Origin of the sequence: Luteimonas salinilitoris, assembly GCF_041300785.1 — a bacterium.
Lineage (GTDB): Bacteria > Pseudomonadota > Gammaproteobacteria > Xanthomonadales > Xanthomonadaceae > Luteimonas > Luteimonas salinilitoris.
Map to the genome: position 1 here is coordinate 1 of NZ_JBFWIB010000005.1, position 57,671 is coordinate 57,671.

The 57,671-nt window shown below is 67.6% G+C and carries 43 protein-coding genes, 1 tRNA gene, 5 pseudogenes and 1 riboswitch (1 of these 50 running past the window's edge); of the genes and pseudogenes, 26 read left to right on the forward strand and 23 right to left on the reverse strand.

The window, feature by feature from the left end:
• Nucleotides 1–199 precede the first annotated feature (199 nt).
• From aroQ to accC, 4 genes and pseudogenes are all read left to right on the forward strand, one after another.
• Nucleotides 200–640 carry a type II 3-dehydroquinate dehydratase gene (gene aroQ / locus AB5T46_RS09810; RefSeq protein WP_370563962.1) on the forward strand — a complete coding sequence of 147 codons (441 nt, stop codon included), beginning with the start codon at nt 200–202 and terminating at the stop codon, nt 638–640.
• A 58-nt stretch (nt 641–698) separates the two neighbouring features.
• The gene (gene accB / locus AB5T46_RS09815; RefSeq protein WP_370563963.1) at nt 699–1,187 is read left to right on the forward strand and encodes an acetyl-CoA carboxylase biotin carboxyl carrier protein; all 489 of its coding nucleotides are present in this window, start codon (nt 699–701) and stop codon (nt 1,185–1,187) included.
• 17 nt (nt 1,188–1,204) lie between these two features.
• Nucleotides 1,205–1,375, forward strand: a pseudogene (locus AB5T46_RS09820) (four helix bundle protein); the annotation flags it as partial.
• Between the two features lie 106 nt (nt 1,376–1,481).
• Nucleotides 1,482–2,849: an acetyl-CoA carboxylase biotin carboxylase subunit gene (accC, locus tag AB5T46_RS09825; RefSeq protein ID WP_370563740.1), complete on the forward strand. Its 1,368-nt coding sequence runs from the start codon at nt 1,482–1,484 to the stop codon at nt 2,847–2,849.
• A 102-nt stretch (nt 2,850–2,951) separates the two neighbouring features.
• On the opposite strand, the gene AB5T46_RS09830 is transcribed toward accC, so the two are convergent.
• A complete protein-coding gene (locus tag AB5T46_RS09830; protein ID WP_370563741.1) occupies nt 2,952–3,629 on the reverse strand; it encodes an ArsR/SmtB family transcription factor in 678 nt (225 codons plus the stop codon).
• A gap of 91 nt (nt 3,630–3,720) precedes the next feature.
• On the opposite strand from AB5T46_RS09830, the gene AB5T46_RS09835 reads away from it, so the two are divergent.
• Both AB5T46_RS09835 and AB5T46_RS09840 read left to right on the forward strand, forming a co-directional pair.
• The gene (locus tag AB5T46_RS09835; RefSeq protein WP_370563742.1) at nt 3,721–4,725 is read left to right on the forward strand and encodes an alpha/beta hydrolase; all 1,005 of its coding nucleotides are present in this window, start codon (nt 3,721–3,723) and stop codon (nt 4,723–4,725) included.
• Nucleotides 4,722–4,937: pseudogene (locus tag AB5T46_RS09840) on the forward strand (antibiotic biosynthesis monooxygenase family protein); the annotation flags it as partial. The gene AB5T46_RS09835 and the pseudogene AB5T46_RS09840, both read left to right, overlap by 4 nt.
• 269 nt (nt 4,938–5,206) lie before the next feature.
• On the opposite strand, the pseudogene AB5T46_RS09845 reads toward AB5T46_RS09840, so the two are convergent.
• Both AB5T46_RS09845 and AB5T46_RS09850 read right to left on the reverse strand, forming a co-directional pair.
• Nucleotides 5,207–5,548: pseudogene (locus AB5T46_RS09845) on the reverse strand (hypothetical protein); the annotation flags it as partial.
• Entirely contained in the window at nt 5,545–6,510 is a 966-nt protein-coding gene (locus AB5T46_RS09850; RefSeq protein ID WP_370563964.1) for a hypothetical protein, read from the reverse strand. The pseudogene AB5T46_RS09845 and the gene AB5T46_RS09850, both read right to left, overlap by 4 nt.
• 323 nt (nt 6,511–6,833) lie before the next feature.
• Here AB5T46_RS09850 and prmA point away from each other — a divergent pair, with 323 nt between their 5' ends.
• The 6 genes from prmA (at nt 6,834) to purD (ending at nt 13,525) form a co-directional block, all read left to right on the forward strand.
• A complete protein-coding gene (prmA, locus tag AB5T46_RS09855) occupies nt 6,834–7,757 on the forward strand; it encodes a 50S ribosomal protein L11 methyltransferase (RefSeq protein ID WP_370563743.1) in 924 nt (307 codons plus the stop codon).
• Between the two features lie 353 nt (nt 7,758–8,110).
• A complete protein-coding gene (locus AB5T46_RS09860; protein WP_370563744.1) occupies nt 8,111–8,980 on the forward strand; it encodes a DUF3426 domain-containing protein in 870 nt (289 codons plus the stop codon).
• 148 nt (nt 8,981–9,128) lie between these two features.
• The gene (gene fis / locus AB5T46_RS09865) at nt 9,129–9,398 is read left to right on the forward strand and encodes a DNA-binding transcriptional regulator Fis (RefSeq protein ID WP_370563745.1); all 270 of its coding nucleotides are present in this window, start codon (nt 9,129–9,131) and stop codon (nt 9,396–9,398) included.
• Between the two features lie 139 nt (nt 9,399–9,537).
• Entirely contained in the window at nt 9,538–11,124 is a 1,587-nt protein-coding gene (gene purH / locus AB5T46_RS09870) for a bifunctional phosphoribosylaminoimidazolecarboxamide formyltransferase/IMP cyclohydrolase (RefSeq protein ID WP_370563746.1), read from the forward strand.
• Between the two features lie 2 nt (nt 11,125–11,126).
• Nucleotides 11,127–12,233, forward strand: a complete 1,107-nt coding sequence (locus tag AB5T46_RS09875) for a calcium/sodium antiporter (protein WP_370563747.1) — start codon at nt 11,127–11,129, stop codon at nt 12,231–12,233.
• A complete protein-coding gene (gene purD, locus AB5T46_RS09880) occupies nt 12,230–13,525 on the forward strand; it encodes a phosphoribosylamine--glycine ligase (protein WP_370563748.1) in 1,296 nt (431 codons plus the stop codon). Before AB5T46_RS09875 ends, purD begins: the two co-directional genes overlap by 4 nt.
• Nucleotides 13,526–13,575: 50 nt before the next feature.
• On the opposite strand, the gene AB5T46_RS09885 is transcribed toward purD, so the two are convergent.
• Entirely contained in the window at nt 13,576–13,857 is a 282-nt protein-coding gene (locus AB5T46_RS09885) for a hypothetical protein (protein WP_370563749.1), read from the reverse strand.
• 164 nt (nt 13,858–14,021) lie between these two features.
• A complete protein-coding gene (locus AB5T46_RS09890; protein WP_370563751.1) occupies nt 14,022–15,710 on the reverse strand; it encodes a glycoside hydrolase family 43 protein in 1,689 nt (562 codons plus the stop codon).
• 329 nt (nt 15,711–16,039) lie between these two features.
• Here AB5T46_RS09890 and AB5T46_RS09895 point away from each other — a divergent pair, with 329 nt between their 5' ends.
• Nucleotides 16,040–17,962, forward strand: a complete 1,923-nt coding sequence (locus AB5T46_RS09895; protein ID WP_370563965.1) for an MFS transporter — start codon at nt 16,040–16,042, stop codon at nt 17,960–17,962.
• 230 nt (nt 17,963–18,192) lie between these two features.
• Here AB5T46_RS09895 and AB5T46_RS09900 read toward each other — a convergent pair whose 3' ends face one another.
• The 4 genes from AB5T46_RS09900 to AB5T46_RS09915 form a co-directional block, all read right to left on the reverse strand.
• On the reverse strand, nt 18,193–19,095 hold the full coding sequence (locus tag AB5T46_RS09900) for a regulatory signaling modulator protein AmpE (protein WP_370563752.1): 903 nt from the start codon (nt 19,093–19,095) through the stop codon (nt 18,193–18,195).
• Between the two features lie 121 nt (nt 19,096–19,216).
• A complete protein-coding gene (gene nudC / locus AB5T46_RS09905; RefSeq protein ID WP_370563753.1) occupies nt 19,217–20,101 on the reverse strand; it encodes an NAD(+) diphosphatase in 885 nt (294 codons plus the stop codon).
• Between the two features lie 76 nt (nt 20,102–20,177).
• Nucleotides 20,178–20,549 carry an iron-sulfur cluster insertion protein ErpA gene (gene erpA, locus AB5T46_RS09910; RefSeq protein ID WP_370563755.1) on the reverse strand — a complete coding sequence of 124 codons (372 nt, stop codon included), beginning with the start codon at nt 20,547–20,549 and terminating at the stop codon, nt 20,178–20,180.
• 31 nt (nt 20,550–20,580) lie between these two features.
• The gene (locus AB5T46_RS09915; protein ID WP_370563756.1) at nt 20,581–21,342 is read right to left on the reverse strand and encodes a DUF6776 family protein; all 762 of its coding nucleotides are present in this window, start codon (nt 21,340–21,342) and stop codon (nt 20,581–20,583) included.
• A gap of 168 nt (nt 21,343–21,510) precedes the next feature.
• On the opposite strand from AB5T46_RS09915, the gene AB5T46_RS09920 reads away from it, so the two are divergent.
• From AB5T46_RS09920 to AB5T46_RS20485, 4 genes and pseudogenes are all read left to right on the forward strand, one after another.
• Nucleotides 21,511–22,092, forward strand: a complete 582-nt coding sequence (locus AB5T46_RS09920) for a DUF4126 domain-containing protein (RefSeq protein WP_370563757.1) — start codon at nt 21,511–21,513, stop codon at nt 22,090–22,092.
• Between the two features lie 230 nt (nt 22,093–22,322).
• Entirely contained in the window at nt 22,323–24,203 is a 1,881-nt protein-coding gene (locus tag AB5T46_RS09925; RefSeq protein ID WP_370563758.1) for an EAL domain-containing protein, read from the forward strand.
• Between the two features lie 84 nt (nt 24,204–24,287).
• Nucleotides 24,288–26,138, forward strand: a pseudogene (locus AB5T46_RS20480) (ATP-binding protein); the annotation flags it as partial.
• Between the two features lie 807 nt (nt 26,139–26,945).
• Nucleotides 26,946–27,215: pseudogene (locus AB5T46_RS20485) on the forward strand (Hpt domain-containing protein); the annotation flags it as partial.
• Nucleotides 27,216–27,507: 292 nt separating this feature from the next.
• Here AB5T46_RS20485 and bfr read toward each other — a convergent pair.
• From bfr to AB5T46_RS09945, 3 genes are all read right to left on the reverse strand, one after another.
• Nucleotides 27,508–27,978 (reverse strand): bacterioferritin, encoded by a 471-nt coding sequence (gene bfr / locus AB5T46_RS09935; protein WP_370563760.1) that lies wholly within the window; start codon nt 27,976–27,978, stop codon nt 27,508–27,510.
• A gap of 96 nt (nt 27,979–28,074) precedes the next feature.
• Nucleotides 28,075–28,302, reverse strand: a complete 228-nt coding sequence (locus AB5T46_RS09940; protein ID WP_370563761.1) for a (2Fe-2S)-binding protein — start codon at nt 28,300–28,302, stop codon at nt 28,075–28,077.
• 93 nt (nt 28,303–28,395) lie between these two features.
• Nucleotides 28,396–28,995: an RNA pyrophosphohydrolase gene (locus AB5T46_RS09945; protein ID WP_370563762.1), complete on the reverse strand. Its 600-nt coding sequence runs from the start codon at nt 28,993–28,995 to the stop codon at nt 28,396–28,398.
• Between the two features lie 138 nt (nt 28,996–29,133).
• On the opposite strand from AB5T46_RS09945, the gene AB5T46_RS09950 reads away from it, so the two are divergent.
• From AB5T46_RS09950 to AB5T46_RS09960, 3 genes are all read left to right on the forward strand, one after another.
• Nucleotides 29,134–29,210: transfer RNA gene (locus tag AB5T46_RS09950), tRNA-Met, on the forward strand.
• Between the two features lie 127 nt (nt 29,211–29,337).
• Nucleotides 29,338–29,691, forward strand: coding sequence for a 6-carboxytetrahydropterin synthase QueD (gene queD / locus AB5T46_RS09955; RefSeq protein WP_370563763.1), 354 nt, complete (start codon nt 29,338–29,340; stop codon nt 29,689–29,691).
• Nucleotides 29,692–30,086: 395 nt separating this feature from the next.
• Nucleotides 30,087–30,479, forward strand: coding sequence for a phasin family protein (locus AB5T46_RS09960; protein WP_370563764.1), 393 nt, complete (start codon nt 30,087–30,089; stop codon nt 30,477–30,479).
• A 153-nt stretch (nt 30,480–30,632) separates the two neighbouring features.
• Here AB5T46_RS09960 and AB5T46_RS09965 read toward each other — a convergent pair whose 3' ends face one another.
• Entirely contained in the window at nt 30,633–33,836 is a 3,204-nt protein-coding gene (locus AB5T46_RS09965) for a multidrug efflux RND transporter permease subunit (protein WP_370563765.1), read from the reverse strand.
• A 6-nt stretch (nt 33,837–33,842) separates the two neighbouring features.
• Nucleotides 33,843–35,081, reverse strand: coding sequence for an efflux RND transporter periplasmic adaptor subunit (locus AB5T46_RS09970; RefSeq protein WP_370563766.1), 1,239 nt, complete (start codon nt 35,079–35,081; stop codon nt 33,843–33,845).
• Nucleotides 35,082–35,479: 398 nt separating this feature from the next.
• Here AB5T46_RS09970 and AB5T46_RS09975 point away from each other — a divergent pair, with 398 nt between their 5' ends.
• The gene (locus AB5T46_RS09975; RefSeq protein WP_370563767.1) at nt 35,480–36,667 is read left to right on the forward strand and encodes an efflux RND transporter periplasmic adaptor subunit; all 1,188 of its coding nucleotides are present in this window, start codon (nt 35,480–35,482) and stop codon (nt 36,665–36,667) included.
• 86 nt (nt 36,668–36,753) lie between these two features.
• Complete coding sequence (locus tag AB5T46_RS09980; RefSeq protein ID WP_370563768.1) at nt 36,754–39,930, forward strand: efflux RND transporter permease subunit; 3,177 nt, start codon at nt 36,754–36,756, stop codon at nt 39,928–39,930.
• 122 nt (nt 39,931–40,052) lie between these two features.
• Here the strand turns inward: AB5T46_RS09980 and bioD are convergent, their stop codons facing one another.
• Nucleotides 40,053–40,730, reverse strand: a complete 678-nt coding sequence (gene bioD, locus AB5T46_RS09985) for a dethiobiotin synthase (protein ID WP_370563769.1) — start codon at nt 40,728–40,730, stop codon at nt 40,053–40,055.
• Between the two features lie 230 nt (nt 40,731–40,960).
• On the opposite strand from bioD, the gene AB5T46_RS09990 reads away from it, so the two are divergent.
• The 3 genes from AB5T46_RS09990 to btuB all read left to right on the forward strand — a co-directional run bounded on the left by AB5T46_RS09990 (nt 40,961) and on the right by btuB (nt 44,384).
• Nucleotides 40,961–41,443 carry a GAF domain-containing protein gene (locus tag AB5T46_RS09990; RefSeq protein ID WP_370563771.1) on the forward strand — a complete coding sequence of 161 codons (483 nt, stop codon included), beginning with the start codon at nt 40,961–40,963 and terminating at the stop codon, nt 41,441–41,443.
• Nucleotides 41,440–41,802, forward strand: a complete 363-nt coding sequence (locus AB5T46_RS09995; protein ID WP_370563772.1) for a TfoX/Sxy family protein — start codon at nt 41,440–41,442, stop codon at nt 41,800–41,802. The genes AB5T46_RS09990 and AB5T46_RS09995 overlap by 4 nt, the downstream gene beginning before the upstream one ends.
• Before the next feature lie 328 nt (nt 41,803–42,130).
• Nucleotides 42,131–42,377, forward strand: a riboswitch (cobalamin riboswitch).
• Nucleotides 42,378–42,536: 159 nt separating this feature from the next.
• The gene (gene btuB / locus AB5T46_RS10000; protein WP_370563773.1) at nt 42,537–44,384 is read left to right on the forward strand and encodes a TonB-dependent vitamin B12 receptor; all 1,848 of its coding nucleotides are present in this window, start codon (nt 42,537–42,539) and stop codon (nt 44,382–44,384) included.
• Here the strand turns inward: btuB and AB5T46_RS10005 are convergent.
• From AB5T46_RS10005 to dinB, 3 genes are all read right to left on the reverse strand, one after another.
• The gene (locus tag AB5T46_RS10005) at nt 44,366–45,643 is read right to left on the reverse strand and encodes a sensor histidine kinase (RefSeq protein ID WP_370563774.1); all 1,278 of its coding nucleotides are present in this window, start codon (nt 45,641–45,643) and stop codon (nt 44,366–44,368) included. The two genes, btuB and AB5T46_RS10005, sit on opposite strands and share 19 nt — an antisense overlap.
• Complete coding sequence (locus AB5T46_RS10010) at nt 45,636–46,334, reverse strand: response regulator transcription factor (protein WP_370563775.1); 699 nt, start codon at nt 46,332–46,334, stop codon at nt 45,636–45,638. Before AB5T46_RS10010 ends, AB5T46_RS10005 begins: the two co-directional genes overlap by 8 nt.
• Before the next feature lie 191 nt (nt 46,335–46,525).
• Entirely contained in the window at nt 46,526–47,614 is a 1,089-nt protein-coding gene (gene dinB / locus AB5T46_RS10015) for a DNA polymerase IV (protein WP_370563776.1), read from the reverse strand.
• 327 nt (nt 47,615–47,941) lie between these two features.
• On the opposite strand from dinB, the gene AB5T46_RS10020 reads away from it, so the two are divergent.
• Nucleotides 47,942–48,142: a hypothetical protein gene (locus AB5T46_RS10020; protein WP_370563777.1), complete on the forward strand. Its 201-nt coding sequence runs from the start codon at nt 47,942–47,944 to the stop codon at nt 48,140–48,142.
• Nucleotides 48,143–48,360: 218 nt separating this feature from the next.
• Here the strand turns inward: AB5T46_RS10020 and AB5T46_RS10025 are convergent, their stop codons facing one another.
• From AB5T46_RS10025 to AB5T46_RS10045, 5 genes are all read right to left on the reverse strand, one after another.
• Nucleotides 48,361–55,875, reverse strand: coding sequence for a beta strand repeat-containing protein (locus AB5T46_RS10025; RefSeq protein WP_370563779.1), 7,515 nt, complete (start codon nt 55,873–55,875; stop codon nt 48,361–48,363).
• Between the two features lie 2 nt (nt 55,876–55,877).
• Nucleotides 55,878–56,333: a hypothetical protein gene (locus AB5T46_RS10030; RefSeq protein ID WP_370563780.1), complete on the reverse strand. Its 456-nt coding sequence runs from the start codon at nt 56,331–56,333 to the stop codon at nt 55,878–55,880.
• 46 nt (nt 56,334–56,379) lie between these two features.
• Nucleotides 56,380–56,796, reverse strand: coding sequence for a hypothetical protein (locus tag AB5T46_RS10035; protein WP_370563782.1), 417 nt, complete (start codon nt 56,794–56,796; stop codon nt 56,380–56,382).
• A 152-nt stretch (nt 56,797–56,948) separates the two neighbouring features.
• Nucleotides 56,949–57,425 carry a hypothetical protein gene (locus AB5T46_RS10040; protein WP_370563783.1) on the reverse strand — a complete coding sequence of 159 codons (477 nt, stop codon included), beginning with the start codon at nt 57,423–57,425 and terminating at the stop codon, nt 56,949–56,951.
• 38 nt (nt 57,426–57,463) lie between these two features.
• On the reverse strand, nt 57,464–57,671 hold the 3' portion of the coding sequence (locus tag AB5T46_RS10045; protein WP_370563784.1) for an HlyD family type I secretion periplasmic adaptor subunit. Its footprint extends 1,214 nt past the window's final position; only the last 208 of its 1,422 coding nucleotides appear in the window; its start codon lies off the right edge, out of view; the stop codon is at nt 57,464–57,466.

The following is a 57,671-nucleotide window of genomic DNA, read 5'->3' on the forward strand; positions in this document are numbered from 1 at the left end:
GGCTCGAGGTGCGGGCTATTCACTGACACCGCCCGTGGCGACGGGGCTGGCTTCGTCGTAGCGGAGAAGACCGCCTGGCGCGACCCGCCGCAATTAGAGTGGAAACTCAAACAAACGCTTAAATTCGGCGAAGATCGGCGAACTGGACAGTATCGGCGGCTTGCCCCAGACTGCGCGCCTGTTTCCGGCCCCGGTCCCGATGGCGAAACTGCTGCTCCTGCACGGCCCCAACCTCAACCTGCTCGGCACGCGCGAGCCGGAGGTCTACGGCCGCACCACGCTCGCCGCGATCGACGCCGACCTGGCGCAACGCGCCGAGGCCGCCGGCCATGCGCTCGAGAGCCTGCAGTCCAACGCCGAACATGTGCTGGTCGAGCGGGTGCAGGCGGCGCGCGAGGACGGCACCGCCTTCCTGCTGATCAACCCGGCCGCGTTCACCCATACCTCGGTGGCCCTGCGCGACGCGCTCGCCGCGGTGGCGATCCCGTTCATCGAGGTGCACCTGTCCAATCCGCACGCGCGCGAACCGTTCCGCCACAGCAGCTACTTCAGCGACCTGGCCGTCGGCGTGATCTGCGGCTTCGGCGCCGACGGCTACCGCTACGCCCTGGAGGCGGCGCTCGCCCGCCTGCCCCGCTGAACCCACGAATCCCATGTCCCCGCCCGGCGGCGAACGCCGGGACACCACAGAGGCCACCATGGACCTGCGAAAAATCAAGAAGCTGATCGACCTGCTCGAGGAATCCAACCTCTCCGAGATCGAGATCAAGGAAGGCGAGGAATCGGTGCGCCTGTCGCGGCTGCAGACCGGTCCCGCGTACGCACCGCCGGCGGCGCCGATGCCGGTGTCGCGCGGCGCCGAGCCGACGATGCCGATGCAGTCGCCGGTCGACGCCGCCACCGGCGGCCGCGACGCCGCCGCACCGGACGCGGGCGGCGCGGCGCTGCCGGAAGGGCACACGGTCAAGTCGCCGATGGTCGGCACCTACTACGCCTCGCCGGCGCCGGACAAGCCGGCGTTCGTCAGCGTCGGCCAGGCCGTCAAGGCCGGCGAGACGCTGGGCATCATCGAGGCGATGAAGATGTTCAACCCGATCGAGGCCGACATCGAAGGCACCGTGCTCGCGATCCTGTGCGAGAACGGCCAGCCGGTGGAATTCGATCAGCCGCTGTTCGTGATCGGCTGACGAGCCGGGAATCGGGAATGGAGAATCGGGAATCGTCAAAGCGGCCACATGAGCGGCTGGACGTCTGGCGAGACGCCATGGATCTCGTCGAGACGGTTTATCGGTTCTCGTCAGCCTTTCCCGACACCGAGCGCTATGCGCTGACCGGCCAGCTCCGACGCGCGGCGGCGAGCGTGCCCTCCAACATCTTCGCCCGACTCACTGCACTCATGAACGTACTCGCCAAGCCAGGAGCGCCGGCGCAACCCGGCTCTTGCGATTCCCCATTCCCGATTCCCGATTCCCGGCCCTCCCATGCTCGATAAAGTCGTCATCGCCAACCGCGGTGAAATCGCGCTGCGCATCCTGCGCGCGTGCCATGCGCTCGGCATCCGCACGGTCGCGGTGCATTCCACCGTCGATCGCAACCTCAAGCACGTGGCCATGGCCGACGAGTCGGTCTGCATCGGCCCGGCGCCGTCGGCGCGCAGCTACCTGGACATGCCGGCGATCATCGCCGCAGCCGAGGTGACCGACGCGCAGGCGATCCACCCCGGCTACGGCTTCCTCAGCGAGAACGCCGACTTCGCCGAGCGCGTGGAGCAGTCCGGCTTCGTCTTCATCGGCCCCAGGGCCGAGACCATCCGCCTGATGGGCGACAAGGTCGAGGCGATCCGGGCGATGAAGGAGGCCGGCGTGCCCTGCGTGCCGGGCAGCGGCGGGCCGCTCGGCGACGAGGCCGAGGCCAACATCGCCATCGCCCGCGAGATCGGCTATCCGGTGATCGTCAAGGCGGCCGGCGGCGGCGGCGGACGCGGCATGCGCGTGGTGCACACCGAGGCGGCGCTGTCCGCCGCGGTCTCCACCACCAAGCAGGAAGCCAAGGCCGCGTTCGGCAACGACATGGTCTACATGGAGAAGTTCCTCGAGAACCCGCGCCACATCGAGATCCAGGTGCTGGCCGACGGCCAGGGCAATGCCATCCACCTGGGCGAGCGCGACTGCTCGATGCAGCGCCGCCACCAGAAGGTGGTCGAGGAAGCGCCGGCGCCCGGCATCAGCGAGGCCGAGCGCGCACAGATCGGCAAGGTCTGCGTCGAGGCCTGCCTGCGCATCGGCTATCGCGGCGCCGGCACGTTCGAGTTCCTGTACGAGGACGGCCGCTTCTACTTCATCGAGATGAACACCCGCATCCAGGTCGAGCACCCGGTCACCGAACTGGTCACCGGCATCGACCTGGTGCGCGAACAACTGCTGATCGCCGCCGGCCATCCGCTGTCGTTCCGGCAGGACGACGTGGTGCTGCGCGGGCATGCGATCGAGTGCCGGGTCAACGCCGAGGACCCGGAAACCTTCATGCCCTCGCCCGGGCTGATCCAGCATTTCCACGCGCCGGGCGGTCCCGGCGTGCGCGTCGACTCGCACATCTACGAAGGCTACCGGGTGCCGCCCGACTACGACTCGATGATCGGCAAGCTGATCGTGCACGGCGCCGACCGCGAGCAGGCGATCGCGCGCATGCGCGTGGCGTTGAACGAGATGGTGATCGACGGCATCCGGACCAACATCCCGCTGCAGCAGCGGATCATGCGCGACATCGGGTTCCAGACCGGCGGCCAGAACATCCACTACCTGGAGAAGCGGCTGGCCGAGCGCCGCGACAAGTCGCTGTCGATCGGCTGAGGCCGGCGCCGAAGGCCAGCGAGCGCAGGCAGCGATTGCCCATTCGCGTTGCCGGGTCGAGCCGCAGGATGCCCGGGCCCGGACTGACCGCACTACGTCGACTCAGCGTTTCGCGCCCCACCGGCGCAGGCCGCGCTCGCCCTCGTCGCTGACCAGCAGTGCGCGCGAGTCGCGGCGGCGTCGAACCCAGCCGCGCGCGAACAGGGCGTCGAGCACACCGGCGCCGAGCTGGCCGCCGATGTGCGGCCGGCGTTCGCTCCAGTCCAGGCAGGAGCGGACGCCGGGACGGCGTCGCGCTGCGTCCGGTGGCTCGATGTCCAGTGCTTCCAGGCCACGCGTACCCGCGGCCGTGAGCCGCCATCCGCCATCGCCGTGGCCGATCCAGCCATTCGCGATCCAGCCGTCGGCCAGGCGCACCGCGAGTTCGCCGGCCAGGTGGTCGTAGCAGGTGCGCGCGTGGCGCAGGGCGAGGTCGCGCGGTCCGGGCACCGGCGCCTGCGGCGCTGTCGCCGATACCGACATCAGCGCCTCGAGCACGTGCGAGACATCGGCGGATGCAAGCCGGTGGTAGCGGTGCCGGCCCTGCTTCTCGATCGCCAGCAAGCCCGCGTCGACCAGCTTGCCCAGGTGCGCGCTCGCGGTCTGCGGGGTGACGCCGCCGGCCTGCGCCAGCTCGCCGGCGGTGCGGCTGCGGCCGTCCATCAGCGCCGCCAGCATCAGCGCGCGGGCGGGATCGCCGATCAGCGCCGCGACCCTGGCAAGCGAGGGACCTGCATCCATGTTTCGATCATGGACGAAACATCCACGACGGCGCAAGCGCAGCATGGGCCTCCCCTTCCCCGGACGGACCGCGATGGACAGGCGCACCCTGATGAAGCTCTCCGCTCTCGGCCTGGCAAGCCAGGTCTTGCCGGCAGCGTCGGCGTCGCAGCAACGGCGTGCCGCGGCGACGCAGCGACGGTTGCCATGGAGCCACGACGGCGAAACGCTGCAGCTGGCGATCACCCGCCAGCCGGCGCGCGGCCCGGCGGTGCTGTGGGTGCATGGCGCCACGTTCCCGTCGGCGCTGTCGGCGGGATGGCGCATGGACGGCGTGTCGTGGCTGGACCAGCTGCAGGCCACCGGCCTGGATGCCTGGGCCTTCGACTTCGCCGGCTACGGCGGCTCGGACCGGCCGGCGGTGTTCGGGCGCGAAGCCGGCAGCGCGCCGCCCTACGGGCAATGCCAGGCCGCGGCCAGCCAGATCGCCGCGGTACTGCAGGCGATCCGCCACGAACGGCCGACGGCGCCGATCCACGTCGTCGCGCATTCCTGGGGCACATTGCCGGCGCGGCAACTGGCGATCGACCGCCCCGAGCTGGTCGCGCGGCTGGTGCTGTTCGGACCGGTGACCATGCGCAATGGCGAACCCGATCCGGCCGCCACGCCGGCGCCCGCCTGGACCCTGATGACCGCGGCGCAGCAACGTCCGCGCCAGCGCAGCGGAATGCCCGGACATCTGCCGACGCCGGTCGGCGACGAGGAACTGGAGCGCTGGTGCACCGCCTATCTCGACAGCGACCCGACCTCGCACCGGCGCACGCCGCGCTCGGCGAAGATTCCCGGCGGCCCCGGTGCCGACATCGGCCGCCTGTGGGCCGGCGAGACGCTGGTCGACGATGGCCGCGTCCGTCAGCCGACCCTGATCGTGCGCGGCGAGTGGGATCACGTCACCACCGACGCCGACGCCGCAAGCCTGTTCGCCGCGCTCACCCACGCCGCCGACAAGCGCGACGTCAAGATCGCCGGCGGCAACCACTGGCTGCACCTGCAACCGCAGCGGCGGGCGCTGTGGGCGGAAACCCTGTCGTTCCTGCGCGAGGCCGCAGCGTCGTGATCGTCGTCATCTTCGAAGTCGAACCCTATCCGACCGGCCGCGACGAATACTTCTCCATCGCCGCCGCGCTCACCGCGGACCTGCAACAGGTCGACGGCTTCATCTCGATCGAGCGCTACCAGAGCGTCTCCGATCCCGGCCGCCTGCTGTCGCTGTCGCTGTGGCGCGACGAAGCGGCGATCGCCACCTGGCGCCGGCACCCGCCGCACGTGGCAGCGCAGCAGCGCGGCAGCAGCGAACTGTTCCGGCGCTGGCGCATCCGCGTCGCCGCGGTGTTGCGCGAACGCGAGCACGATGCGGTCCCGGCGTGCGCGTCGACCCGCACATCCACGAAGGCTACCGGGCACCGTCCGACTACGACTCGATGATCGGCAAGCCGATCCGGTCAGCGGAACTCGAGCGCGCCGCCCGGCTCGTCGAGCGGATCCACCGGCAGGATCTGCAGCTCCGAAGACGGCGACGCCAGTTCCGGCGCGATGCTCTGCGTGCCCGGAATCGGCTGCACGCCGACGCCGGAGGACTGGCTGACCACGGTCACGTACTCGCTGGATCCGTCGGGCCAGACCACCTTGAAGGTGCTGCCCGGCGGCAGCGACGAAAACGGCGCCCCGCTCTGCGCCCGGTAGACCGCGGCGATCTGCGACGCCCCGCTCATCCTGACCTCGGCCGGCGCATCCACCGTGGTCACGGCGACCTGCGACAGTTCCCGGTAATTGTCGTTGAGTGCATCGATCATGACCCCGGCCGCGGTGACCGAATAGGCGACGAACAACAGCACCCAGCAATAGAACTTGACCTTGTGCACGAAGCGTTTGTTTTTCATTTCGGTACTCCCTCGCTCCTCAGCAGCGAGTCAATCATGTCATCGACGACATCCGCCCCCTGTCGCGGAATCGCAGCGTCGTAAACGAACGTCTGGAAATCCTGTTCCTCGTCCTGCGAGCAGATGCCGCCGTTGGCGCAATAGTTCGTCATCAGCGGGCCCTCCGCACTGCAGTCCTGTCCCAACTCGCATCCCGCCAGTTGCCATGCCAGTTCGGCGAGCTGGCTGCCGGCCACCTGGCCGGAATGGGCGTCGTCGCCGGCAGCCATCACCCCCATCGCTGGCGCCAGCGCGGTAAAGGCCTCCGGATCGGCCGAGCGCTGCACGCGGTCGGCCAGGTCGCGGCGATAGGTCTCGCTGTCGTCGAGCGGCTCGCCCATCGCCAGCAGCGCGGCCTCGGCCGCCAGGCTGCCGGCCTCCGCGGCCTGCGTGCGCCGGAGCAGGATCGTCCGGTAGCCCAGGCCGTCCTCGGGGGCGAACCGCGTGCAGCGACGGCTCACGCGCTCGCGCGCTGCCACCATGGCCGCGGACGCGCGCAGCTTCATTTCGCCGAACAGGCGGGTATCGCCGGCGTAGGCGGCGGGGTCGCCGGCATACGGCGCGCAGTACTCGTAGACGCGGCTGACCAGCCAGATCGCATCGGCCTCGCCGGCACGCGCGGCCGGGATCAACGATTGCAGGTAGACGTAGAGGTCGGGGGCGCGCTCGAATTCCCGGCGCAGGTGGCGACGCCGGTCGGTCACGCCCGGCGATGCATCGGTATCGCCTTCGCCGGTCACCGGCGCGTGCGCGGCGATCGCCGGCGCGCCGGTGGCGGGCGCGTCCCCGAGGTCGACGGCATCGATCGGCGCCGCCGCCGGCACCGGCCCGGCGCGCTCCGCGGCGCGCTGATACAGCGCGGCGCCGACGAGCAGCGCCAGCACGGCAGCAACCACCAGCGGCTTGTTCCAGGACATGGGCATATCCATTCGCGGCAACCGGCACGACCGCATCCGGACTGCCGTCGTCAGCATGCCGGGCATCTGCGGAAGACCTCGCTGCACCTCACCGGATCCGTCTCCTGCGGTGGACCGACGCACCAGACGACCGGCACGGAACGGCCGATCGGACGAGGCCGTCGCACCGGCTTCTCCACCGGCCCGCCCGCCTCGCAAGGCGGTCATCTTAGAGCAATTTCCGCGGCGCCACCGCGCTGCGCCGGGCGCGTGGAGGTTTCCCGATGTCGCGCCCTTTACGCCCGGGGCCGGGCACCGCACCATTCGCCTCCCCCTCCCGGTACCCCCCCATGCCCCATCTCGAACTGTCGCTGCGGTGCAGCGAGGCCGAACAGCCGCGCTACGAGCGCGCCCTGGCCGATGTCGGCGCGCTGGCGGTGACCATGCTCGACGCCGACGCCGAGACCGCCAACGAGCACGCGATCCTCGAGCCGGGCGTCGGTGAAACGCCGCTGTGGAACACGCTGGAGCTCAGTGCGCTGTTTCCGCACGACACCGATGCGTTGCTGCTGCTCGCGGCCCTGGAGGCCTTCGATCCGGCGCTGGACTGGACCCGTGCCGCGTTCCGCAACGTCGGGGACCAGGACTGGGAACGCGCCTGGATGGACCGCTACACGCCGCTACGGTTCGGCGCGCGCACCTGGATCGTGCCCTGGAACAGCGAACTGCCGGACGAGGCGGCGCATGCCGACGCCGCCGTGGTGCGGCTCGATCCCGGCCTCGCCTTCGGCTCCGGCACCCATCCGACCACCGCGCTGTGCCTGCAATGGCTCGATGCGCTCGCCGCCGAGGGCGCGCTGCAGGACCGCGAGGTGCTCGACTACGGCTGTGGCAGCGGCATCCTGGCGCTGGCGGCGCTGAAGCTGGGCGCCGCGCGCGCGATCGGCATCGACAACGATCCGCAGGCGCTGCTGGCCAGCGCCGACAACGCCGACCGCAACGACGTCGGCGCGCGCCTGCAGGTATCGCTGCCGCAGGACGCGCCGGCCGGCCCCTATCCGGTCGTCGTCGCCAACATCCTCGCCGCCGCGCTCGATGCGCTCGCCGAACCCCTCGCCGAACGGGTCGCGCCGGGCGGGCGCATCACGCTGTCCGGCATCCTCGACGGGCAGCAGGAAGACGTGCTGCGGCGCTACCGGCCGTGGTTCGAATCGCTGGCGGTCGCGCACGAAGGTGACTGGGTTCGCATCGACGGCGTGCGCCGACGTGGTTGAATACAGGGGCGGACCCGCCCTCCTTCGGGCGGATCGCGCCGCGCACGGGGAGAAGAACGGATGTCGATGCATGACCGGACAATGACCCGGCGTCACGGGCGGGCGACGCCCGCCGTCCCACTGTCGCGACCGGCGCCGGACGGCGGCTAGGGCCTGTTAACGTCATGTTCGTCAACTGCCCGAACTGTGCCGCACTGGTGGCGACCGACTTCGCCACCGATCTGCCGCCCGAGCGCTGCCCGCGCTGCGGGTTCGCCCTGCGCGAGGCGGTCGCGCCGGCCACCGCCAGTCCCGCGCCGGTCGAACCTCCCACGCCGGTCGCGCCGCCTGCGCCGCCACCTGCAGCATCCGCAATGCCTGCGCCGCCCGCTGCGCCACCGCCATCGTCCGCACCGCCGCCGCCCGCACCGCCGCCGCCCGCGCCCGCCCCACCCCCTGCCACACCATCGCAGCCAGTGCCGACCGCTCCAACCGTGCCCGCGGATCGCGGCGACGACGCGGACACGTCAATCGAAACCGCAGACCCGGGCGCCGCCGAACGCGAGGACGGTACCCCCGCGGCCCCGGCACGCCCGCCGGCCGCTGCCGCTGCCGCAAGCGCAAGCGCAGAAGGCCTGGCGACGCAGGCATCGGAGAAGGAAAGCCCGAAAACGCCCGCCACACCGGCACCCGCGACCGGCGACGCCACGCACCAGGTCAAACCCGCGCCCAGTTTCGCCCAGCGCCACCTGCGCGCTGCCGCGGGCGCGCAGGCACTGCGCCGGCGCTGGCCGGCCGTGGCCGCAATCGCCGTGCTTGCGTTGTTGCTGGTGTTGCAATTGCTGTTGGCCGACCGCGCCCGGCTTGCGGCCGATCCGCAATGGCGGCCGCTGCTCGTTGCCGTGTGCGACGCGATCGGCTGCACGCTCCCGCCCTGGCGCGAGCCGGAATCGATCGTCCTGTTGCAGCGCGACGTGCGGCCGCATGCCGAACTCGCGGGCGTGCTGCGGGTGAACGCGACGATCCGCAACGACGCGCGTTGGACACAGGCCTGGCCGCACCTGGTCCTGCGGCTGTCGGACATCGACGGCCGCACGCTGGGCCAGCGCCGCTTTTCGCCGGAGGAATACCTTGAACAGCCGCCTGCCCCCGCGGGAATGTCCAGCGGACAACGCGCGGCGATCCGCATCGACGTGCTCGAGCCGTCGCCGCATACGGTCGCGTTCAACTTCGACTTTGAATAGCCGCGCACATCGCGATCGTGCAGTGCGTCTTGGCGCGCCCGCGCCGGGCGCGCTAGACTCGCTCCCCCCGTCGAAGGTCCGACGCCGCCCTCCAGCGCGGCATGCGACTGCTGCGACGGTTGCAGCAACGCGCCACCCGGACACGATCTTGAACGCCGAACGCCCCGATCCCAGCAACCGCTCCGGACAACGCACGCCGTTGCGCGATCACGTCGCCAATTCGGTGCGTCGTTACATCGGCGATCTCAACGGCAGCGGCGCCGACAACCTGTACCAGATCGCGCTGCGCGAACTGGAGATCCCGTTGTTCGTCGAGGTGCTGAACCATTGCGACGGCAACCAGAGCCGCGCCGCGGCGATGCTCGGCATCCATCGCGCCACCCTGCGCAAGAAGCTGCGCGACTACGGGCTCAACTGAAAGCGAGAAGTGAGTCATTAGGAGTGAGAAACGAGTAAGAGCCGCGCCCGCTTTTACTCGTTTCTCACTCCTCTTCACTCGTTTCTCGCCTTCCGTCGCGGACGCTATAATTCCGGCCCCGCGCTGCCATTCCCCACCCATGACCCTCGACCGTCTGCCCGTGCGCCGGGCCCTGCTGTCCGTGTCCGACAAGACCGGACTGATCGACCTGGCCCGCGCGCTGGCCGCCCGCGACATCGAGCTGCTGTCCACCGGCGGCACCGCCAGGGCGCTGCGCGAGGCCGGCCTGCCGGTGCGCGACGTCTCCGAGGTCACCGGCTTTCCCGAGATCATGGACGGCCGGGTCAAGACCCTGCATCCGAAGATCCACGGCGGCCTGCTCGGCCGCCGCGGCACCGACGACGCGGTCATGGCCGAGCACGGCATCGCCCCGATCGACCTGCTGGTGCTGAACCTGTACCCGTTCGAGCGCGTCGCGTACCAGCCGGATGCGAAGTTCGACGACATCATCGAGAACATCGACATCGGCGGCCCGGCAATGCTGCGCGCGGCGGCGAAGAACTTCGCCCACGTCGCCGTGGCGACCGACCCGGCGCAGTACGACGGCATCGTCGACGAACTCGCCGAGAACGACGGCGCGCTGTCGCAGCGCACGCGGTTCATGCTGTCGGTAGCGGCATTCAACCGCGTGGCCCAGTACGACGCGCGCGTCAGCGACGTGCTGTCGGCGATCGCCGAGCCCTCCGATGCCGGCGCCGCGGGCCGCGCGGCGTTCCCCGCGCAGAGCAACGGCAACTTCGTCAAGGTGATGGACCTGCGCTACGGTGAGAACCCGCACCAGCAGGCCGCGTTCTACCGCGACCTGTGGCCGGTGGCGGGCACCCTGGCCACCTTCACCCAGCTGCAGGGCAAGGCGCTGTCGTACAACAACATCGCCGATGCCGATGCCGCCTGGGAATGCGTGCGCCAGTTCGACGCGCCGGCCTGCGTGATCGTCAAGCACGCCAATCCCTGCGGCGTGGCGGTCGCCGCCGACTGCGGCGACGCCTACGAGCGCGCCTACGCCACCGACCCGACCTCGGCCTTCGGCGGCATCATCGCCTTCAGCCGCACGCTCGACGCCGCCACGGCCAGGGCGATCCTCGATCGCCAGTTCGTCGAGGTGCTGATCGCCCCCGACTACGCGGCCGACGCCCTCGCCTACTGCGCGAAGAAGGCCAACGTACGCGTGCTGCGCATTCCGCACGGTGCCGGTCGCAACAACATCGACGTGAAACGCGTCGGCTCCGGCCTGTTGATGCAGACCGCCGACGTCCGCGAGGTCGCGCGCGAGGAGCTCAAGGTGGTCAGCCGGCGCGCGCCGGACGACATCGAACTGGCCGACCTGCTGTTCGCCTGGCAAGTGGCCAAGTACGTCAAGTCGAACGCCATCGTCTATGCGAAAGACGGACGCACCGTCGGCGTCGGCGCCGGGCAGATGAGCCGCGTGGTCAGCGCGAAGATCGCCGGCCTGAAGGCCGAGGAGGCGGGGCTGGCCGTGCCCGGCTCGGCGATGGCCAGCGACGCCTTCTTCCCGTTCCGCGACGGCATCGACGCCGCCGCCGCGGCCGGCATCCGCGCGGTGATCCAGCCCGGCGGCTCGATGCGCGACGCCGAGGTGATCGCCGCCGCCGACGAGCACGACATCGCCATGGTGTTCACCGGCGTGCGCCACTTCCGCCACTAGCGATGACGCTGCTGCTGTTTCTCGGCGGTCTGGCGGCGCTGCTGGGGGGCGCGGAAATGCTGGTGCGCGGCGCCTCGCGGCTGGCCGCCGCGACCGGGCTGTCGCCGCTGGTGATCGGCCTGACCGTGGTCGCCTTCGGCACCAGCGCGCCGGAACTGGCGGTCGGGATCGGCGCCGCGCGCAGCGGCGCGGCCGACCTGGCGGTGGGCAACGTGGTCGGCAGCAACATCACCAACGTGCTGCTGATCCTGGGCATGAGCGCGGTGATCGCGCCGCTGGTGGTGGCACGGCAGCTGGTCCGGATGGACGTGCCGGTGATGATCCTGTGCTCGGTCGCGGTGATGGGACTGACGATAGATGGGCGCTTGTCGCGCATCGAGGGCGGCGCGCTGTTCCTGGCCTGCCTGGGCTATCTGGCGCTGCTGCTGCGCACGGCGCTGCGCGGCGGCGATGACGAGCCGCCGGACGCCCCCGCCCGCGTGCCCCGTGGCCTCGCCAGCCGCGCGCTCGACCTGGCACTGGTCGCCGCCGGCCTGGCGCTGCTGGTGCTCGGCGCCGGCTGGCTGGTCGACGCCGCCACCAGCGTCGCCGCTGCGATGGGCGTCAGCGAGCTGGTCATCGGACTGACCGTGGTGGCGATCGGCACCTCGCTGCCGGAGATCGCCACCGCGCTGCTGGCGGTGCTGCGCGGCGAACGCGACATGGCGGTCGGCAACGTGATCGGCAGCAACGTGCTCAACCTGCTGCTGGTGCTGGCGCTGACCGCGGTGGTCTCGCCGCAGGGGCTGGCGGTGGGCGCGGCGGTGATCCGCTTCGACCTGCCGGTGATGACCGCGGTGGCGCTGGCCTGCCTGCCGATCTTCTACACCGGCCATTGCATCCGCCGCTGGGAAGGCGCGGTGTTCCTGGCCTATTACGCCGCGTACTTGGCCTACCTGCTGCTCGACGCGGCCGGGCACGACGCCCTGCCGGCCTTCAGCGCGGTGATGATGCGCTTCGTGGTGCCGCTGACCGCGCTCACCCTGGTTATGCTGGTGCTGCGCTCGCTGCACCTGGGCCGCGCACGTGGACGCGCACGTGGATTGGATTTGGAAGAGGACGGGCAATGAAGTTACTGGTGATCGGCTCCGGCGGCCGCGAACACGCGCTGGCCTGGAAATTCGCGCAGTCCGTACGCGTCGACGAGGTGCTGGTCGCGCCCGGCAACGCCGGCACCGCGACCGAGCCGAAGTGCCGCAACGTCGACATTGCCGTCGGCGACATCGACGGCCTGCTGGCGCTGGCACGGCGCGAAGGCGTCGCCTTCACCGTGGTCGGCCCGGAAGGTCCGCTTGTCGCCGGCATCGTCGACCGCTTCCGCGAATCCGGCCAGCGTATCTTCGGCCCCACCGCCGCCGCCGCGCAGTTGGAGGGCAGCAAGGCCTTCGCCAAGGACTTCCTCGCCCGCCACGGCATTCCCACCGCGCACTACGCGGTGTTCACCGAGGCCGAGGCCGCGCTGGACTATGTACAGCAGAAAGGCGCCCCGATCGTGATCAAGGCCGACGGCCTGGCCGCCGGCAAGGGCGTGATCGTGGCCATGACGCTCGCCGAGGCCGAGGCCGCGATCACCGACATGCTGTCCGGCTACGCCTTCGGCGAGGCCGGCGCGCGGGTGGTGGTCGAAGAGTTCCTGGAGGGCGAGGAGGCCAGCTTCATCGCCCTGGTCGACGGCGAGACCGCGCTGCCGATGGCCACCAGCCAGGACCACAAGCGCGTCGGCGACGGCGACACCGGCCCGAACACCGGCGGCATGGGCGCCTACTCGCCGGCGCCGGTGGTCACCCCCGACGTGCACGCGCGCATCCTGCGCGAGGTGATCGAACCGACCGTGCGCGGCATGGCGGCCGACGGCGTGCCGTTCACCGGCTTCCTCTACGCCGGGCTGATGATCGACAAGGCCGGCGCGCCCAGGGTGATCGAGTTCAACGTGCGTTTCGGCGACCCCGAGACACAGCCGATCATGCTGCGCCTGCAGTCGGATTTCGCCAACCTGATCGAGGCCGGCATCGACGGCCGCCTGGACACGGCGCAACCGCAATGGGATCCGCGCGCCGCACTCGGCGTGGTGCTGGCCGCGGAAGGCTACCCCGGCAAGCCGCGCACCGGCGACGCCATCAACGCCTGGGACGTGCCCGAACCGGAGGGCGGCAAGGTCTTCCACGCCGGCACCCGCATCGAGGGCGGGCACGTCGTCACCGCCGGCGGCCGCGTGCTGTGCGTGTGCGCCCTGGGCGACACGGTGACCAAGGCGCAGCGCAATGCCTATGCCGGAGTCGCCGGCATCTCCTGGCATGGCGAGTTCCACCGCCACGACATCGGCTGGCGCGCGATCGAACGCGAGAAGCGCGAGCACGGGTGAGGAGCACTAAAGGAGCGACGTAGTCGCGACCTGTACCCCGCAGGTCTCGATCACTGCGCTGTGCCGTCCGCGCCTTCCGGTGCCGGCTGCAGCTCCTCCGCCAACGCTTCCAACTCGGCGATCTCCGCTTCCAGGGCATCGTAAAACTCGCTCTGGCGCGTCATCAGCGCCTCGATCTTCCCGGCGTGCTTCAGCTTCGACAGCTCACCATCGAACAACAGCCACTGCGTGGTCAGCAGCTCGACGTTGTTCTTCGCGTAGTGCCGCATCTCCTTGAGCTGCGCCACCGTATCGTTGACATGCCCGAATGGGCTCTTGTGTTCCGCGGACATGGCGACCTCCAGGCTTCCAAGGGTCATCCGCAGGGTAGACCAGCGAAGCTGGCTGTTGGCCGAATGCGATGGTGCGATGTAGAGAGCGCGTCAAGGCCGGACCGGTGCGATCTACGACCTACACGCCGCGAGATCGCCTGCGGCCCGAAGCGGTCGAGTCCGGGTCATGGACGGAATGCATAGGGACCGAAAGTGGCGCCGGTGAAGCCGCCGGCCACGTCGGTACTCAGCAGGCTGGCATCCAGGCCGGTCGCCACCGGTTTCCACTGCCCGGGTTCCACCGCGTAGAAGACATCCAGGCGCGGGCCATCGAGCTGGAAGCGCAGCGACACCGGCTGTTCGGACGAGGGCAGGTCGATGCGGGCCTGTCTTGTCCCGGTTACCGGCTCGTCCCTGCCCGCACGGCGGTAGAGCGCCACCGCCGCGCCGCGTTCGCCCTGCGCTTCGTTACGGTCTTCGCTGCGCTCCACTCCAACGACATAGTGGTGGCTCTCGCTCTGGACCAGTGCCAGCCCGGCCAGTTCACCCGGAGCCGGCTGGTTGGGTGCGAGCGTCACGGTCAGGGTCGCGCGATGGTGTTGCAGGCGGTGCGCGAGGTAGGCCGGCTGCCCACCGCTGCCGTGCCCGCCCAGCGGCGTGGACGACGGCGTGAGCCGCAGACCATCGGATCCGGTCGCGAACCAGGCTCGCCCGGGTGGATGGAGCGTCATCCATTGCGGAGGCAACGTATCGGCAGTGAAACGTTCGGTCCACTCGAAAGGGCCGCTGGTCGGCACCGGCTGCGGGTCGCGCGGCAACGCAGGCCTCTCCAGCACCATCGGAACGGGTTCGCCGTGCGGCAGGATCACCGGCCAGCCGTCATGCCAGGTGACCGGCAGCAGGAAGGTCTCACGCCCGAGGTTGTACTGGTTTCCGCGATAGGGCCGCGTGGCGAGGAACACGGCCCACCACGATCCGTCCTTCAGTTCGACGAACTGCGCATGTCCGGTGGAGGTGACCGGATCGGCGCGCGAAGCGTCCAGGTCGCGCTGCGTCAGCACGGGATTGCCGGACCAAGGCTCGTAAGGGCCGGTGACCTGCCGGCTGCGCCAGATCATCTGCGCATGCTGTTCGCCGGTGCCGCCTTCCGCGGCGGTCAGGTAATAGAACCCGCCGCGCTTGAACAGGTGCGGGCCTTCGACGTGCTCGGGCTCGCTGGCCGGGTCCACGCCGCCATCGACCAGCATTTTGCGTGGACCGACCGGCTTCTTTGCCGACACATCGAACCGCTGGAGCCAGATCGCCCGATGCCCGTCGTAGCGCAGCTTGCCCTCGGGCACGTCATTGTTGACCAGCCAGACGGTACCGTCGTCGTCGAAGAACAGCGACGGGTCGATGCCCTCGAATTCCAGCCAGACCGGATCGGACCAGGGACCCGCCGGATCCGTCGCGGTGACGATGAAATTGCCGCCGTCGCAGTAGAAGCACGTGTTGGCGATGTAGAACGTACCGTCGTGATGACTGATGGTGGCGGCGAACAGGCCGCGCGTCAGCTCGTCGTCGCCGTAGCCGATCTGGCCGGGACGGTCGATGGCATTGCCGATCTGGCGCCAGGACACCATGTCGCGGCTGTGGAAGATCGGCAGGCCGGGGAAGTAACCGAAGGTGGAAGTGACCAGGTAGAAGTCGTCGCCCACCCGGATCGCGGAAGGATCCGGGTAGAAACCGGCGATGACCGGGTTGCGGTACTGCGCAGGTCCCGCAGCCGGGCCGCCGTCATCGCCCGTATAGCGGACTTCGGTGAACAACACATCGCCGGCCCATGCCGGCAGCGTGGCGATACAGGCGACAAGCGCCAGCGCGAATCGTTTCATCCGGAAACCTTCTGTCTGCGTTCTAGGCTGATACCCAATGTACTGCCGGCACGGGCCTGACCGGAAAGCAACAGGACGGCCATCACGGGCGGGCGCCGGGCGCGGCAGTCTCTGCAGCAAGGTTGGCTCAGCATGGCGACACCGACGGGCAAGAGACTTGATGCAGGATAAGGGCAGCAAGCGTACGACGCAGCCGAGCGGAGATTGACCGGAACAGATTGATCGGAACAGGGAGAGGGGCCGTCGCCACATCGACCCGCTACACTCCCGCGAAACCGCGAGGAGGCCGCATGGCGCAGGACAAGCCGGACGAGGCATCAACCGAAGGAATGCCGCCAGCCGCGGGGCCGGAGGCCGCGCTGCCGGTCGCCCACAGCCAGTTCGGGCTGCTGAAGCAGCGGCGGTTCCTGCCGTTCTTCAACGTGCAGGCGATCAACGCGCTCAACGACAACGTCTTCCGCCAGGCGATCATCGGCATGCTGTTCTGGCTGCAGGCCAGCGACGAGCAAATGGCGCTGTACGCGAGCCTGGCGCCGGCGGTCTTCATCCTGCCCTACTTCCTGTTCTCCGGCATCGCCGGGCAGGTGGCGGAGAAGCTGGAGAAGCATCGGCTGATCCGGATCACCACCGCGATGGAGATCGCGATCATGCTGGTCGCGGCGCTCGGCTTCATGGCCCAGAGCCTGCCGCTGCTGCTGGTAGCACTGTTCTGCACCGGGGTGCAGTCGACCCTGTTCGGGCCGGTCAAGTATTCGATCCTGCCGTCGGTGCTGCGGCCGGAGGAGCTGACCGGCGGCAACGGCCTGGTCGAGATGGGCACCTCGATGTCGATCCTGATCGGCATGATCGTGGGCGGCCTGCTGTTCAAGCTGGCCGGCGACCAGGCGCCGTGGGTGGCCGGCGCCGCCGTGGTCTCGCTGGCGGTGCTCGGCAACCTGATCGCACGGCTGATCCCGCGCGTCGATGCCGGCGCGCCGGACCTGAAGATCAACTGGAACCCGGTCCCCGAGTCGATACGCATGCTCAAGCTGGCGCGCAAGCAGCTGGCGGTGCGCAACGCGGTGCTCGGCGTGTCGTGGTTCTGGTTCGTCGGCACCGTGCTGACCTCGCAGCTGCCGGCCTACGCGCGGGTCCACCTGGGCGGCGACGAGACGCTGTACATCTTCGCGCTGGCACTGTTCTCGATCGGCGTGGGCGCGGGCTCGCTGCTGTGCGAGAAGCTGTCGGCGCGCACGGTGGAGATCGGCCTGGTGCCGCTGGGCGCGTTCGGCATGAGCGCCTGCATCCTCGACCTGTACTTCGCCCGCACCGGCGTGGCGCCGGCCAGCGGGCTGGACGCGCTGGGCTTCCTGCGCGAGGCCGGCAGTTGGCGGATCGTGGCCGACCTGCTCGGCATCGGCCTGTTCGCCGGTTTCTTCGTGGTGCCGCTGTTCGCGCTGATCCAGAGCCGCTCGCCGAAGCACGAGCTGTCGCGGGTGATCGCCGGGCTCAACATCCAGAATTCGGGCTTCATCGTGCTGGCCGCGATGTCGGCGTTGGCCGCGCAGCAGCTGCTGGGCTGGAGCATCCCGCAGGTGTTCCTGGCGCTGGCGATCCTCAACGCCCTGGTGGCGATCTACATCTTCACCATCGTGCCCGAGTTCCTGATGCGCTTCCTCAGCTGGCTGCTGGTGCGCGCGCTGTACCGGCTGCGCATCCGCGGCATCGAGGAACACGTGCCGGACGAGGGCCCGGCGCTGCTGGTGTGCAACCACGTCAGCTACATGGACGCGCTGATCCTGGCCGCCGCCATCCCGCGGCCGGTGCGCTTCGTGATGTACCACCGCATCTTCAGGATCCCGGTGCTGCGCTGGATCTTCCGCACCGCCCGCGCGATCCCGATCGCCGGCGCGAAGGAGGACCCGGCGCTGATGCAGCGCGCGTTCGACGAGGTCGACCGCACGTTGGCCGAAGGCGAACTGGTCGCCATCTTTCCCGAGGGGCGGCTGACCGGCGATGGGGAGATCGCGCCGTTCAAGCCGGGGCTGGAGCGGATCCTGGAGCGCCGCCCGGTGCCGGTGGTGCCGATGGCCCTCAAGGGCATGTGGGCCAGCATGTGGAGCCGGAACGATTCGCGGATGGGCAGGATGCGCGTGCCGCGGCGGTTCCGCGCCCATGTCGAGGTGGTGGCCGAGGCACCGCGCGACGGCGGCACCGCGACGGCGGCGCAGCTGGAGGCCAGGGTGCGTGCGCTGCGTGGCGGCGAGGCGTGATCGCCCTATCCACTTTCCAAACTGATTCGCTCGCCGCTTCGGCCCGGTCAAACCTCGCCGTCCATGGCGCGACAATGCGGACTCGGAACGCCCGGCCCGGCTGGCCGGCCCTGCGCAGCGCGCAGGGCGTTCGTCCGAGGCGCGAGGCATGCCTCGCAAGCACCTCGGCCTCACCCATGGCCGGGCGTTCGCCGACGCGGCAGATGCCGATAGGGCATCTGCCAAGCGCGTCAGCTCACCCAACCGCCGATCACGAACACCGCGATCACCGCCAGCCACAGCAGCAGGATGCGCCAGACCAGGCTCATGGCATCGCGAAGTTCCGGCAGTTCCGGCGCCGCCGCTAACGGCGGCGGCAGGCCGGCGTCGGCGTAGTCGGCGGCCTCGTCCGCCAGCTCCTCGCGCACGCTGGCGCGGGCGAGGCGATCGAGGAACCCGCTGTCGAGGCCGAACGCGTCGCTGCCCGCTTCGCGCCATGCGCCGACCACCACGTCGAAGTTGCCCACCAGCGCCAGCGACACCGCCAGCAACTGTGTCACCGGCCAGTCCAGCAGCGCCAGCAGGCCGCGGGCGCCGGCCGCCGTCTGTGCCGGCAGCGCCGCCGAGGCCTCGCCTTCGGCGGCGAGCGCGGTCAGGCGGTACAGCAGCGCGCCGAACGGGCCCAGCAGCAGGAACCAGAACAGCACGCCGAACCAGCGCCCGCGGGCATTGCGGAACACCCGTGCCACCAGGTCCGGCCCCTCCAGCGACAGCGCTGCCGCATGCGGCCACAGCCGCTCCACGGCGGTGCGGCGTGCGACCGGGTCCGCGGCATCGGCCACCGCCTGTACGTCGAGGTCGAGATCGCGCGGCCCCCAGGCGTAGAACAGCACCGCGACGCCGAACAGCAGCGCCGGGAAACCGAACATGCGCCCGTCCAGCGCGAACTGGAACAGCGCCACCAGCAGCAGCGGCGGCAACAGCGCCAATGCGATGCCGAAGCGGCCCTGCCACACGCCTTCCTGCGGGAACTGCCCGTCGAGCCAGCGCAGCCAGCCCAGGTACCAGCCGTACTGGCGCAGCGATCCGGCAAGCGCCGGCGCGACATGGCCGAGCACCAGCGCGACGACGACGGCGAGCAGCGTGGCGAACATGGCGGGAGTGTAGCGGGAGACGGGGAGCGGGAGACGAGACCGAAAGCCGGAGACCCGATACACCGCTCCTTCCCCCTCTTGCGGGAGAGGGAAGGTCAGGCCGCGCCCACCAGGCCTACGCCTACGACCCGCGGCTGGCCCTGTTCCACCAGTCCTCGATCAACCAGTGCGAGATCGAGATCCCTGGCGACAGCAGCGGACCGTCGTCTCCGGACTCGCCGCGCAGGGCGGCGCCGATCTCGTCGCGCCCGAACCAGCGCGCGGCCTCCAGTTCGTCGCTGACCACCGGCGGGTCGGGTTCGGCATCGGCCTCGAAGCCGAGCATCAGCGAGGACGGGAACGGCCACGGCTGCGAGGCCAGGTAACGGCTGGTGCGCACCCGCACGCCGGATTCCTCGAACACCTCGCGCGCCACCGTCTGCTCCAGCGTCTCGCCGGGCTCGACGAAGCCGGCGAGCACCGACCAGCGCCGCGGCGGCCAGCCGGCCTGCCGCCCGAGCAGCAGGCGCTCGCCGTCGGAAACGGCGACGATCACCGCCGGGTCGGTGCGCGGGTAGTGCTCGAGATCGCAGCGCGCGCAGTGGCCGAGCCAGCCCGCGCGCGAGAACGCCAGGGCGTGCCCGCAGGCGCCGCAGTGGCGGTGGCGGGCGCGCCAGTGCAGCACCGCGCGCGCCTGCGCATACGCGGTCGCCTCCAGCGCGGGCCAGGCCGCCGCGGCGGTGCGCAGGTCGATCCGTGCCGGCGCCTCGGCGGCGAGCGCCGCGGACGGCAGCGCGAACCAGCCCTGCCCCGCATGCAGGCCGAGGAACATCGCCTGCGCCGGATCGACGGCCGCCAGCGCCGCCGCCGGCGGCGCGAAACGCCCCTGCCGCGCATCGGCCAGGGCGCGGCCGTCGTCGTCGAGAAACAGCAGGCTAGCCCGCGGCCACAGGGCCGCCAATGCGTCGGGATCGTTGCGCAGGTGTTCGGCGCGGTCGAGCGCGCCGTCGACGAAAGCGAAGGCCATGCCGAGAATGATCGCACGCGCGCCGCGTGCGCGCCGGGAGCCAGGGCCTGCCAACGCTTATGGCGCAGACCAGGCCCTAGACGGTGAAGCTGCTGCCGCAGCCGCAGGTGCTCTTGGCGTTCGGGTTGCGGATGGTGAACTGCGCCCCGTGCAGGCTCTCGACGTAGTCGACCGCCGCGCCCATCAGGTACTGCAGGCTGAGCGGATCGACCAGCAGCACCACGCCGTCGGTGTCGACCGCCAGGTCCTCGTCGGCCTGCTCCTCGTCGAACTCGAACCCGTACTGGAAGCCAGAACAGCCGCCGCCCTGGATGTACACCCGCAGCTTCAGCGCCGGGTTGCCTTCCTCGACGATCAGTTCGCGCACCTTGGCCGCCGCCGCCTGGGTGAAGTCGAGCGGGCGCTGCAGGGCCTGGTAGCCGGTCGGTTCGGATTGCATCGTGGTCATGCGCTCAGGATGGGGGGCGCAGCGCGCCGGTTCAAGCACCAGGCGCGGAACGGGCCGTCGCATCGGCCCATGTGAACGACTGCTCGACCTCCGCGCCGCCGGCCGGATCCAGGTGCGCGCTCACGCGCACCGGTGAGAAGCCCTTCGGCAGCAGGACATCGCCCTCGACCTGCTGGAAGTACTTGAACGAGTATTCCACCGGCGGCGCGTCGTGCTGCTGGCGCAGGTCCACCCAGTCCAGCCGCTGCAGCTTGCCGTCGCGCGTGCCCTCGATCGAGAGCTTCAGTCCGCCGCGGCTGACCGCGCCGCGATTGAGGTTCTGGGTCAGCGTGGCGGTGAAATGCCAGACGCCGTCGCCGCTCGGCTGCAGCAGCAGTTCGTGCACGGACAGGCCGCGGCGCTGCGCGGTGGCGCCGACGAAGCGTTCGTAGAAGGCGACGTCCGCGCGCAGGCCCGCGATCTCCTCCTCGCGCTCGGTCAGCGCGCTCTGCAGGTCGCGGTTGGCGTCGCGGCTGATCTGGTCGGAGCGCGTGAGCGTGGTCACGCGCTGCTCCAGGTCCTCGATCTGCGCCTGTTGCGCGCGAAGCTGCGCGCGGGGATCCTCGGCCGGCCGGCCGCCGAGCACCACCGACAGTCCCCAGGCGCCGAATCCCAACGACACCAGGAGTACGGCGATGAGGATGTAGGTCAGACGCGGGTGCGGATCGTGGTGCGGGGCGGGCGCCGCGGCAGTCGGCGCCGGCTGCGGCGCGGCGGGCGCATCGGAAGCATCGGGAGGCGGCGCATCGTTCATCCCGAACGGTATAGCCAGCGCCCGGAGCCGGCGTCAACACGGTGCGCCGCCGCGGTTCGCCGGCATTCACCGGATTCGGCCCGCCCGGCGACTTCGCGTTCGTCGCGCAGGCGCCTGCCTATACTGCGTACAGGCGCGCGCCGCCCCGGCGCCCACGGCGGAGATCCCATGTCCGAGGCACACCTGTTCGCGATCGGCGTGCTGCTGGCCTGGCTGGCCGGCATCCGCGTCTACCTGACCGTGTTCGGCGTCGGCCTGGCCGGCGCGCTCGGCTGGCTGGAACTGCCGCAGGCGCTCGAGGCGACCACGTCGCCCTGGGTGCTCGGGGTCTCCGGCGTGCTGGCGCTGGCCGAGTTCTTCGCCGACAAGATCCCCGGCGTCGACTCGGCCTGGGACCTGCTGCAGACCCTGGCCCGGGTCCCCGCCGGCGCCTTCCTGGCGGCCGCGGCGCTGTCGCCGGACGGCGAGCTCGGCGCCGGCATGCTCGCCACCGGCGCCGGCGTGGCGCTGACCAGTCATTTGCTGAAATCCGGCTCGCGGGCGCTGTTGAACGCCTCGCCGGAACCGTTCAGCAACTGGGCGGCCTCCGCCACCGAGGACGCGGTGGTGGTGGGCGCCCTGGCGCTGGCGTTCACCCATCCCTGGATCGCGCTGACGCTGGTGACCGGCATCGGCGTGCTGGTCGCCCTGGCGATCTGGTGGCTGTGGCGGCGCCTGTTCCGGCGCGCACCTCGGTCCGTCCCCGGCTGAGTCCCCGCGCCCGGATCGCCGATCCTGAATACGGATCGCGCGACTGCGGGCGGGCGCACGGAAGCCGGCGGCCACGATCGCGCATAATCGCCGTTCCTGCAGCAGCAAACCCGCCGCCGTGCCACGCGACGCCCATGGGCAGCGCCGGACCGGGCCGGCAGCGGAACCGACGGCCACGGCCGAGGCAGTTGCCTGCGATCACGGATGGCGGCACAGTCGTACGAATGGGGATGGCAGACGATACGCGACGCGCCGAGTTTCCACCGGCGCACTACTGGCGACGCTGGAGTTCGGACGCGGCTGCCCCGACGCTGCCGGCCGAAGACGACGGCGACGCCATCCGCGCGGAACTGGCGTTGCAGGCGGCCAGCGCGCGCCCGGCCGCGGCGGCCAGCGGCGAGCCGCCCTACCGGGTGCTGATCGTCGAGGACGACCGCAGCCAGGCGCTGTTCGCGCAGAGCGTGCTGCAGGGCGCCGGCATGCAGGCGCAGGCGGTCTCCGATGCCGGCCAGGTGATGGCCGCGCTGAAGGCGTTCCAGCCCGACCTGGTGCTGATGGACCTGCACATGCCGGCCATCGACGGTGCCGAGCTCACCGACATGATCCGCGGCAACGCCCGCTATGCGCATACGCCGATCGTGTTCCTGACCGGCGATCCCGATCCCGAGCGCCAGTTCGAGGTGCTGGAGATCGGCGCCGACGATTTCCTCAGCAAGCCGGTGCGGCCGCGGCACCTGGTCGCGGCGGTGGAGAACCGGATCAAGCGCGCACGCAAGCTGCGGGCGCAGCGGCCCGACGACGGCCGCCATCCCAGCACCGGCCTGCACACCCGCAACCGCATGCTGCAACGCCTGGCCGCGGCGATTCCCGGCGGCGGCGACGGCACGCTGTACTTCCTCGAGATCGACGGCACCGCCGCGCTGCGCGACCGGCTCGGCTACGCCACGCTGGAATCGGTGCTGCTCGAGGCCGGGCGCCGGATCGCGGAGCTGGCCGGCGGGCATCCGGCGGCGCGGCTCAACGACAACACCTTCCTGATCCATGTCGAACATGCCCACGTCGAGCACGCCCACGTCGAGCACGCCCATGTCGAGCACGCGCACGCCGCATCCGCGCCGGACGATCCGCTCGTCTGGGCGCGCGGCCTGCGCGACGGCCTCGGCGGTCATCCGTTCGACGCCGGCGGCGAGCCGCTGCGGCTGCGGGTGCGGATCGGCTGCGCCGCGCTCGCGCACGGATTCGAGGATGCCGGCAGCGCGCTCGCCGCCGCCGAGCAGGCGCTGCGCGCCTCGCGCAACGATCCGGTCGGCATCGCCGCCTATGTCCCGCCCGAGCCGGGCGTGCTCGAGCGGACCCGCGGGCTGTCGGACATGATCGCCGACGCGCTCGCCGGCGACCGGCTGGAGCTGGCCTATCAGCCGATCGTCGCGGTGTCGGGCGGCGACCAGGCGCAGTACCAGACCCTGCTGCGGTTGCGCGATGCCGAGGGCACGCTGCATACCGCCGGCGAGATCCTGCCGGTGGCCGAAGCCGCCGGGCTGCTGCAGGACATCGACCGACGCGTGCTGGAACTGGCGCTGGCGCTGCTGCAGAAGCAGCAGGCGCGCGGCATGCCGTTGCGGCTGTTCGTGTCGCAGTCGCCGCGCAGCCTGGCGCGCGAAGGCCATGCCGCCTGGCTGCTGTCCGCAATGCAGGAGCGCGGGATCGACGGCACCTGCCTGGTGATCGACGTACGCCAGGACGACGCCCTGGTGCATGCCGTGTCGCTGCAGGAGTTCTGCACGACGATGGCTTCCGCCGGCGCGCAGCTGTGCCTGAGCCAGTACCGCCCCGACGGCGACGTCGACACCCTGCTCGCGCAGCTGCCGCTGAACTTCGTGCGGCTGGCGGCGGACTTCTCCAGCAAGCTCGCCGACGTCGCCGTGCGCGACGCGATGCGCGAAGCGATCGAGCGCGCGCACCGGGTCGGACTGCAGGTCATCGGCCAGCAGGTCGAGGATCCGCAGGCCGCCGCGACGCTGTGGATGAGCGGTATCGATTACATCCAGGGCAACCTGGTGCAACAGGTTGCGGACGACCTCGACTTCGACTTCCACCACTCGGTGCTCTAGACCATGGCCACGCTGACAAGGACACGTCCCTCCTCGTTGATGCTGCGCTGGCTGGCACTCGGCGCCGCCTGCGGCGCGGCGGTGATGCTGCTGCTCGACTTCTTCGGCATGGCCGGCCCGTGGCAGGGCATCGCCCTGGTGCTGGCGTTGCTGGCCACTTTCGCGTTCAGCGCCACGATCTACATGATGCAGGCGCGCGACCGCGAACTCGACGAGGCCGAGGAGATCGTGCGGCGCAATGAAGCCGAACGCGTCGACCTGCAGGCGCAGCTGCAACGCCACACCCAGCTCGAGCAGGAACTGCGCCAGGCCAAGCAGGCGGCGGAATCGGCGGTGCTGGCCAAGGGCGAGTTCCTCGCCACCATGAGCCACGAGATCCGCACGCCGCTCAACGGCATCGTGCCGATGCTGGACCTGCTGATGCACGCGCGGCTGCCGGCCGACCACGCCGAACTGGTGCGCACCGCGTATACCTCCTCGCAGCAGATGCTCAGGATCGTCGACGACATCCTCGACTATTCCAAGCTCGAGGCCGACAAGCTCGAACTGGAGATCACCGGTTTCAACCTGCGCGAGCTGCTGGAAAGCGTGTTGCAGCTGATGGAGCGCCCGGCGCAGGGCAAGGGCCTGCGCCTGAGCCTGCACATCGATCCCGCGGTGCGGCTGCCGGTGCGCGGCGACCCGGTACGGCTGCGCCAGGTAGTGGGCAACCTGGTCAGCAACGCGGTCAAGTTCACCGAGCGCGGCTCGGTCGCGGTCAACGTGCGCCGCATCGGCGAGAGCGCCGCGCAGCACCAGCTGCGGATCGAGGTGCGCGATACCGGCATCGGCATTTCCCAGGCGGCGCAGGGCCGCCTGTTCCAGGCCTTCAACCAGGCCGACGCCTCCACCACGCGGCTCTACGGCGGCACCGGCCTGGGCCTGGCGATCTCCAAGCGCATCGTCGAACTGATGAGCGGGCATATCGGCGTGCAGTCGGCGCCCGGCCAGGGCGCGACCTTCTGGTTCGAGGTGCCGCTGCTCAAGGTACACGGCGACATGCCGACGCAGGACCGGCTCGCCGACGGCGGCCGTCTGCTGCTGCTCAGCGCCGACCCGCGCCTGCGCCTGCGCCTGTCGATGCAGCTGCCCAACTGGGGCCTGCGCGTGAGTGCGGTCGAGACTACCCAGGAAGCGCTCAACCGCCTGCGCGCCGCCGCCAGCCAGGGCGCGCCCTGGGCGTACTCGATCGTGCTCGCCGACCTGGCCGGCATGCGCAACACCGCACTGGCGCTGCACCGCAATCTCGGCCGCCAGGCGGTCTACGGCGACCTCAAGCTGGTCTGCCTGTACGGCGACGACCCGGTGCCGGACGAACTGCGCGCCAGCGCCACCGTGCTCAGCCGCCAGGCACCCGATGCCGACCTGCGCGCCGCGTTGATCGGCGAAACCGAGAGCGACGAGGACCCGCCCATGATCGCAACCGCGGCCGCTCCCGAAGCGCCGGCGGCGGCCGCCGAAGCCGGGCAACCCGCGCAGGCGCCGCAGGCAACGGCCCCGACCATCGCGGCGCCGGCGCGGCCCGCGCGCAGCCCGCGGGTGCTGCTGGTCGAGGACAACCCCGTCAATCTCATGGTCGGGCAGCGGCTGCTGTCGGTGCTCGGCATCGCCTGCGACACCGCCGGCAACGGCGAGGCGGCGCTGATGCGGATGTCGGCCTCACGCTACGACATCGTGCTGATGGACTGCCAGATGCCGGTGATGGACGGCTACACCGCGACCCGGCAATGGCGCGAAAGCGAAGCCGCCGCCGGCGACCGCCGCCACGTGCCGATCATCGCCATGACCGCCAACGCAATGGCCGGCGACCGGCAGAAGTGCCTCGACGCCGGCATGGACGACTACCTGCCCAAGCCGGTGACCCGCAGCGAACTGGAGCGTTGCCTGGGCCACTGGTGGAACCCCGAACTGGCCGCGCAGGACGCCGGCCTGGAGCAGGCCGAGGAGATCGGCACCGACCTGCCGGTCCAGGCCGACGATTCCTTCGCAGCGGCGGCATCGGACACCGAAGCGGAAGCAGCGGTCCCGGCCCCGGCTTCGGAACCGGCCACGACGGCGCCGGTCGCCGCATCCGCCGAGGTCGAACAGGCCCCGCCTGCGGTCGCCGATGCGGCCGTCGCGTCCTCACCGATACCGGATGCTCCCAGAGCAACCCCGGCGCCGGCCTCTCCGCCTGCGCCCGCCACGGCTCCGCCACGGGCCGAGTGGACACTGATGCCGATCACCGGTGCACCCCCCGACGACGGCTCACCGGCACCGGCCGCCCCGGCATCGACCCCGGCCCAGGCATCCCCGGCACAGCCGTCTCCCGTACCGCCACAGACCGGGCGAACGCCGGCTTCGGCCGACGCCGCGCGCCCAGCGGCACCGACCCCCGCGAAGCCGACCCGGACGGCGATGCCGCCGCCGGCCCCGGTCACGGCCCCGGCTCGAACTTCGCCGGTGGACCCGGCCGGCAGCGCGACGGCCGGTACAAACAAGGAAATGGCCACCGGCGGATCCACGCTGTCGGCCCCGGCCACACCACCGACTGCCGCCGAGACGCCGGCGGCACCCGAAGCCGCGTTGCCGCCGACACCGGGCGCGCCGGCATCCGTGCCTGCCGCACCACCGCGTCTACCACCGCCCCCGGTCATCGACCAGGACGTGCTGGACGAACTGCGCTCGATGCTCGGCGACGAGGTCGACCGCCTGATCGAGGTCTTCCTCGAGGATACGCCGCGTCTGCTGGCGCGCCTGGAAATCGCCGCGGCCGGACCGGACTACGATGCGCTGCGCGATGCAGCGCACTCGCTCAAGTCCTCCAGCGCCAACCTCGGCGCGATGCTGCTCTCGGCGGCCGCCAGGCGCATCGAGCACGGGGCACGTGAAGGCAGCCTGGCGCGTCCCGCGGTCGCGGTCGCGCTGGTGACCAACGAGTTCGCCCGTGCCCGGCGCCTGCTCCGGTCGGGCAGCCGCACCACCCCGGCCTGACGCGCGGCGCCTCTCACGGAACCGGGCTAGAGCGGCTAAGGTGCTTTGATGTCTCGCAAAAGGGCCCTCACCCGAATGGCGCTTACTTCGCCCGATCGCGTGGACATGCAAGGCATCGGCCGGGCAGTCCGGGCACATGGACGGAGATCCGTAGGAGCGCGGCACGTGTCGTGATATCCGCAATCGGGCGAAGAATCGTAAGTAAGCGCCATTCGGCCCTCATCCCAACCCTCTCACGCAAGCGGGAGAAGGGGCAGGCACCGGCCGCCCCACCACCGCGGCGCCATCCGGCCTACTCGTCGATCTTGCCCTGCAGGTAGTTCTGCTCGCCGACGCGCTCGATCAGGTCGATCTGGGTCTCGATCCAGTCGACGTGCTCCTCCTCGGACTCGAGGATGTCGGCGAACAGCTTGCGGCTGACGTAGTCGTGGACCTGCTCGCAGTACTTGATCGCGTCGCGCAGCAGCGGAATGGCCTCGAGTTCCAAGGCAAGATCGCAACCGAGGATCTCGCGCGGGTTCTCGCCGATCTTGAGCTTGCCGAGCGCCTGGAAGTTGGGCATGCCTTCGAGGAACAGGATGCGCTCGGACAGCAGGTCCGCATGCTTCATCTCGTCGATCGACTCCTCGTACTCGTGCTTGGCGAGTTCCTGCAGTCCCCAGTTCTTCAGCATCTTGGCGTGCAGGAAGTACTGGTTGATCGCGGTCAGCTCGTTGTAGAGCGCCTCGTTGAGATATTTGATGACCTGGGCATCGCCTTTCATGGGGGGTCTCCGCAACGGAACGACCCCTACTCTAGCGCCGCGGAAAATTGCATGACGGAACGCGAATCGTGCGCATTTTCTGCGCTGACGCGGGCTTCACGCCGCCCGGGCGATCACCGCGAAGACCGGCGCGTCGGCGACGGTCGTTTCGCACCCGGAGGCCGGTTGCGCCTGCGCCAGCACCTCGCAGGCGGCAGGCACGCAACTGCCGCAACAGGCACCGCAACCGGTGCGCATGGTCAGCTCGGACATGGCCGAGCAGCCGGCCGCGGCGGCTTCGTGGATATCGCGTTCGGTGACGGCGTTGCAAAGACAAACGTACACGGGCGGGCAGGCACGATTCGAGGACGAATCCGCATTCCGCCAGAAACGAGAATGATTGTCAATTAACAGGCATGCAGGCCGGCTGCGCCCGGATCAGGCGCAGCCCGAATCGGTGCTCCTGCCGTTCACGGCGCCGCCCAGACCGGACTTGGCCCGCTGCCGCCGGGCGCCGGGCCGGTGCGGGTCGATCTTCACGAAGGGCACCGCCCGCGGCCCGGCCACTTGCCGGGCGAACGGCGCCAGATGCCGCAGCGCATGGGCATAGACACCGCGCTTGAACACGACCACATGGTCCAGCGGATACCAGAAATCGACCCAGCGCCAGTGGTCGAACTCCGGCTTCTCGGTCAGGTCGAGCTTCAGGTCGCGGTCCTCGCCGGTGAACTGCAGCAGGAACCAGACCTGCTTCTGGCCGATGCAGATCAGGCGGTCGTTGCGCCGGATCGCCCGCTGCGGCAGCCGGTAGCGCAGCCAGCCCGGGGTCACGCCGAGCACGGCGACGTGCTCGGGCAGCAGTCCGGTCTCCTCGTTCAGCTCCCGATACATCGCCTCGAGCGGCGTCTCGTCGGTGTTCATCCCGCCCTGCGGGAACTGCCAGCCGTCGTGACGCACCCGCCGGGCCCAGAACACCCGGCCATCTGGATGCATCAGCACGATGCCGACATTCGGTCGATAGCCGTCCGGATCGATCACGACGCGGACTCCGGAAACTTCACTGTGTCCGACTCTGCCACGCCCGGGGGGAACCGACAAGCGCGTGCCGTCAACATTGACGGCGGCCCCGCCGGCATGGACAATTCGCGGTTCGCCGCGCCGCAAGCGCGCGGCCGTGGCTATGTAGCTCAGCCGGTTAGAGCACAGCACTCATAATGCTGGGGTCGGTGGTTCGAGTCCACCCATAGCCACCATTTGTCTTTCCTCCCTGAGTATCCTGAGCGGCGCGCGCTACCGGCCATGCCGCCGCTCGCGGCGTGCCCCGGTTGCGGCGCGGGTCTTTTCAGCCGTTCGGGCGGGCACCACCACACGGATCACCGCATGGATATCTTCAAGGTCTTCACCATCGAGGCCGCGCATCGGCTACCCAACGTGCCCGAGGGGCACAAGTGCGCGCGCCTGCACGGGCATTCGTTCCGGATCGAGATCCATGTCGCCGGCGAGCCTGGGCCGGACACCGGCTGGGTGATGGATTTCGCCGACCTGAAGGCCGCCTTCCGCCCGCTGTACCAGCAGCTCGACCACCACTACCTCAACGAAATCGAGGGGCTGGAGAACCCGACCAGCGAGCGACTGGCGATCTGGATCTGGGAACGGCTCAAGCCCGGCCTGCCGGCGTTGAGCGAGGTGGTGGTGCACGAGACCTGTACGTCCGGCTGTCGCTATCGGGGGTGAGGCAACGCGCTTGCGAACTGCCCTATCGGCAGTTCGCGCGTTGCCGAACGCCCGGCCATGGGTGAGGCCGAGGCGTTTGCGAGGCATGCCTCGCGCCTTGGACGAACGCCCTGCGCGCTGCGCAGGGCCGGCCAGCCGGGCAGGGCGATCCGGAGCCTGGCGGGTTGCGCCATGGATGGCAACGGACCAGTCACCTGCAGCGGCATGCCCGGTCTGGCAATTCGTGATTCGAACGACTGTGAAAGCCGGAAAGCGCCAACCCATTGAAACTCAAGGATTCCTGAACAGGGACATGCCGTTCGTCGGCGCAATGTTGCGTTGCAACATAAGCCGCCATATGCTGCACCGCACAACCCCGGCAATCCCTGCCGGTCCCCCAAACGCAGGAATCCGCCATGTATCAGTTCAACGAGCAGTTCACCGCCGCCACCCGCCAGTTCGGCGAGACCGCGTCTCAGGTCGGCCAGCTGGCCCTGGAAAACGCCGAGAAGGTCTTCGGCCTGCAGCTGAGCACCCTGGAAGCGAACGCCAACGCCACCTTCGCCTTCCTGGGCGAGATTGCCGAGGTCCGCGATCTCGACGGCTACAAAGCCGTGTTGCCGAAGGGCGTGCAGGTCGCCCGCGAGAACGTCGAGCGCAGCATCCACGCCGGCCAGGAAGTCTTCGCCCGCACCCTGAAGACCAACGAGGCCATCGGCCAGATCGCCAAGGGCCAGGTCGAGGCCGCCACCGAGCAGGCCCAGGCCGACACCGCCAAGGCCGCCAAGGCCGCCGGCAAGAAAGCCTGAAGCACCAAGGCCTGAAGCACCGGCCGACGGCCGCCTCTCTCTCCGGAGGCCGTCGCCGAAACGAAAACCCCGGCCCACAGCGGCCGGGGTTTTTTTATTGCTCGGAAACCGTGCGGCCGCGGCGGCGCACGGACGCTGCCGCGGCCCTTGGCGTCAGGCGTTGGGCGGCGGCAGCCCGGTCCGGTCGCCGTCTCGTGCATCACCGGTGGCTCGCTCCTGCGCAAGCAGGTATTCCGCCGCCGGCTCGTCGAGCTCGTCGCCGAGCACCCGCCGCACGATCACGAAGAACACCGGGATCAGCAGCAGCCCGAGGAAGGTCGCGAACAGCATGCCGCCGATCACGCCGGTGCCCAAGGCGTGGCGGGCGTTGGCGCCGGCGCCGGATGACAGGGCCAGCGGCGTCACGCCCATGATGAAGGCGAACGAGGTCATCAGGATCGGGCGGAAGCGCAGCCGCGCCGCCTCGACCACCGCATCGCGCAGGGTCTTGCCCTCGGTACGCTGCTGCACCGCGAACTCCACGATCAGGATCGCGTTCTTCGCCGCCAGCCCGATCACCGTCACCATGCCGATCTTGAAGAAGATGTCGTTCGACAGCCCGCGCAGCATGGTGAACGCCACCGCGCCAAGGATGCCCAGCGGGATGATCAGCAGTACCGAGACCGGGACCGACCAGCTCTCGTACAGCGCCGCCAGCGCCAGGAACACCACCACCACCGACAGCACCAGCAGCAGGGTCGCGGCGTTGCCGGCCAGGATCTCCTGGTACGACAGGCCGGTCCAGTCGAAGCCGATGCCGGCGGGCAGCTCGTCGCGCACGATCTCCTCCATCGCCTGCATCGCCTCGCCGGAACTGCGCCCCGGCGCCTGCGAACCGACGATGTTGACCGCCGAGTAGCCGTTGTAGCGGGTCAGCGCCGGCGGGCCGGTGGTCCACTCCGGCGTCACCACGTTGCTGAGCGGGATCATCGCGCGGGTGCCGTCTTCCGCGACTTCGCCGGCCGGCGTGTAGAACCGCCCGAGCGAGCCCGGATCGGTGCGGTAGGGCGCGTCGGCACGCATGTTGACCCGCTTGATCCGGCCTTCGGCGACGTAGTCGTTGACGTACACCGGCGCCAGCATCAGCTGGATCGCGCTGTAGACGTCGTTGACCGACAGGCCCATCGCCTGCGCCTGCACGCGGTCGACGTGGAGCCGGAGCTGCGGCGCGTCCTCCAGGGTGTTGGGGCGCACGCCGGTCAGCGCCTCGTTCTGCGCCGCGCTGGCGAGCAGCGTGTTGCGCGCCTCGGCCAGGGCGGCGCGGCCGGCGCCGGCACGGTCCTGCAGATACATGTCGAAGCCGCCGAACTGGCTCAGCCCGCGCACCGTCGGCAGGTTGACCACGAAGATGCTGGCGTCGCGGATGCCGGACAGCGCGCCGTTGGCCTGCTGGATGAATTCTGCAACGCTGAGGTCGCGCTCGCTCCAGTCCTTGAGCCGGATGAAGGCCATGCCGACGTTCTCGCCGCGGCCGACGAAGCTGAAGCCGGCGACCTGCATCATGCCCTCGTAGCCGTCCAACTGCTCCAGCGTGCCGCGCACCTGCTCGAATACGGCCTGGCTGCGCTGTATGGTCGATCCCGGCGGCAGCTGCACGATCGCCAGCGCGTAGCCCTGGTCCTCTTCGGGCACGAAACTGCCGGGCAGGCGCGCGTACAGCAGCCCGCACACCACCGTCAGCACCGCGAACACCATCATCCAGCGCGGCGCGTGCCGCACCGCGCTGCCGATGTGGCCGACGTAGGTGTGGTTGATCCTGTCGTAGTACTTGTTGAACGTGCGGACGATGAAGTTCTCTTTCTTCTCGCCGTGCGGCGGGTGCTGCTTGAGGAAGGTCGCGCACAGCGCCGGGGTGAAGCCGAGCGCCAGGAACGCCGAGAACCCCATCGAGATGGCGATGGTCAGCGCGAACTGCTTGTAGATCTCGCCCGATGCGCCGCCCTGCAGCGCGCTGGGGATGAACACCGCCGCCAGCACCACGGTGATCGCCACCACCGCGCCGGTGATCTGGCCCATCGCCTTGACCGTCGCCTCGCGCGGCGGCAGCTTCTCCTCGGCCATGATCCGTTCGACGTTCTCGATCACCACGATCGCATCGTCGACCACGATGCCGATCGCCAGCACCATCGCGAACAGGGTGAGCTGGTTGACGGTAAAGCCGATCATGCTCAGGCCGAGGAAGGTGCCCAGCAGCGCGACCGGGATCACCAGGGTCGGGATCAGGGTGGCGCGCAGGTTCTGCAGGAACAGCAGCATCACCAGGAACACCAGCACCACCGCCTCGGCCAGGGTCTTGAGCACCTCCTCGATCGAGATCCTGACGAAGGTGGTGCTGTCGTAGGGCGAGAACCAGTTCACGCCCTGCGGGAAGCTTGGCGCCAGCTCGTCCATGCGCGCGCGCACCGCCTCGGCCACGCTGAGCGCGTTGGCGCCGGGCAGCAGCTGGATCGCGAAGGCGCCGGTCGGCTGGCCGTTGTATCGGGTGTCGAAGCCGAAACCGGAGGCGCCGGTCTCGACCCGGGCGACGTCCCGCAGGCGCACGGTGGAGCCGTCGGCGTCGGCACGCAGGACGATGTTCTCGAACTGCTCCGGGGTGCTGAAGCGGCCCTCGGCGGACACGGTGGCGGTAAAGCCCTGGTCGGGCGGCGCCGGGTCGGAGCCGATCGCGCCGGCGGCGAACTGCACGTTCTGGCCGCGCACCGCGGCCAGCGCCTGGCTCGCCGACAGGCCGTAGCCCTGCAGCCGGTCCGGATCCAGCCAGATGTTCATGGCGTACTCGGAGCCGAACTGCTGGGTGCTGCCGACACCAGGCACGCGCGCGATCTGCTCGAGCACGCGCGAGCCGATCAGGTCGTTGAGCGCATTGCGGTCGACGTCCGGGTTTTCGGAACGCAGCGCCACCACCATCAGGAAGCCGGCATTGGCCTTGGCCACCACCACGCCCTGCTGCACCACTTCCGAGGGCAGGCGCGGCGTGGCCAGCGAGATCTTGTTCTGCACCTGCACCTGGGCGATGTCGGGATCGGTGCCGGTCTCGAAGGTGAGGGTGATGTTGGCGCCGCCGGACGAGCTGGAGGTGGAGTTGAAATAGAGCAGGTTGTCGATGCCGGTGAGCTGCTGCTCGATCACCTGGGTGACCGCGCGCTCGGTGGTCTGCGCGTCGGCGCCGGGGTAGGTCGCCGACACCGTCACCTGCGGCGGCGCCACGTTCGGGTACGACTCCACGCCCATGTTGAGCACGGCGATGATGCCGCTCAGGGTGATCAGGATGGAGACGACCCAGGCGAAGACCGGGTGGTCAATGAAGAATCTCGGCATGGCCGGTCAGTCCCGCGGCTCGGCTTCGGCTTCGGTATCGCCATCCGCCGCTTCTGCGGCGTTGGCGTCGGTGCCAGCTGCGGCCGGCGCGGCGGCCTGCCCGGTTTGCGCACCCTGCGCCTGGTTCGCCTCGTCCTGCGGCTGCCACGGCACCGGATCGGCGGGCTGGCCGGTCTGCGCCTTCTGCACGCCGGACACGATCACCCGCTCGCCCGTCTCCAGTCCCTGGCCGACCACCCAGTGGCCGTCCTCGGCACGCTCGGTGCGGATGTTCCTGCGCGCGACGTTGCTGTCCTGCCCGACCACCAGCACATAGGCGCCGGCCGCGTCGCGCTGCACTGCCGGCTGCGGCACCAGGAACACGCCGTGCTGCTGGCCCAGGGTCGCCTTCAGGGTGACGTACGCGCCCGGCAGCAGCACCTTGTCGGGATTCGGCAGCGTGGCCCGCAGCGAGACCGCGCCGGTGGCGGGGTCGACCACGTCGCCGGAGAAATCCAGTTCGCCGGGGTGAGCATAGGCGCTGCCGTCCTGCAGCAGCACCTGCACCTGCGCCGGCGCGGAGCGGTCCAGCTGCATGGCGCGGATCCGGGCGAGTTCCGACACGCCCATCGAGAAGTTCACGTACAGCGGATCGATCTGGTCGACCGTGGCCAGCAGGGTCGCGGCGCCCTGCCCGACCAGCGCGCCCTCGGTCACCTGCTGTCGGCCGGCGCGCCCGGAGATCGGCGCGCGCACGGTGGCGTAGCCGAGATTGATGCGCGCCGATTCCACCGACGCCTGCGCCGCCTGCACCGCGGCCGAGGCGCTGCGTTCCGCGGCCAGGGCATTGTCGAGGTCGGCGCGGGAGATGAAGTTGTCCGGCGCCAAGCCGCGCGCGCGCTCGGCACTGGCACGGGCGTTGGCGAAATTGGCCTGGGCCTGGGCCAGCGCCGCCTGCGCCGAGCCGAGCTCGGCCCGGTACGGCGCCGGATCGATCGCGAACAGCACCTCGCCTTCGCGCACGTCGCTGCCTTCCCGGTACTGGCGCTTCTGCAGCACGCCGGGCACCCGTGCGCGGACATCGGCGCTACGGAAGGCCGACAGGCGGCCGACCAGGTCCAGCTGCAGCGGCATCGTGACCGGCTGCAGCGTCACCACGCCGACCTCGGGCGGCGGCGGGGCCTGCTGCGGCGACTCGCCGCCGCAGGCGGCCAGCGCGAACGCACAGGTTCCGGCAAGCGCCAAAAGGCGCGGGCGCATCGTCATGGGGGACTCCGGGACTGGATTCGGATGTGCGCCTTTGGCGCGCTTGATTCTTTTTAATTGCTATACCATTCAGTACAGCATTAGAATGCTGGCCATTCGCGTGCCGAAAGTCACACGACCAAGGAGCCGCCCACGCATGCGCACCAAAATCTGACGACTGGCACGTGCGAGCCCGCCGGCCGCGCATTACGCTCCGCCCTTCCGTTTTCCGCCTGCCGCGCGATGCCCGGTCGGACTCCGGCCCCGCAGTCGCAGGATCGGCGACCGGCCCAGCTTAGAACGCCAAACCCGGAACGCCGGATGAATCGGGCGTCGCGAATCCAGCTCGCAGGGACGCTCGAGACTCCGCACACCGTCTTTTCCCCATCCATTCCCCCGAACCTTTTCCGAGGCCTCCGATGCCCAAGTCCACCACCTCCCGCACGCCTTCGGTGCGCAAACGCATGTTCTGGATGCTGTTGATCGTCCTGGTGGTGTTCGGCGGCGTGTTCGCCGTCAAGGCCGTGATGGACTACGGCATGAACCAGTTCTTCGACAACATGCCGCAGCCGCCGGTGGCGGTGAGCACCGCCGAAGCGAAGCAGGAACGCTGGAGCAGCGGCGTCGACGCGGTCGGCACCCTGGTCGCGGTCAACGGCACCGACGTCACCACCGAGGCCGGCGGCGTGGTGCAGAAGATCACGTTCGAGGCCGGACAGCCGGTCAAGGCCGGCACCCTGCTGGCCGAGCTGAACTCCGCCAACGAGCTGGCCACGCTGAACTCGCTGGAAGCCTCGGCGAAGCTCGCGGCGGTGCAAAGCGAACGCTGGCAGGCGCTGAGCCGAGACCGGCTGGTCTCGCAGGCGGACGCGGAAGAGCGCGCCACCCAGGCCGCCACCGCACGCGCCCAGGTCGACGCCCAGCGCGCGCTGATCGCGCAGAAGCGCATCCGCGCGCCGTTCGACGGCGTGCTCGGGATCCGCAAGGTCAGCCTGGGCGAGTACATCGCGCCGGGCAGCGCGATCGTCAGCCTGCAGTCGCTGGATCCGATCTACCTCGACTTCACGCTGCCCGAGCAGTACCTGCCGCAGATGCAGGAAGGCACGACCGTCCGCGCCCGCGTCGACGCCATGCCCGACAAGACCTTCGAGGGCAAGATCACCGCGATCGAGCCGGGCGCAGACGCCAGCACCCGCAACTTCACCGTACAGGCGACGCTGGACAATCCCGACGGCGAACTGCGGCCCGGCACGTTCGTCAAGGTCGGCTTCGACCTGGGCCAGGCGCAGGACGTGGTGGTGATCCCGCAGACGGCGGTCAGCTTCAATCCTTACGGCAATGCGGTCTACGTGGTCACCGAAGCGCCGCCCGCCGAGGACGAAGCGCAACAGGAAGGCGAAGAGGCCGGCCCGAAACACGTCGTCAACCAGCGCTTCATCACCACCGACGCCACCCGCGGCGACATGGTCGCGGTGACCGACGGGCTCGAGCCCGGCGAGGTGGTGGTGACCAGCGGCCTGCTGCGGCTGCGCAACGAGGCGGCGGTGACGATCAACAACGACATCCAGCCTGCCACCGACGAAGCGCCGCAGCCGCAGAACCGCTGAGACATGCACCACACCGCTGAGCCCGCCCCCGCGGGCTCGCCCTCCCCCCGACCCTCTCCCGCCTGCGGGAGAGGGGGAGAAACCGGATGAAATTCACCGACATCTTCATCAACAAGCCGGTGCTGGCGATGGTCGTCAGCCTGTTCATCCTGCTGCTCGGCCTGCGCTCGTTCACCGAACTCAACGTGCGCCAGTATCCCGAGCTGCAGAACGCGGTGGTGAACGTCACCACCACCTACTTCGGCGCGGACGCCGACCTGATCCAGGGCTTCATCACCACCCCGCTGGAGCGCGAGATCGCCAGCGCCGAGGGCATCGACTACCTGGTGTCCACCAGCGCCGCCGGTGCCAGCACCATCCAGGCCTACATCCGCCTGGACTACGACCCGAACGAGGCGCTGACCCAGATCGCGGCCAAGGTCAACAAGCTGCGCGGCGAGCTGCCGGAGGAATCCGAGGACCCGGTGATCGATCTGCAGCAGGGCCAGCAGATCGCGGCGATGTACGTGTCCTTCGCCAGCGAGCGGCTCAACAACAACCAGATCACCGACTACCTGACCCGCGTGGTCGAGCCCCGGATCGCGACCATCGAGGGCGTGCAGCGCGCCGAGATCCTCGGCGCCGGCTCGTTCGCCATGCGCGTGTGGTTGAAACCCGAGCGCATGACCGCGCTGCAGGTCACCGCCAGCGACGTGGCCACCGCGCTGCGCTCCAACAACGTGCTCTCGGCGCTCGGCTCCACCAAGGGCCAAATGGTGTCGGTGGACCTGACCGCGCGTACCGACCTGCGCACACCGGAGGAGTTCCGCCAGCTGGTAGTGCGCGAGGAGAACGGGGCGATCGTGCGGCTGGGCGACATCGCCGACGTGGCGCTCGGCTCCGAGAACTACGGCACCTCGGTGACGATCAACGGCGATGCCGCGACCTTCATGGGCATCTTCGTCTCGCCCGACGCGAACTCGCTGGACGTGATCGGCGAGGTGCGCGAGGTCTGGGACAACGAGATCATCCCGCAGCTGCCGGAGGGCATCGAGGGCACCATCCCCTACGACAGCACCGAGTCGATCCAGGACGCGATCAACGAGGTGATCACCACGATCGTGGAAGCGGTGGTCATCGTGATCGTGGTGATCTTCCTGTTCCTGGGTTCGCTGCGCAGCGTGCTGATCCCGGCGATCACGGTGCCGCTGTCGCTGGTCGGCGCGCTGTTCCTGATGCTGCTGATGGGCTTCACCATCAACCTGCTGACGCTGCTGGCGATGGTGCTGGCGATCGGCATCGTGGTCGACGACGCGATCATCGTGCTGGAGAACGTGCACCGACACATCGAGGAGGGCCTGTCGCCGCTCGATGCCGCGCTCAAGGGTGCGCAAGAACTGGCCTGGCCGGTGGTGGCGATGACCACCACCCTGGTCGCGGTGTACCTGCCGATCGGTTTCCAGGGCGGGCTGACCGGCGTGCTGTTCACCGAGTTCGCCTTCACCCTGGCCGGCGCGGTGCTGCTGTCGGGCGTGATCGCGCTGACCCTGTCGCCGATGATGTGCGCCAAGATCCTCAAGCCGCACCACGGCGACCAGGGCAAGGGCCGGCTCGAGGCCTGGCTGGACGCCCGCTTCGACTGGCTGCGCAACGGCTACCAGGGCAAGCTGCACGGCGCGCTCGACACCAAGGGCGTGATCGCCATCTTCGGCGCGCTCGTGCTCGTGTCCTGCGTGTTCCTGTACGTCATCGCGCCCAAGGAGCCGGCGCCGCTGGAGGACGAGGGCTTCATCTTCGCCATCAGCAGCGCCGACGCCTACACCACCCTCGACTACGTCGAGCGCTACACCGAGGAGATGACCGAGATCGCCAGCGAGCTGCCGGAGATCAACGACTTCTTCCTGTTTAACGGCGGCTTCGGCGGCGGTGGCGGCGCCAGCAACAGCGCGATGTCCGGCTACGTGCTCAAGCCCTGGAGCCAGCGCGACCGCTCGACCAAGCAGGTGCTGGAGCAGGAACTGCAGCCCAAGCTGGCCGAGGTCACCGGCCTGAACACCTTCGCCCTGGTGCCGCCCTCGCTGCCCAGTGCCGGCGGCGACGGCGGCGGCGAGTTCCTGATCGGCGGCATCGGCTCGATCGAACAGCTCAACGAGCTGGCCGGGGCGATCATCGAGCGCGCCCAGGCCAGCCGCCGCTTCATCTTCCTCGACACCGACCTGAAGATCGACAAGCCGCGCATCGAGGTGCAGATCGACCGCGACAAGGCGGCCACGCTCGGCATCGAAATGCGCACGCTGGCGGCGGACATGTCGGCGCTGCTGGCCGGCGGCTACGTCAACCGCTTCGCGATGGAAAACCGCTCCTACCGGGTGATCCCGCAGGTGCAGCGCAGCGACCGGCTCAACGCCGACCAGCTGAAGGACTACTACACCCGTACCCGCGACGGCGAGCTGATCCCGCTGTCGACGCTGGTGACGCTGAGGGAAAGCACGCAGCCGCAGACGCTCAAGCGCTTCCAGCAGCTCAACGCGGTGGGCATCACCTTCGCCCCGCGCCCCGGCGTGACCAAGGGCGAGGCGCTGCGGGTGCTGGACGAGGCCGCGGCCGACATCCTGCCGCAGGGCTACAGCGTCGACTACGCCGGCGAGTCGCGCCAGTTCAAGCAGGAAGGCGCGACCATGCTGGTGACGCTGGTGTTCGCGCTGATCATGATCTTCCTGGTGCTGTCGGCGCAGTTCGAGAGCTTCCGCGACGCGTTGATCATGCTGATCACGGTGCCGATGGCGATCAGCGGCGCGCTGCTGGTGCTCAACGCGCTGGCCCTGCTCGGCGGCGTGCTGGGCATGGCCGGCATCGAGGCCTTCCCCGGCATGAGCGTCAACATCTACACCCAGGTCGGGCTGGTGACGCTGATCGGCGTGATCGCCAAGCACGGCATCCTGATCGTGGAGTTCGCCAACAAGCTGCAGATGGAGCAGGGGCTGAGCAAGCGCGAGGCCATCGAGGAGGCCTCCGGCATCCGCCTGCGCCCGGTGCTGATGACCACCGCGGCGCTGGTGTTCGCGATGTTCCCGCTGCTGATCGCCAAGGGCCCCGGCGCGGCGTCGCGCTTCGCGATCGGCATGACCATCGCCTCGGGCATGACCATCGGCACCGCGTTCACCCTGTTCGTGCTGCCGGCGTTCTACCTGTACCTGGCACGCGACCACAGCCACGACCGCGCACAGGCGGCCAGCGACGACGACGGCGAACGCCTGCCGCCGCCGGAACCGCAGCACGGCTGAAAGAGCGAGGAACGAGGAGTGAGGAACGAGTAGGAGCGGTGCACCGCCTTCTCTCGTTTCTCGCTCCTCTCCACTCGTTTCTGGTCTTTCGATCGTTGCGTGTCAGCGATGCGCCGCCGCTCCTACGGGGGCGGCCAGGTCAATACGCGGGCGGCAGCGGCGGCATCGGGTGGCTGCATGTGTGGCAGCACGCCGAGACACGGCGCCGGCAAGGCGTCGCGCAACAACTGTGCGTAGGCGCCGTCGCGATCGAAGGCCGGCTCGATCTTGCTACCGATCCACCCCGCCAGGCGGCAGCCGTCGGCTGCGATCGCGCGCGCACTCAGCCGCGCATGGCTCAGGCAGCCCAGCCGCAGGCCGACCACCAGCACGACTTCCAGCTGCAGCGCGTGCACCAGCTGTGATTGCTCGAAACCGTCGGCGAACGGCGCCAGCCAGCCACCGACACCCTCGACCACCACCCGATCGGCGGTCGCAGCCAGGCGCGCATGGGCGGCGAGCAACGGCTCCGGCGCGATCGTAATGTCCGCCTCGCGCGCGGCCAGCTGCGGCGCGGTCGCCGCCGGCAGCGGGTACGGGTTGACGTCGGCATAGGGCGGACACGGATCGCTGGCCGCCCGCAACGCGACCGCATCCTCGTTGCGCCACCCCCCGGCCGTGCGTTCGCATCCGCTGGCCACCGGCTTCATGCCGACCGCGCGCAGCCCACGCGCACGCAGGGCGTACAGCAGCGCGGCGCTCACCAGGGTCTTGCCGACGCCGGTATCGGTGCCGGTGACATAGAGGCTGCGCGCGCTCATGCCGGCGCTCCGCCTTGCTTCCCTCTTTGAAAAAGGGGGATTGAGAGGGGCGAAAGCCGCCGCTTGCAAGCCGCTCTTCGACGCCACACCTCCAAAGCGGGAAAGCGCGCGGCGGCAGGAGCGCGTGTCCGGCGAACGCGCGTCGAGCGGCGAAGCACCACGGAAGGTTCAGGGGCGAACGGCATCAGTGGCTCCTCCGGCGGCCGGGCCGCTGTTGCTACACTGCGCGGATGTTCGCACCCCAGCGCCTCGACGGCGACAAGCCGGAGCAGTACGCACAGTTGACCGCGCAGGCCCGTGCGCTGCTGGCCGGCGAGCACGACCGGATCGCCAACGCCGCCAACCTGTCGGCGTTGGTGTTCCACGCGCTGCCGGACCTCAACTGGGCGGGCTTCTATTTCTTCGACGGCACCGAGCTGGTGGTCGGCCCGTTCCAGGGGCAGCCCGCCTGCGTGCGCATTCCGCTGGACAAGGGCGTGTGCGGCGCCGCGGCGCGCACCCGCAGCACGCAGCGGATCGACGATGTGCACGCTTATCCGGGCCACATCGCCTGCGACGCTGCCTCGCGTTCGGAACTGGTGGTGCCGCTGTACGAGGGCGACACCCTGATCGGCGTGTTCGACCTCGACAGCCCGCGGACGGCGCGCTTCGATGCCGACGACCAGGCCGGACTGGAAACCATCGCCCGGATCTGGTTGGAGTCGCTGCGATGACCGCACCCAAGATGCGCAACATCGGTCCGAAGTCCGCCGCCTGGCTGCGCCAGGTGGGACTGCGCACGCGCGAGGACCTGGAGGCGGCCGGCCCGGTCGACGCCTACATGCGCGTGCGCCGCGCCGGTTTCCGCCCCAGCCTCAACCTGCTCTACGCACTCGAGGGCGCGCTGCTCGACTGCCATTGGCAGGAGGTGCCCGAGGCCCGCCGCCAGCAGCTGGTCGAGGCCGCCGAGGCCGCGATCGCCGACCTGCCGCCGCCGCGCGGCCGCCCCGCGGCGGGGCCGGTGACGACCACCGTCCATCAGGAAGACGCTCCGGCCCCACCTGATTTTCCGGCGACCGACGACGACGATTGAGACGCCTCGGCCATGACTCATGGCCGATCACGCCCGATGTTGCCTCCCGTGTGCGTGCTCGCGGCGCTGCGTTTCCGAAGGCGGCGGGCACGCAACGTGTGTGTTCGTAGAAGCGCGCCATGCGCGCGATGCCGCGCCAGGCAGCCTTCTCCGTTGCGGCGAGACGAAGCCCGTCGCCATGGGCGGTGCCAATCAATCGCCAAGCCCGTCACGATGGACCTCATCTTCGGCTTGGGGTGCGGGCTATTCACTGACACCGCCCGTGGCGACGGGGCTGGCTTCGTCGCAGCGGAAAGGATTGCCTGGCGCGGCACCGCCCCGCATCGCGTACAATCGGCCCGCTTCAGGTGACCCGACGGCAGCCGCCGCCGGGTTGAAACGGGAAGCCGGTGACGCCCTCGCGGCCAGTCCGGCGCTGCCCCCGCAACGGTAAGCGAGTCAGGCGTCGCAATCGCCACTGTGCCGGTTCCGGATTCCGGAACGCATGCATGGGAAGGCGCGATCGCCGGAACCGGCAAGCATTTGCCGCCGGTTCGCCCGCAAGCCCGGAGACCGGCCTGAAGCAGGGGAACCTTCCCCTGACCGGTTGCCGATGCGGAGGGCGTCGTGGCAGCGATGCCGACGCCTGCCGTCCGCTTCCGCCGCCTCCCTTCTCCTCGCGCAGCTCCACCGGGCCCGCGCGTCGCCGCGCGTGCCTTCACCGCTACCGCGTGCGTGGGTGCGCGCGATGGAGAATGTACATGCAGTACCGGATCCTCACCCTGGCCCTCGCGGCCGCGCTCGCGCCGCTGCCGGCGCTCGCCGCCCCCGCGGCCACCGACCTCGACGAGGTCATCGTCACCGCCACCCGCACGAAGATCGCGCTGGCCGACAGCCTGGTACCGGCGCAGGTGATCGACCGCGCCGAGATCGAGCGCAGCCAGGCCGTCTCCCTGCCCGACCTGCTGCGCGGCCGCGCCGGCATCAACCTGGTCAACAGCGGCGGTGCCGGCAAGCAGAGTTCGCTGTTCATGCGCGGCGCCGGCTCCAACCAGGTGCTGGTGCTGATCGACGGCGTGCGCATCGGCTCGGCCACCGCCGGCCTGCCGGCGCTGCAGGACATCCCGGTGGCGCAGATCGACCGCATCGAGATCGTGCGCGGGCCGCACTCGAGCCTGTACGGCGCCGACGCGATCGGCGGCGTGATCCAGATCTTCACCCGCCGCGACAGCGGTCCGCCACGGCCGCGCTTCCACGCCGGTATCGGCAGCCACGGCCTGCGCGAAGCCGGCGCCGGCATCGGTGGCGGCAGCGAACGCGCCTGGTTCGGCGCCGATGTCGCCTACCAGCGCACCGACGGCATCGATGCCTGCCGCGGCACGCTGGCGGGTTTCGGCGCCGGCTGCTTCGCCGAGGAGCCCGACCGCGACGGCTACCGCAACCTCTCGGCCAGCCTTCGTGGCGGCGTCACGTTCTCCGATGCGTGGACGCTGGACGGAGTGGCGCTGCGCGCCGAAGGCGACAATCACTACGACGGCACCTGGGCCAACCATTCCGAGACCGTGCAGCAGGTGATCGGCGCCAAGCTCCGCTTCGAGCCGTCGGACACGCTGGCGCTGCAGGCCGGCCTCGGCCGCAGCGAGGACCGCACCGACGACTACCTCGACGGCGACTTCGTCGCCCATCTGCGCACCCGCCGCGAGCAGGCCTCGCTGCAGGCCGACATCACCCTGGCCGCGGAGCAGGTGCTGAGCGTCGGCGCCGACTGGCTCGACGACCGTATTGCCGGCAGCACCGAATACGACCTCGCCAGCCGCGACAACATCGGCGTGTTCGCCCTCTGGCAGGGCGACTTCGGCGCGCAGCAGTGGCAGGCCAGCGTGCGCAACGACGACAACGAGCAGTTCGGCAGCCACGCCACCGGCAGCCTCGCCTGGGGCCTGGCCTTCGGCCCGGACCTGCGGCTGACCGCCAGCTACGCCACCGGCTTCCGCGCGCCGAGCTTCAACGATCTGTATTTCCCGTTCTCGGGCAATCCGGATCTCGATCCGGAGCAGTCGGACAACCTCAACCTCGGTATCGCCCAGGCCCGCGCCGGCTGGAGCTGGTCGCTCGACCTGTACCAGAACCGCGTCGACGACCTGATCAACTACGACGCCACGATCTTCCGGCCGGTGAACGTCGACGAGGCGCGCCTGCGCGGCGCGGAGCTGACCTTCGCCACCGCGCTGGCGGGCTGGGACGTGTCGGCGCAGCTGAGCCACGTCGATCCGCGCAACCGCAGCGACGGCGCCAACCATGGACGCCTTTTGGCACGGCGCGCGCGCAACACCGGCCGCATCGACCTGGACCGCGCATTCGGCGCATTCCGCTTCGGCATGACGCTCAACGGCGCCGGACATCGCTTTGACGATGCCGCCAACACCACGCGCCTGGGCGGCCACGCCACCACGGACCTGCGCTTCGAGTACGCGTTCCATCCGGACTGGACGCTGCAGGCGCGCGCGAGCAACGTCTTCGATCGCGCGTACGAGACCGTCGCCTGGTACAACCAGCCGGGCCGCGAGTACGGCCTGACCCTGCGCTATGTGCCGGCGCGCTGAGCCGATCCGAGGTCGAGCCGGGCCGTGGTTCCCTTCCCCGGCAGCGAGCGGATCTCGAGCGTCCAGTCGAGGTGGGTGCATAGCCGCGCGATGAGGTCCAGGCCGATTCCCCCGCCCTCGCGGCTGCCGCCGCGCGCCGCCCGGGCGTAGATCGTGCTGATCTCCTCGGGCGTCATGCCATGGCCGGGGTCGACGATCTCGACCACCGCCTCCGGCAGCAGGCGGATGCCGATTTCGCCCGAGTCGCTGTTCTCGATGGCATTACGCAGCAGGTTGCCGATGGCGGCCTGCACCACCGGCAACGGCGCCAGCAATTCGCACGACGGCGGCGGCGCGAGGGTCAGCGCCAGCCCCTTGTCCTCGGCCATGGGGCGATGGTCCTCGACGATGTCCGGCAGCAGCTGGTCGAGCGCGATCCGGTCGTTCGCCTTCGCCAGCCGCGCCGGATCCTTGGCCAACACCAGCAGCAGCGAGATCAGCCGTTCCATGTCCTGCGTGGTACGCCGGATCCGGCTCAATTGCTGGCGCGCCGCCGCCGGCATGCCGGGTTGCGCCGTCGCCAGCTCCGCCGCGCCGCCGATCACCGAGATCGGCGTGCGCAGTTCATGGCTGGCGCTGTCGATGAAGGCGCGTTCGCGCTCGACGAACTGTGCGTTGCGGCGCAGGTAATCGTTGAGCGCATCGGCGATCACCACCAGCTCCGTGCTTGCCCTGTCGGGGATCTCGACGCGTGCATCGCTGGCCGGACGCAGCTGGCCGATGCGATGTGCCATGTCGCTCAGCGGCCGCAACAGGCGTCCGGCGCCCCAGGCCGCGAACAGGCCGAGCAGCGCCACCACCACCAGCGCCGAGGCGAGCATGGTCAGTCCCAGCTCCAGTTCGCGGCGTTCGAGATCGTCGATCTCCAGCGCCAGGACCATCGGCCGCCCCTCCACCCGTCGGACCAGCAGTACGTGTTCGCGGCCGTCCAGGAGCACTTCGTCATGCAAGCCGGGCTCCAGCGCCGCCAGCGCCGGCGGCAATGCGGCGGCAGCGCCGTCGTAGAGCGTGAGCGTTTCGGTATCGGCCCAGCGGTAGCCCGGATCGGTCCGGCTGCGCATGGCGAAATGGTCGAACTCCGCTTCCAGCAGCGATTGCCATACCAGCGCCTCGGCACGCTCGTTGACCACATAGCCGTGCAGCAGCACGGCCAGCGACAACAGCGCCACGTAGCCGAGCAGGCCGATCGTGATGCGGCGCCGCAGGCTGCTTCTAGCCATCGGCGGCGTCCGCTTCGGCGGTTCGTTCGGCCAGCCGGTAGCCGACCCGCGGCAGCGTGTGGATCAGCTTGCGCGCGAACGGCTCGTCCACGCTGCGCCGCAGCTCGTAGATATGGGAACGCAGCATGTCGCCGTCGGGCGGGTCGTCGCCCCACAGCGCCTGCTCCAGGCGCTCGCGGGTGACGGCGGCGGGACTCGCACGCATCAGCACTTCGAGCAGTTTGCGGCAGGCTGGATACAGGTGCAGCGCACGGCCGCCGCGGGTCACGGCGAGGGTGGCCAGGTCCAGGCGCAGGTCCGCCACCGCCAGCACGCGGCTGCGACCGTGGCCGGAGGCGCGCGCGACCAGCGCCTCCAGCCGCACTTCGAGTTCCGGCAGCGCGAACGGCTTGGTCAAGTAGTCGTCGGCACCGGCGCGGAATCCGGCGATCTTGTCCGGCAATTCGTCGCGCGCGGTCAGCATGAGGACCGGCACGTCGGATCCGGCGTCGCGCAGGCGGCGCAGCACCTCGCGCCCGTCCAGGCGCGGCAGCATCCAGTCCAGCACGATGGCGTCGTAGGTCTGCGTGCCGGCCAGATGCAGGCCCGTCGGCCCGTCCGGCGCGGCATCGAGCACGTAGCCGCGCGCCTCGAAGTACTCGAACAGGTTCGCGACCAGGCTGCGGTTGTCCTCAACCACGAGCACGCGCATTGCAGACTCCTCAGGTATCGCGCGCAGTCTCCGCCTGGATACGTCGGAACGGCGTCGGAACGCGTTCCGACGATTCTCCCACGTCGTCGCGCGCAGCATCGCCTGCCCGCCTGAACCCACGCCGCGCATGGCCAGCCCCGGCGGAGCCAGTGCGACAGCCAACGCCCTTCATCTCCCAAAGGGGAAGCTGATCAGGCATCCATTGCCCCGATATCGAACAGCGCCGCCTGCGGAGGTGCCATCTCGGGTTCGCGAAACCCCGCCAGCCCAACGCCGACCAGTCGGTAGAGCGTCTCCTCCGGCAGCGCCACGCGATCGCGCAGCGCCAGCGCGATCGCGGTGAACTGCTCCAGCGAGGCCGGCGGCGTATCCGGCGTGTGGCTGCGGGTGAGGATGCGAAACTGCGCGGTCTTGAGCTTCAGTACCACGGTGCGGCCGACGCGCTCGGTCTTGCGCGCGGCGGTCCAGGCCTTCTCCGCCAGACGCCGGATCGCCGGCTCGAGTTCGGCCAACGGCAGGTCGCGTTCGAAGGTGTCCTCGGCGGAGATCGACTGCACCGGCTGGTCCGGCTCCACCGCGCGCTCGTCAATCCCGCGCGCACACTGGTACAGGCGCGCACCGAAGCTGCCGAAGCGCCGCTCGAGGTCGGCGGCGGCGAAGCCGCGCAGGTCGCCGACGGTGGCGATTCCGAGATCGGCCAGCTTCTTCTCCATCACCTTGCCGACGCCCGGAATCCGCCCCACCGGCAACGGCGTCAGGAATGCCTCCACCTGCGCCGGCTTGATCACGAACACGCCGTCGGGCTTGTTCCAGTCCGAGGCGATCTTGGCCAGGAACTTGTTCGGCGCCACCCCGGCCGAGGCGGTCAACGCCGTCTCCTCGCGGATCTGCGCGCGGATCGCCTCGGCGGTGGCGGTGGCACTGGGCGCGGGCAGTTTCGGCGCGGTGACGTCCAGGTAGGCCTCGTCCAGCGACAGCGGCTCGACCAGGTCGGTATGGCGCAGGAAGATCTCGCGCACCTGCCGCGACGCCGTCTTGTAGCGGGTGAAGTCCGGCGGCACGAACACCGCATCCGGGCACAGGCGCTCGGCGCGCACGGCCGGCATCGCCGAGCGTACGCCGTACCTGCGCGCCTCGTACGAGGCCGCGCAGACCACCGAGCGCGCGCCGCGCCAGGCCACCACCACCGGCTTGCCACGCAGCCCCGGATCGTCGCGCTGCTCGACCGAGGCGTAGAACGCGTCCATGTCGATGTGGAGGATCTTGCGCATCGGCGCCATTATCCGCCGTGCCGGCAAGGCCAGGACATTCCCGGTATCCGGCAGATTCGACCCGACCTGGAACCGACGACGGTGCACGCACCATGAACGGTGCGCGCGGCTTTGACCTGATCGTGACGGTCCCGGCGCGAACATCGGTCCTATCATGGAGAACTCTCATGCCCCGTGGAGGCAAGCCGGCCCATGCCGACGAACGGACGCGCCGGGGCCGGGACGATCGGATCGTCGGTACACGAGCGGCCGTGCCATGAAGAGCACGGCGCGCGTCACCACGGCGACTACCAGCCGGCGGGATCGCGGCGGCAACAGCTCCGGAGCGGACCACGCATGAACACCGAACGCAACGATCGCAAGGCGCCTGCCGGCGCCAGAACCGGTACCGACACCGGCAAGCCCGCCCAGGACGCGCCCGAGGACCAGGAGGAGCGCAAGCGCCACGAGAACGAGAACCAGGACGAGGCGCTGGAAGAGACCTTCCCAGCCAGCGACCCGGTCTCGCCGTTCGTCCCGGCTAAGCCGCGCCGCTGAAAGCCGGATCCGCTGCAATCGGCACGCCACCCACATAGGCGGCTATCCCGTAGAGCGGAGCTTGCTCCGCTGCTCCTTGCTCCGAAGCCCACATGTCCAGTCAAGTCCGGCTCTGTGGCTCACGCGACGGTGATGCTCCTGACTAGCAATCGGTAACCGGTTTGTCCGATCCCAAGGCCCGATTTTGGTCGGGCCTTGGGACAGACATTACCGAGCGCTCAGAACTCCCTGATCGGTAGCCGTTCCGTTCCGCATGCTCCCAAGCCGTGGCGATGCATGCCCCATGCCAACCCGTAACCGAATGCATCGTGAGGATACGTCTCGGTTTCGCCTGTCGTCGCTGCTCCTGACGGGGAGTTGGACATGGCACCGATCAGCCGGCCCACCTCCCGGTGGATTTCAGCACGTTGGTCCGAATGGCCGGCACTCGGAGCTTCGAGCCTTAGACCGGCCGTCCGCAATTGAACTTCGCTAGACATGGGCTCATCCGGCTGATCTACGACAGATGGCTCGACTTTGCTCTTGATCCCACCTAGTTCAGAGCCTGCTCTTTGATCGAGCAAGCGACCGAATCGACCATCGGCAAGCATCGAACGACCGAGTCTTCTTCCATCCAGCCGCATTTCAGAATCCCAGGCAGTTTTTCGCTGCTCCCCACGCGCGAATACCGAGAATGCCGAGAATGCCGCGTCATACAGGTAGTTGAGTTCGCTGCCGGACGCGCTGCTCCGCATGCCGCTGGTTGTCGCCATCCCGACTGCGGACATCGGGGTCAGAAGATCCTCGAACTGCGAGGCAGGAATCGCATACCCTCCATCGCCCGGCTGGACGAATGCGATCGCATGCTGGCCACCCTGGAAGTGTTTCAGGACGCGCATCTGCTCGCCGGCATCGCCGTCGATCCGCACGATCAGATCGTCGCCATCGCGGTGGAAGCCGAGTCGCTCGCGGGCAATGCCGTCGAGGTAGATCCAGTCGTTGCCGCCGCCGGTGTTGTCGATCACATCACTGCCCGAACCCGATGCGTAGTAGTACGTGTCATCGCCGGCACCACCGAACAGCCGGTCATCGCCATCTTCGCCCACCAGGGTATCGGCCCCGGCACCGCCGATCAGGATGTCATTGCCCGAACCACTGAACGAACCGTTGCCTCCGGACAGGTAGTCGTTGCCGTCGCCACCTTCGAGCTTGTCGTCGCCCTGGAAGCCGAAGATGGTGTCGTCGCCGCCCAGGCCGCGGATCAAGTCGCGATCGTTCGTGCCCAGCAACTGTTCGCCGGCCGCGGTCCCTTCGACGACCGACGAATAGTCGTCGTCATCGCCGCCACCCGGATCCCCGCCGCCAGGACCATCATCTACCAGGGCATTGATGGCGGCGGTATCGAGCATCGAGCCGCCGTCGGGCTGGACATAATCGATGGCCGAATCCCCACCCAGGAAATGGTTGGTGACGCGAACCGTGCTGGCTGAGTTGGCGTCCACGGTGATCATCAGGTCGTCGCCATCGCGGCTGAAGCCCAGACGAGAGACGTCGATGCCGCCGTTGAAGAACACCCCGTCATTGCCGCCACCGGTGTTGTCGATGGTGTCCTGGCCGCCACCGTAGACGTAGCTGTCATTGCCGATACCGCCGATCAGGGTGTCGTCGCCGTCCTCGCCGGCCAGCGTGTCGTTGCCGGCACCGCCTTCCAGGCGGTCGGCTCCGGAGTTGCTGCCGCTACCGTTGCCACCGGCAAGGTAGTCGTCGCCGTCGCCGCCCTGCAGGGTGTCGTTGCCGGCCATCCCGAACAACTGGTCATCGCCGCCCAGGCCCTTGATCAGGTCCTTGCCGCTGCTGCCGACCAGTTGCTCGCCCGACGCAGTGCCCTCGATGACCTGGTCGTACTCGCCACCCGTACCCCCGCCGGCCACGATCTGGTTGATCTCGGCTGTGGTGAGATAGAACCCACCATCGGGTTGGACGTAGTCGATCGCGGCATTGCCGCCAAGGAAATGGTTCAGCACCCGGACCGCCGGGACCGTGTTGTCATCGACCGAGACCAACAAATCGTCGCCATCACGGCTGAACGACAAGCGCTCGCGCGTGATCCCATTGGTGAAGAACACGCCGTCGAAACCGCCGTCGGTATTGTCGATGACGTCACTGCCGGAGGTGGCATTGACGACGTACTTGTCGTCGCCCGTGCCGCCGATCAGCGTGTCGTCGCCACCGCCGCCGACCAGCGTATCGCTACCGCCCTGGCCATTGATGATGTTGGCGGCGCCATTGCCCGCCATGTAGTTGTCCAGGCCGTTGCCCGTGCCGTTGATGGCACCGCTGCCCATCAGGAACAAGGTTTCCACGTTGTCGGTCAATGTGAAGGAGGCTGTGGTCTGGACCTTGTCGTCTCCATTGCCGCTCGTTTCGACGACCCCGTCGGTGCTGGCATCGACGATGTAAGTATCGTCGCCGGCACCGCCCTCCAGGTGATCAACGCCTTCACCACCGTCCAGGTAGTCATTGCCGGCTCCGCCAAAGAGCCGGTCAGTGCCGACTCCGCCGAACAGCGAATCATTGCCGCCGAGGCCATGCAGCTCGTCGTCACCGCCCCAACCGCCGAGGGTATTGCTCCCCGAGTTGCCGGTAATGACATTGTCCAGCCCATTGCCATTGCCGGTGGTGACGCCTTCCGCAATGATCAGGTTCTCGACATTGTCCGAGAGCACGAGATTGGTCTCGAAACTGCGCTCGGTCGTATCGACGCCTTCGCCTGAACTTTCGTAGACCCAGTCGTCGATCGAGTCGACGATGAAATAATCATCGCCCGCTCCGCCATGCATCCGGTCACCGCCCGCACCACCATCCAGCCGGTTGTTCCCGGCATTGCCGATCAGGATGTTGTTCTGGCCGTTTCCGGTGCCTTGCAGATTGCCCGTACCCAGCAGAGTGAGGTTCTCTAGCGTCGCCCCGAGCACATAGTCAATGCTCGATTCGACCGTATCGCTGCCTTCACCTGCATTTTCGACGACTGCATCACCTGCGTTGTCCACCATATAGGTGTCATCGCCCAGGCCACCTGTCATCGTGTCCGCACCTGCCGCACCGTCCAGGCGGTTGTTGCTGGTATTGCCGATGATGATGTTGGCACCGGCATTGCCGACGCCTTGGTAGGCGCCGCTGCCTTCAACGAGGACCAGCTTCTCGATATTCGCCGAGAGCGTGTAGTTGCTATGCGCCTGGACGATGTCGCTGCCTTCGCCCGCCAGTTCAACCGCGACGTCCTGCGTACTGTCGACGATGTAGGTATCGTCGCCCGCGCCACCGCTGAGGTGGTCCACACCCGAGCCGCCATCCAGCAGATCATTGCCGGCGCCGCCCAGCAGCGTATCGTTGCCGGCCCGGCCGCGCAGCACGTCGTCGCCCCCCAGGCCTTCCAGCCGGTTGTTCCCGCCGTTGCCAAGCAACTCATTGGCATCCGAGTTGCCGGCGGCATCGATATTGGCCGACCCGACAAGTTCCAGGGTTTCGACATGCTGTGGTAGCGCGTAGCTGACTTCACTACGAATGAGATCGGCACCCTCATTCGCCAGTTCGACCACTTCGTCCAGTATGTCATCGACGACATAAATGTCGTTGCCGGCACCGCCGGCGAGCTGATCCTGGCCTGCGCCGCCATCGAGCTGGTCGTTGCCAACCTCGCCGGTCAGCACATCGTTGCCCGTACCGCCGAAGAGCACGTCGTCGCCATCCCCACCCAGCAACTGATCCGCACCGTCTCCACCGTATAGGCGGTCAATGCCTTGACCACCGTTGACGATGTCATCACCGCCTTCGGCATGAATCGTGTCGTTTCCCGTTAACCCACCTATGGCGTTATTCAATGAGTTGCCATAGATGACGTCGTCGGCCGTCGTTCCCTTGAGAACCTCGGCATCCAAGCCGACCGGCGTGATATCCCAAGGCAGGCCGTTCCCGGGATCGATGCGCAGGCCCGAGTTCGCCAGTCCGGTCAATGGATCGAAGAAGCCCGTAAGTTGAATCTCGTCATTCGGGCTTGACGCAAAGCGGATGACCAGATTGGCTCCGTCGCGCCGGAAGTAAGCCTCAGTGGTTGTCAGATCAGATACGTAGATAGTCGAGTGACCATCACGATCGCTGATCGTGTCCTTGCCATCGCCTCGGCTGAAGTAATAGCTGTCGTCACCCTCGTTGCCTTCAAGCTGGTCATCGCCCAGTCCACCGGTTATATGATCGGCGCCGTCCCCACCCAAGATCATGTCATCACCGCTGCCGCCACGAATGATGTCACTGCCTTGAGCCCCGGCCAGCCAGTCGCCGTCATCGCCACCGTCCAGAACATCGTCTCCGAACCCACCATGTAGAGCATCAATGCCTACACCACCAGAAAGCTCGTCATTTCCATCACCGCCGAAGAGCGTGTCGCTCCCCTCGCCGCCGGTAAGCGTATCGTTCCCGGCATCACCATTGAGGGTATCGTCGCCTGCGCCACCATCCAGGACATCGTCGCCAGCGGCACCACTCAGCGTGTCGCTGCCCAAGCCACCGGAAATCGTGTCGTTGCCGGCGAATCCCTGCAGGACATCATCGCCATCGGTGGCGATCTGGACCATGGCCTTGACCGCATTCACATCCCAAACAGTGCCATTCGAGAAGCGAATCTCGTCGAGCCGATGAGGCCCGGTGGCGTCATTCGAAAAATAGGATGCAATCCTGACTTGGTCTTCCGTGCCCTGGATTCTCAGAAACAGATCGTCATTGCCGCGCCATGCTTCGATGTTCTCCGGTGCAACATCAGAAGTAAATTCCAGCACATCAAGCCTGCCGACATCGGAGTCATAGTTCCGAATGTAGTCTTGGCCTGACCCATTTCCAAACACATAGACGTCGTTGCCGGAGCCACCTATTAGATCATCATTCCCGCTACCCCCATCGATGCGATCGTTGCCAGAGCCCCCTTCAATTCGGTCGTTATCGGCCCCGCCATTCAGGATGTCATTGCCGGCACCACCTGAGAGAGAATCATTACCGTCATCGCCTGACAAAACATCGTCACCATCGTCACCACTCAAGCTGTCGGAACCAGCCCCTCCGGATAATGTGTCGTTTCCACCACGCCCGACTAACCAGTTGTTGTCCGCATTACCTGTGATGATGTCGTCGGTCTGATAACCGTAAATGTCATCGTTGTCTTCTGAATTCAGGACGAGCGCCTTGACCATCTCCACCGTCCAGACTGTACCGTCCATGAATCGAATCAGGTCCAGCGAATAAACACTTGCGCCATCTTGCCGGAAGTAATATTGGACATCGATTCGATCATCTGTTCCACGAATCTGGAGGCTCAAATCATCTCCGCTGCGCCAGACCTTCAAATCCGAAGGATCGAGGCCAAGGCCAATGTCCAAAGCATCTACATTTCCCGAACTGCTATCGTAGTTATTAATAGTGTCGTGTCCGGAACCAAGCCCAAATGCATAAACATCGTTTCCTTCGCCACCGGACAAATAATCATTGCCTTCGCCGCCTTCCAGACGATCATCTCCATTTCCTCCCTGCAGCGAGTCGCTTCCATCTCCACCATTCAGTATGTCGTTTCCATCGCTCCCTACTAGAGAGTCGTTATCGGCATCGCCAAATATTATGTCGTCGCCTTGACCGCCATTGAGGCTATCGGACCCTGCTCCGCCAAGCAGAGTGTCGTCCCCGTCGGCTCCGTTGAGCTTGTCAGCCCCACCACCGCCAAAGATAACATCATCTCCTTGAGCACCATTCAGAGTTTCACCTAAGCCAGCAACTTGATCCCGCCCGAATATCAAATCCACCTGAGCAGATCCATTCGCAACCAACGTGCCACTGTCATTATTGCTAAGCAATAAATTCACATCAGAAAGTGCGGCCTGCAAATCCGGATCGCTTTCGTAATCAAGCAACCAGCTCCGCAGCAAGCTTTCGCCTGCAGCCCATGGGCTAGAAGAAAAAAGCTCGTTGCGAAATTTAAATAATTCTCCAAGATCTATGATTGCATCTAGCGGGTCAGAGCTAAACTTATTCTCAAATGCACCCATTAACTCGCTAAAATTGAATACCAACTGTCCCTTCGTGGCCGACCAATCAACATCAATTAGATCAACGTAACTCTGTAGCCGTGTTTGCACGCTTAGCGAAGCGTAAGCCGCTTCAAAAAAAGTATCGTAGACATTTACATATTGCTGCACGGTATCATTGCCCCACCAAAGATCGGTGATTGGCTCATATCCTAAGATCGCCTCAACTGTTCTCACTTTGTGCGTGATTTGAGCGTCAAGTCTGGTCGGATCAGGCCATGTCAACACTTCGTTCGGACGCAAGCGAACTATATTGGTCGAGTTCGGATCCTGAACTCGACCACCCACGTGCAAATCAATATGTCCTTCAGTGTAGTACGGGCTTGTCTTAGCCCACTCGATGAGTAAATTATCAAGCTCGGCTCGCTGGTTATCACGACTGCTGGCTCCAGAGAAGGCACGTAGCGATTGCTCCAGCATCGGTGAAAGGGTGGCCGCCTCGTGTAGATCTCTGAGCATGCCTAGCCCTTGTATATTTGCAAGCGCTTTTATCGAATCAGGCACTGGAATTCGCTCGGAATATATACTATGCAAGCTGTCGTTATCGAAGTTGAAGTCCTGCATGACGCCATCGGACAGCGAGCCGTCCGCGGAACGCATCGTAAACACTCCAATACCGACTGAATTACCACCCTCGACTGATACGTCAGGCGTTTCACTGTAGGAAGTCTGGAACCTGACGATGTCCAAATCTTGCAGAGACAGCAGCTCGCCATCGTCGGTCACGCCATTGCCGTTGCTATCCCGCCAGACTTTGATCGATGCGAAGTCATCGTCGTTGCCGTCAACCACGCCGTCACCATTTGAATCCATGCTAGCCAAGGCCTGAAAGCCATCTGTCGCATTGCTGCCATCAGACAGCATGGTTTCGTCGCCGAACAGTTCAAGTCCGGTATCGATCCTGCCATTACCGTCGAGGTCACGCACCAGCAACCCATCCTCCGAACTGATCCAACCGGTGGCGGTTCGAATGCCATCCCCGTCGTGGTCAAATAGGGCGCCAGACCAATCGCTCTCGGCTCTTGTTCCGACTAAACCATCACCGTTTAGATCAAGTGCTAGCGGATCGTAGCGAACGATACGATAGGTGTTGTCATTATTGATTCCTTTCTCGGCCTCTTCAAGTTGTCGATCAAGATCTCTACTCCGGTGCCTGAGTTTTGTATATGCATCGCCGAGCAAACCGCTCGACAACCATCCATCGAGTTCTCGATCAAAAAGATCGTCCATCGTGAGGCCGTCCACGAGTGGAACATCAAACTCAAAGTTCTTTGCTCCAATCGTCGCCTTTATATGAGCAGACGGTACCGGCGGAGCTGACGGGTCAGTAGGGTGGGGAACGAAACCCCCAGGAGTCATCTTGATGCCTACCGATGTGCCGCCAGGCCCCGGTACTTGCAACGTCACCTCGTTTGCAGTGAACGAGGTCCCATCTGGACTGACCTGCACGTCTCCTGACGCCTTGGCCTGAAAGCCGCTTGTCGTAGCTCCGCCACCGGTCACGCTTACCGTGCCGTCTGGGGCCACCGAAACAGTTCCTGTTACGCCGGGAGAACCCGATTTAACAGTAACCTTCACCTGTCCTGTAGAAACATTATATTTCAACCAATCCGGCAATAATGACGACATGACTAGCTCCCTTTTTGTATACGTTTTGCGTATAGAAACAACACAGAAATAGTGGCCATCAGTACGAATACCCGAAGCTCCCAGGCCCTCTTCGCCTGACGTGAGCTACTTTTACTTAGCACTTCACCATCACTAAGACCTATTGAAGTGATACGCCCGGAAATAGCCGTTATGGTTACCTTGTCGCCAGGATTAACCCGACTGAAGTTAAATGGGCAGAATCCACATCGGTAGGTACGTCTAGTATCCTGGACCTCAAACTCATAGATTGCGTCAGGCCCAATCCGTCTGACGAATACGGCCTCAACCTTCTCGACTTTTTCTGTCATGCGAATATCGCTATCAGTGGCAACTGACCCCAACATTGAAATAGAATAAAACTGAATAATATTAGTAGCAGCCAGGAGTAATGCAGGGCCTTTCTTGATAACGCACAGGCTGATGTGATTGGTCATCATTTAAGAATTAATTTTTAGACGAAATAACAGTTAACGGAGTACCGGCTTAGCTACATTTCTGCTTTGCTTCCTCTTCGTTCGTTACTTCGAATCCGTTGCAAAAGTAGTATGGTGTAACGCAATGTAGATATTGTTTCCCGATGCGTCTATTCAGTTCTTTGTCGCCAATGACATCCGGAATTTTCTCGCCTGCCAATGCGGCGCACGAATTGCTCTTGTCGTTGATCTTCATTCTGCACTCTTTTGGCGTGATGTTGAATCGCTCTATCGCTTCGTCACAGCCTCGTATTGCAACATCTCTCCATAATAGAAAGATGACCTGCTTTGGCACTGGCCTTTCTTCCACCGTAGCAATGCTGTACTCATAATTGCGTTCGAGATTTTTTCCGTTGTGCGTAGATGATTTTGAATACAGTAAGAGCGCAAAAAATAAAGACGCCAACACTATCGCTATTATCTTCATTCTTTCGCTTCCTTGTTCTCAGATGCGGAGAAGCTTGTAGCGGATAAAACTGAGTTTAGTTCCATAGTGCACGCACCTATTCGGCTTTTTTCACGGCATGATTTGGCGCCCGATGTCTCTGTTTATTGTAAATGTAGGCACGACCCATCTCCTTATTTTCCGGTGTAAGCGTGCTCCACAACGATACTGCTGCTAAAGCTATCGTGATCTAGATTTTTTCCTGACGCATATATGCGGAGCCTGTACTTTCCCTTGAGAAGCTCGACTTGAGCCAGCTCGATATAGAGTTTCTCGTTTGACCATGAAGTAATTTTTGGATTTATAACGAACCTCCCCATCACCAGCGCATCTTGCTTTTTATCCATCCTTTGAATAAGGACGTGCGCAGCGAGCGTCTCTTTTGAACTTGAGTAGTTTAAGTAGTTCCACGCCTTTTCTCTGTTTTCTCTGATCGGGCCACTCACATCATTTTCGATCGAGACCGAATATAGATCGCGTTCGCGAACTTTGAACGACCCCTCAATGCTCGAATTGCTGCTGAATTCGGCGCGAAATATATTCTTTTCATAAGAGTTGCATCCAAGCATAAGTGCGCCACTTATAATTATTCCGGTTATTGGTTTTTGCATTTCACGTTCCACCCGAACGAACCCGCTACCGAAAGAATCTATCTTTCTCGCAGTGATTCGGCACCGGCCTTTTTTAATGGGCTCATCAGGTAATCTATTATCCGGCGCTTGCCAGTCTTTATCTCTGCACTCAAGTTCATTCCCGATGTCAAACGTACCTCCACCCCATCTATGGCCAGCGTCGCGCCGTCCAGCTTCACCCGCGCCGGGAATACCAGTCCCAGGTTTTCGTCCTGGGCGGCGTCG

Bases quoted from the DNA above. Each gene is read 5' to 3' on its own strand.
- AB5T46_RS09915 (WP_370563756.1), bottom strand. From the start codon at position 21,342: ATGAACGATGCGCCGCCTCCCGATGCTTCCGATGCGCCCGCCGCGCCG.
- AB5T46_RS09920 (WP_370563757.1), top strand. From the start codon at position 21,511: ATGTCCGAGGCACACCTGTTCGCGATCGGCGTGCTGCTGGCCTGGCTG.
- aroQ (WP_370563962.1), top strand. From the start codon at position 200: ATGGCGAAACTGCTGCTCCTGCACGGCCCCAACCTCAACCTGCTCGGC.
- prmA (WP_370563743.1), top strand. From the start codon at position 6,834: ATGCCCCATCTCGAACTGTCGCTGCGGTGCAGCGAGGCCGAACAGCCG.
- AB5T46_RS09990 (WP_370563771.1), top strand. From the start codon at position 40,961: ATGTTCGCACCCCAGCGCCTCGACGGCGACAAGCCGGAGCAGTACGCA.
- AB5T46_RS09885 (WP_370563749.1), bottom strand. From the start codon at position 13,857: ATGTCCGCGGAACACAAGAGCCCATTCGGGCATGTCAACGATACGGTG.
- AB5T46_RS10030 (WP_370563780.1), bottom strand. From the start codon at position 56,333: ATGATGACCAATCACATCAGCCTGTGCGTTATCAAGAAAGGCCCTGCA.
- AB5T46_RS09925 (WP_370563758.1), top strand. From the start codon at position 22,323: ATGGCAGACGATACGCGACGCGCCGAGTTTCCACCGGCGCACTACTGG.
- AB5T46_RS09860 (WP_370563744.1), top strand. From the start codon at position 8,111: ATGCCTGCGCCGCCCGCTGCGCCACCGCCATCGTCCGCACCGCCGCCG.
- accC (WP_370563740.1), top strand. From the start codon at position 1,482: ATGCTCGATAAAGTCGTCATCGCCAACCGCGGTGAAATCGCGCTGCGC.
- bioD (WP_370563769.1), bottom strand. From the start codon at position 40,730: ATGAGCGCGCGCAGCCTCTATGTCACCGGCACCGATACCGGCGTCGGC.
- AB5T46_RS09980 (WP_370563768.1), top strand. From the start codon at position 36,754: ATGAAATTCACCGACATCTTCATCAACAAGCCGGTGCTGGCGATGGTC.
- AB5T46_RS09835 (WP_370563742.1), top strand. From the start codon at position 3,721: ATGAAGCTCTCCGCTCTCGGCCTGGCAAGCCAGGTCTTGCCGGCAGCG.
- erpA (WP_370563755.1), bottom strand. From the start codon at position 20,549: ATGACCACGATGCAATCCGAACCGACCGGCTACCAGGCCCTGCAGCGC.
- purH (WP_370563746.1), top strand. From the start codon at position 9,538: ATGACCCTCGACCGTCTGCCCGTGCGCCGGGCCCTGCTGTCCGTGTCC.
- bfr (WP_370563760.1), bottom strand. From the start codon at position 27,978: ATGAAAGGCGATGCCCAGGTCATCAAATATCTCAACGAGGCGCTCTAC.
- btuB (WP_370563773.1), top strand. From the start codon at position 42,537: ATGTACATGCAGTACCGGATCCTCACCCTGGCCCTCGCGGCCGCGCTC.
- accB (WP_370563963.1), top strand. From the start codon at position 699: ATGGACCTGCGAAAAATCAAGAAGCTGATCGACCTGCTCGAGGAATCC.
- AB5T46_RS10025 (WP_370563779.1), bottom strand. From the start codon at position 55,875: ATGTCGTCATTATTGCCGGATTGGTTGAAATATAATGTTTCTACAGGA.
- AB5T46_RS10040 (WP_370563783.1), bottom strand. From the start codon at position 57,425: ATGCAAAAACCAATAACCGGAATAATTATAAGTGGCGCACTTATGCTT.
- AB5T46_RS09895 (WP_370563965.1), top strand. From the start codon at position 16,040: ATGCCGCCAGCCGCGGGGCCGGAGGCCGCGCTGCCGGTCGCCCACAGC.
- AB5T46_RS09890 (WP_370563751.1), bottom strand. From the start codon at position 15,710: ATGAAACGATTCGCGCTGGCGCTTGTCGCCTGTATCGCCACGCTGCCG.
- AB5T46_RS10010 (WP_370563775.1), bottom strand. From the start codon at position 46,334: ATGCGCGTGCTCGTGGTTGAGGACAACCGCAGCCTGGTCGCGAACCTG.
- nudC (WP_370563753.1), bottom strand. From the start codon at position 20,101: ATGGCCTTCGCTTTCGTCGACGGCGCGCTCGACCGCGCCGAACACCTG.
- AB5T46_RS09975 (WP_370563767.1), top strand. From the start codon at position 35,480: ATGCCCAAGTCCACCACCTCCCGCACGCCTTCGGTGCGCAAACGCATG.
- AB5T46_RS09900 (WP_370563752.1), bottom strand. From the start codon at position 19,095: ATGTTCGCCACGCTGCTCGCCGTCGTCGTCGCGCTGGTGCTCGGCCAT.
- AB5T46_RS09875 (WP_370563747.1), top strand. From the start codon at position 11,127: ATGACGCTGCTGCTGTTTCTCGGCGGTCTGGCGGCGCTGCTGGGGGGC.
- AB5T46_RS10020 (WP_370563777.1), top strand. From the start codon at position 47,942: ATGAACACCGAACGCAACGATCGCAAGGCGCCTGCCGGCGCCAGAACC.
- AB5T46_RS10005 (WP_370563774.1), bottom strand. From the start codon at position 45,643: ATGGCTAGAAGCAGCCTGCGGCGCCGCATCACGATCGGCCTGCTCGGC.
- AB5T46_RS09965 (WP_370563765.1), bottom strand. From the start codon at position 33,836: ATGCCGAGATTCTTCATTGACCACCCGGTCTTCGCCTGGGTCGTCTCC.
- AB5T46_RS09830 (WP_370563741.1), bottom strand. From the start codon at position 3,629: ATGGATGCAGGTCCCTCGCTTGCCAGGGTCGCGGCGCTGATCGGCGAT.
- queD (WP_370563763.1), top strand. From the start codon at position 29,338: ATGGATATCTTCAAGGTCTTCACCATCGAGGCCGCGCATCGGCTACCC.
- AB5T46_RS09970 (WP_370563766.1), bottom strand. From the start codon at position 35,081: ATGACGATGCGCCCGCGCCTTTTGGCGCTTGCCGGAACCTGTGCGTTC.
- purD (WP_370563748.1), top strand. From the start codon at position 12,230: ATGAAGTTACTGGTGATCGGCTCCGGCGGCCGCGAACACGCGCTGGCC.
- dinB (WP_370563776.1), bottom strand. From the start codon at position 47,614: ATGGCGCCGATGCGCAAGATCCTCCACATCGACATGGACGCGTTCTAC.
- AB5T46_RS09850 (WP_370563964.1), bottom strand. From the start codon at position 6,510: ATGCCCATGTCCTGGAACAAGCCGCTGGTGGTTGCTGCCGTGCTGGCG.
- AB5T46_RS09960 (WP_370563764.1), top strand. From the start codon at position 30,087: ATGTATCAGTTCAACGAGCAGTTCACCGCCGCCACCCGCCAGTTCGGC.
- AB5T46_RS10035 (WP_370563782.1), bottom strand. From the start codon at position 56,796: ATGAAGATAATAGCGATAGTGTTGGCGTCTTTATTTTTTGCGCTCTTA.
- AB5T46_RS09995 (WP_370563772.1), top strand. From the start codon at position 41,440: ATGACCGCACCCAAGATGCGCAACATCGGTCCGAAGTCCGCCGCCTGG.